At 45.9% G+C, this 57,671-nt stretch carries 53 protein-coding genes, 1 rRNA gene and 1 other RNA gene; 19 read left to right on the forward strand and 36 right to left on the reverse strand.

From position 1 onward, the window contains the following. Positions 1-210, forward strand: a 210-nt coding sequence (locus L5L77_RS18065; RefSeq protein ID WP_263163063.1) for a transposase, incomplete at its 5' end; no start/stop codon positions are given. A gap of 391 nt (positions 211-601) precedes the next feature. On the opposite strand, the gene L5L77_RS18070 is transcribed toward L5L77_RS18065, so the two are convergent. From L5L77_RS18070 to L5L77_RS18095, 6 genes are all read right to left on the reverse strand, one after another. After that, positions 602-1,207 (reverse strand): hypothetical protein, encoded by a 606-nt coding sequence (locus tag L5L77_RS18070; protein ID WP_263141214.1) that lies wholly within the window; start codon positions 1,205-1,207, stop codon positions 602-604. 94 nt (positions 1,208-1,301) lie between these two features. Then, positions 1,302-2,339 carry an acyltransferase family protein gene (locus L5L77_RS18075; RefSeq protein ID WP_263186307.1) on the reverse strand — a complete coding sequence of 346 codons (1,038 nt, stop codon included), beginning with the start codon at positions 2,337-2,339 and terminating at the stop codon, positions 1,302-1,304. Between the two features lie 2 nt (positions 2,340-2,341). Next, positions 2,342-3,739: a hypothetical protein gene (locus tag L5L77_RS18080; protein ID WP_263186308.1), complete on the reverse strand. Its 1,398-nt coding sequence runs from the start codon at positions 3,737-3,739 to the stop codon at positions 2,342-2,344. 193 nt (positions 3,740-3,932) lie between these two features. Then, the gene (locus tag L5L77_RS18085) at positions 3,933-4,283 is read right to left on the reverse strand and encodes a YkvA family protein (protein ID WP_168826089.1); all 351 of its coding nucleotides are present in this window, start codon (positions 4,281-4,283) and stop codon (positions 3,933-3,935) included. 49 nt (positions 4,284-4,332) lie between these two features. Further along, positions 4,333-5,091 (reverse strand): helix-turn-helix transcriptional regulator, encoded by a 759-nt coding sequence (locus L5L77_RS18090; protein ID WP_173248072.1) that lies wholly within the window; start codon positions 5,089-5,091, stop codon positions 4,333-4,335. 24 nt (positions 5,092-5,115) lie between these two features. After that, entirely contained in the window at positions 5,116-5,658 is a 543-nt protein-coding gene (locus L5L77_RS18095) for a YbhB/YbcL family Raf kinase inhibitor-like protein (protein WP_173248074.1), read from the reverse strand. Positions 5,659-6,161: 503 nt separating this feature from the next. Between L5L77_RS18095 and speFL the strand changes: the two genes are divergently transcribed. The 4 genes from speFL to L5L77_RS18110 all read left to right on the forward strand — a co-directional run bounded on the left by speFL (position 6,162) and on the right by L5L77_RS18110 (position 11,414). Then, entirely contained in the window at positions 6,162-6,245 is an 84-nt protein-coding gene (gene speFL, locus L5L77_RS22815; RefSeq protein WP_224022194.1) for a leader peptide SpeFL, read from the forward strand. 321 nt (positions 6,246-6,566) lie between these two features. Then, complete coding sequence (gene speF / locus L5L77_RS18100; RefSeq protein WP_105250508.1) at positions 6,567-8,729, forward strand: ornithine decarboxylase SpeF; 2,163 nt, start codon at positions 6,567-6,569, stop codon at positions 8,727-8,729. Positions 8,730-8,815: 86 nt separating this feature from the next. Beyond that, on the forward strand, positions 8,816-10,135 hold the full coding sequence (gene potE, locus L5L77_RS18105; RefSeq protein ID WP_105250509.1) for a putrescine-ornithine antiporter: 1,320 nt from the start codon (positions 8,816-8,818) through the stop codon (positions 10,133-10,135). Positions 10,136-10,259: 124 nt separating this feature from the next. Then, on the forward strand, positions 10,260-11,414 hold the full coding sequence (locus L5L77_RS18110) for a porin (RefSeq protein WP_263223305.1): 1,155 nt from the start codon (positions 10,260-10,262) through the stop codon (positions 11,412-11,414). Positions 11,415-11,768: 354 nt separating this feature from the next. Here L5L77_RS18110 and L5L77_RS18115 read toward each other — a convergent pair whose 3' ends face one another. After that, positions 11,769-12,344, reverse strand: coding sequence for a gluconokinase (locus L5L77_RS18115; RefSeq protein WP_263223306.1), 576 nt, complete (start codon positions 12,342-12,344; stop codon positions 11,769-11,771). An 85-nt stretch (positions 12,345-12,429) separates the two neighbouring features. Here L5L77_RS18115 and gntU point away from each other — a divergent pair, with 85 nt between their 5' ends. Beyond that, positions 12,430-13,773, forward strand: a complete 1,344-nt coding sequence (gene gntU, locus L5L77_RS18120; protein WP_105250511.1) for a gluconate transporter — start codon at positions 12,430-12,432, stop codon at positions 13,771-13,773. Between the two features lie 53 nt (positions 13,774-13,826). Here gntU and gntR read toward each other — a convergent pair whose 3' ends face one another. From gntR to L5L77_RS18135, 3 genes are all read right to left on the reverse strand, one after another. Further along, positions 13,827-14,825: a gluconate operon transcriptional repressor GntR gene (gntR, locus tag L5L77_RS18125; protein ID WP_263223307.1), complete on the reverse strand. Its 999-nt coding sequence runs from the start codon at positions 14,823-14,825 to the stop codon at positions 13,827-13,829. 221 nt (positions 14,826-15,046) lie between these two features. After that, positions 15,047-17,467, reverse strand: coding sequence for a YgiQ family radical SAM protein (locus L5L77_RS18130; RefSeq protein ID WP_173496139.1), 2,421 nt, complete (start codon positions 17,465-17,467; stop codon positions 15,047-15,049). Between the two features lie 215 nt (positions 17,468-17,682). Continuing rightward, positions 17,683-18,093 (reverse strand): MAPEG family protein, encoded by a 411-nt coding sequence (locus L5L77_RS18135; protein ID WP_113941441.1) that lies wholly within the window; start codon positions 18,091-18,093, stop codon positions 17,683-17,685. Between the two features lie 157 nt (positions 18,094-18,250). Here L5L77_RS18135 and L5L77_RS18140 point away from each other — a divergent pair, with 157 nt between their 5' ends. Both L5L77_RS18140 and L5L77_RS18145 read left to right on the forward strand, forming a co-directional pair. Then, positions 18,251-19,471 carry a threonine/serine exporter ThrE family protein gene (locus L5L77_RS18140; protein WP_263186311.1) on the forward strand — a complete coding sequence of 407 codons (1,221 nt, stop codon included), beginning with the start codon at positions 18,251-18,253 and terminating at the stop codon, positions 19,469-19,471. Between the two features lie 191 nt (positions 19,472-19,662). After that, positions 19,663-21,309: a hypothetical protein gene (locus tag L5L77_RS18145; protein WP_263186312.1), complete on the forward strand. Its 1,647-nt coding sequence runs from the start codon at positions 19,663-19,665 to the stop codon at positions 21,307-21,309. Between the two features lie 65 nt (positions 21,310-21,374). On the opposite strand, the gene L5L77_RS18150 is transcribed toward L5L77_RS18145, so the two are convergent. Further along, positions 21,375-22,079, reverse strand: coding sequence for a DJ-1/PfpI family protein (locus tag L5L77_RS18150; RefSeq protein ID WP_263186313.1), 705 nt, complete (start codon positions 22,077-22,079; stop codon positions 21,375-21,377). A gap of 238 nt (positions 22,080-22,317) precedes the next feature. Here L5L77_RS18150 and L5L77_RS18155 point away from each other — a divergent pair, with 238 nt between their 5' ends. Next, entirely contained in the window at positions 22,318-22,950 is a 633-nt protein-coding gene (locus L5L77_RS18155) for a TetR/AcrR family transcriptional regulator (protein WP_263186314.1), read from the forward strand. 28 nt (positions 22,951-22,978) lie between these two features. Here the strand turns inward: L5L77_RS18155 and L5L77_RS18160 are convergent, their stop codons facing one another. The 5 genes from L5L77_RS18160 to rsmI all read right to left on the reverse strand — a co-directional run bounded on the left by L5L77_RS18160 (position 22,979) and on the right by rsmI (position 25,714). Beyond that, positions 22,979-23,233: a hypothetical protein gene (locus L5L77_RS18160; RefSeq protein WP_173248094.1), complete on the reverse strand. Its 255-nt coding sequence runs from the start codon at positions 23,231-23,233 to the stop codon at positions 22,979-22,981. An 11-nt stretch (positions 23,234-23,244) separates the two neighbouring features. After that, positions 23,245-23,748, reverse strand: a complete 504-nt coding sequence (locus L5L77_RS18165; RefSeq protein ID WP_173248096.1) for a hypothetical protein — start codon at positions 23,746-23,748, stop codon at positions 23,245-23,247. Between the two features lie 9 nt (positions 23,749-23,757). After that, positions 23,758-24,081: a DUF883 C-terminal domain-containing protein gene (locus L5L77_RS18170; protein WP_113941447.1), complete on the reverse strand. Its 324-nt coding sequence runs from the start codon at positions 24,079-24,081 to the stop codon at positions 23,758-23,760. 373 nt (positions 24,082-24,454) lie between these two features. After that, positions 24,455-24,806, reverse strand: an RNA gene (rnpB, locus tag L5L77_RS18175) — RNase P RNA component class A. Positions 24,807-24,871: 65 nt separating this feature from the next. Then, a complete protein-coding gene (gene rsmI / locus L5L77_RS18180) occupies positions 24,872-25,714 on the reverse strand; it encodes a 16S rRNA (cytidine(1402)-2'-O)-methyltransferase (RefSeq protein ID WP_105250522.1) in 843 nt (280 codons plus the stop codon). Positions 25,715-25,802: 88 nt separating this feature from the next. Between rsmI and L5L77_RS18185 the strand changes: the two genes are divergently transcribed. The 4 genes from L5L77_RS18185 to dolP all read left to right on the forward strand — a co-directional run bounded on the left by L5L77_RS18185 (position 25,803) and on the right by dolP (position 29,292). Continuing rightward, positions 25,803-27,704, forward strand: a complete 1,902-nt coding sequence (locus tag L5L77_RS18185) for a penicillin-binding protein activator (RefSeq protein WP_263186315.1) — start codon at positions 25,803-25,805, stop codon at positions 27,702-27,704. Then, entirely contained in the window at positions 27,701-28,027 is a 327-nt protein-coding gene (locus L5L77_RS18190) for a YraN family protein (RefSeq protein WP_105250524.1), read from the forward strand. Before L5L77_RS18185 ends, L5L77_RS18190 begins: the two co-directional genes overlap by 4 nt. Before the next feature lie 108 nt (positions 28,028-28,135). Continuing rightward, on the forward strand, positions 28,136-28,729 hold the full coding sequence (locus tag L5L77_RS18195) for a phosphoheptose isomerase (protein ID WP_105250525.1): 594 nt from the start codon (positions 28,136-28,138) through the stop codon (positions 28,727-28,729). Further along, on the forward strand, positions 28,726-29,292 hold the full coding sequence (gene dolP / locus L5L77_RS18200) for a division/outer membrane stress-associated lipid-binding lipoprotein (RefSeq protein WP_105250526.1): 567 nt from the start codon (positions 28,726-28,728) through the stop codon (positions 29,290-29,292). Before L5L77_RS18195 ends, dolP begins: the two co-directional genes overlap by 4 nt. Before the next feature lie 75 nt (positions 29,293-29,367). Here dolP and L5L77_RS18205 read toward each other — a convergent pair whose 3' ends face one another. Further along, complete coding sequence (locus tag L5L77_RS18205) at positions 29,368-30,252, reverse strand: DMT family transporter (RefSeq protein ID WP_131525400.1); 885 nt, start codon at positions 30,250-30,252, stop codon at positions 29,368-29,370. A gap of 120 nt (positions 30,253-30,372) precedes the next feature. Here L5L77_RS18205 and L5L77_RS18210 point away from each other — a divergent pair, with 120 nt between their 5' ends. After that, entirely contained in the window at positions 30,373-31,245 is an 873-nt protein-coding gene (locus L5L77_RS18210) for a LysR substrate-binding domain-containing protein (RefSeq protein ID WP_219234829.1), read from the forward strand. A gap of 61 nt (positions 31,246-31,306) precedes the next feature. Here L5L77_RS18210 and trpS read toward each other — a convergent pair whose 3' ends face one another. The 3 genes from trpS to rpe form a co-directional block, all read right to left on the reverse strand. Further along, complete coding sequence (gene trpS, locus L5L77_RS18215) at positions 31,307-32,305, reverse strand: tryptophan--tRNA ligase (protein ID WP_113941452.1); 999 nt, start codon at positions 32,303-32,305, stop codon at positions 31,307-31,309. 68 nt (positions 32,306-32,373) lie between these two features. Then, complete coding sequence (locus L5L77_RS18220; protein WP_173248102.1) at positions 32,374-33,051, reverse strand: phosphoglycolate phosphatase; 678 nt, start codon at positions 33,049-33,051, stop codon at positions 32,374-32,376. A gap of 2 nt (positions 33,052-33,053) precedes the next feature. Beyond that, entirely contained in the window at positions 33,054-33,728 is a 675-nt protein-coding gene (gene rpe / locus L5L77_RS18225; protein ID WP_012090481.1) for a ribulose-phosphate 3-epimerase, read from the reverse strand. A 276-nt stretch (positions 33,729-34,004) separates the two neighbouring features. Between rpe and L5L77_RS18230 the strand changes: the two genes are divergently transcribed. Both L5L77_RS18230 and L5L77_RS18235 read left to right on the forward strand, forming a co-directional pair. Continuing rightward, complete coding sequence (locus L5L77_RS18230; protein ID WP_173248104.1) at positions 34,005-34,370, forward strand: hypothetical protein; 366 nt, start codon at positions 34,005-34,007, stop codon at positions 34,368-34,370. Next, complete coding sequence (locus L5L77_RS18235) at positions 34,370-34,555, forward strand: DUF2970 domain-containing protein (protein WP_131525403.1); 186 nt, start codon at positions 34,370-34,372, stop codon at positions 34,553-34,555. The genes L5L77_RS18230 and L5L77_RS18235 overlap by 1 nt, the downstream gene beginning before the upstream one ends. 18 nt (positions 34,556-34,573) lie before the next feature. On the opposite strand, the gene L5L77_RS18240 is transcribed toward L5L77_RS18235, so the two are convergent. From L5L77_RS18240 to L5L77_RS18280, 9 genes are all read right to left on the reverse strand, one after another. Then, on the reverse strand, positions 34,574-35,413 hold the full coding sequence (locus L5L77_RS18240) for a Dam family site-specific DNA-(adenine-N6)-methyltransferase (protein ID WP_131525404.1): 840 nt from the start codon (positions 35,411-35,413) through the stop codon (positions 34,574-34,576). A gap of 48 nt (positions 35,414-35,461) precedes the next feature. Beyond that, entirely contained in the window at positions 35,462-36,898 is a 1,437-nt protein-coding gene (locus L5L77_RS18245) for an AAA family ATPase (RefSeq protein WP_173248106.1), read from the reverse strand. An 18-nt stretch (positions 36,899-36,916) separates the two neighbouring features. Further along, the gene (gene aroB / locus L5L77_RS18250) at positions 36,917-37,993 is read right to left on the reverse strand and encodes a 3-dehydroquinate synthase (protein ID WP_113941457.1); all 1,077 of its coding nucleotides are present in this window, start codon (positions 37,991-37,993) and stop codon (positions 36,917-36,919) included. Between the two features lie 9 nt (positions 37,994-38,002). Next, positions 38,003-38,518 carry a shikimate kinase AroK gene (aroK, locus tag L5L77_RS18255; protein ID WP_006083542.1) on the reverse strand — a complete coding sequence of 172 codons (516 nt, stop codon included), beginning with the start codon at positions 38,516-38,518 and terminating at the stop codon, positions 38,003-38,005. 216 nt (positions 38,519-38,734) lie between these two features. Beyond that, positions 38,735-40,786 carry a type IV pilus secretin PilQ gene (locus L5L77_RS18260; RefSeq protein ID WP_263223308.1) on the reverse strand — a complete coding sequence of 684 codons (2,052 nt, stop codon included), beginning with the start codon at positions 40,784-40,786 and terminating at the stop codon, positions 38,735-38,737. Positions 40,787-40,807: 21 nt separating this feature from the next. Then, positions 40,808-41,323: a pilus assembly protein PilP gene (locus L5L77_RS18265; protein ID WP_263223309.1), complete on the reverse strand. Its 516-nt coding sequence runs from the start codon at positions 41,321-41,323 to the stop codon at positions 40,808-40,810. Beyond that, positions 41,323-41,946: a type 4a pilus biogenesis protein PilO gene (locus tag L5L77_RS18270; RefSeq protein ID WP_105250538.1), complete on the reverse strand. Its 624-nt coding sequence runs from the start codon at positions 41,944-41,946 to the stop codon at positions 41,323-41,325. The genes L5L77_RS18265 and L5L77_RS18270 overlap by 1 nt, the downstream gene beginning before the upstream one ends. Further along, a complete protein-coding gene (locus tag L5L77_RS18275; RefSeq protein ID WP_105250539.1) occupies positions 41,943-42,527 on the reverse strand; it encodes a PilN domain-containing protein in 585 nt (194 codons plus the stop codon). Before L5L77_RS18275 ends, L5L77_RS18270 begins: the two co-directional genes overlap by 4 nt. Then, positions 42,515-43,594, reverse strand: coding sequence for a pilus assembly protein PilM (locus L5L77_RS18280; protein WP_105253014.1), 1,080 nt, complete (start codon positions 43,592-43,594; stop codon positions 42,515-42,517). The genes L5L77_RS18275 and L5L77_RS18280 overlap by 13 nt, the downstream gene beginning before the upstream one ends. Before the next feature lie 188 nt (positions 43,595-43,782). Here L5L77_RS18280 and L5L77_RS18285 point away from each other — a divergent pair, with 188 nt between their 5' ends. After that, positions 43,783-46,317: a penicillin-binding protein 1A gene (locus L5L77_RS18285; RefSeq protein WP_263223310.1), complete on the forward strand. Its 2,535-nt coding sequence runs from the start codon at positions 43,783-43,785 to the stop codon at positions 46,315-46,317. Positions 46,318-46,417: 100 nt separating this feature from the next. Here the strand turns inward: L5L77_RS18285 and argH are convergent, their stop codons facing one another. From argH to argC, 5 genes are all read right to left on the reverse strand, one after another. Further along, positions 46,418-47,785, reverse strand: coding sequence for an argininosuccinate lyase (gene argH / locus L5L77_RS18290; RefSeq protein ID WP_263223311.1), 1,368 nt, complete (start codon positions 47,783-47,785; stop codon positions 46,418-46,420). Between the two features lie 108 nt (positions 47,786-47,893). Next, positions 47,894-49,132 carry an argininosuccinate synthase gene (locus tag L5L77_RS18295; protein ID WP_263147671.1) on the reverse strand — a complete coding sequence of 413 codons (1,239 nt, stop codon included), beginning with the start codon at positions 49,130-49,132 and terminating at the stop codon, positions 47,894-47,896. Between the two features lie 59 nt (positions 49,133-49,191). After that, entirely contained in the window at positions 49,192-50,097 is a 906-nt protein-coding gene (locus L5L77_RS18300) for an ornithine carbamoyltransferase (protein ID WP_263223312.1), read from the reverse strand. A gap of 12 nt (positions 50,098-50,109) precedes the next feature. After that, positions 50,110-50,892, reverse strand: coding sequence for an acetylglutamate kinase (argB, locus tag L5L77_RS18305; protein WP_011920202.1), 783 nt, complete (start codon positions 50,890-50,892; stop codon positions 50,110-50,112). A gap of 31 nt (positions 50,893-50,923) precedes the next feature. After that, positions 50,924-51,904 (reverse strand): N-acetyl-gamma-glutamyl-phosphate reductase, encoded by a 981-nt coding sequence (gene argC / locus L5L77_RS18310; RefSeq protein ID WP_014611729.1) that lies wholly within the window; start codon positions 51,902-51,904, stop codon positions 50,924-50,926. Between the two features lie 623 nt (positions 51,905-52,527). Between argC and ppc the strand changes: the two genes are divergently transcribed. Next, positions 52,528-55,197, forward strand: coding sequence for a phosphoenolpyruvate carboxylase (gene ppc / locus L5L77_RS18315; RefSeq protein ID WP_113941466.1), 2,670 nt, complete (start codon positions 52,528-52,530; stop codon positions 55,195-55,197). Next, a complete protein-coding gene (locus L5L77_RS18320; RefSeq protein WP_263140922.1) occupies positions 55,197-55,742 on the forward strand; it encodes a DUF1439 domain-containing protein in 546 nt (181 codons plus the stop codon). Before ppc ends, L5L77_RS18320 begins: the two co-directional genes overlap by 1 nt. Positions 55,743-55,833: 91 nt before the next feature. On the opposite strand, the gene L5L77_RS18325 is transcribed toward L5L77_RS18320, so the two are convergent. Then, entirely contained in the window at positions 55,834-57,108 is a 1,275-nt protein-coding gene (locus L5L77_RS18325) for a CinA family nicotinamide mononucleotide deamidase-related protein (RefSeq protein ID WP_173496122.1), read from the reverse strand. A 312-nt stretch (positions 57,109-57,420) separates the two neighbouring features. Next, positions 57,421-57,536 (reverse strand): 5S ribosomal RNA (rrf, locus tag L5L77_RS18330). Positions 57,537-57,671: the final 135 nt, after the last annotated feature.

Below are 57,671 nucleotides of genomic sequence, written 5' to 3' on the forward strand. Positions count from 1 at the left end.
AAATCTGTCATTCCAAGGCGCCGCTATAAGAATACACCTCAAGAAAGAGTCGATTGGTGCTTATATCGGTATCGACATTTAGTGGAGAATGCTTTTGGAAGAATTAAGCACTATCGAGCAATATCAACAAGATATGACAAGCTAGCAAGAAATTACGCCAGTATGGTGTCACTGGCGTTTATGTTAATGTGGCTGCCGATGTATTGCTGAACAACATTTGTACAGCAAAGATCAACAGACCCTAGATATGCACATATATTTGTTAAACGCGCATGCACATTTAACCAAATGTATAGTTTAAGCTTTTCTAAATAAAAACTATTGCTTAACAAGGGCTCTAACTGAGTCGTGATGTATAAACGACCACTAAGTCAGCGCACAGCAAAATGGCTCGGTTATATACGTGAATCAGACTAGGTAAGCCTGATTCACGGTAACGATTTTTGAAGCCCCTTATGGTCATTTGGTATCTATTTCAAATTATCAGACAACAAAGGGCGGATCTTCGAGCTGGGGCAGAAATGAATTAGGAACTTTGTATCTTACAAATACAAACCTCTTCCCATAATAATGGGAAGAGGTCTTACTGCCGATTCGGCAACTACTCATGCCCCCAAGGCTTTGGCGGTAATGCGACGGGTTGAGTGAGATCAAAATCGACTTTGAAATTGCGGTTTTCGCGCGTAAGTTGATAGCTAAACGTTGTTGGGGTAATTTCCATGTGCCACACATTCGTGATCGACTGGGTTAGCCCATTCTTAACGAAGTTATCGATAGATTCCCGATCAATGGGGAACGATTGTTTCAACACTGTCCCATCATTCATGGTATAGCCGCCATACATAGTCACAGCATCTTCACTGCCATCTTGATGGCGATGGTCGTGTTTCAACTTAAGTCCTTGCTGCGTCTTAGTCAGCACCCAAGTACGTGAATGGTCATCACCGACATGGAACGGGATCTTAAGCTCAGTGTCGCTGCATTCGCGCACGTGCATAATTAAAGACTTACCGCTAAAGGCCGAGTCCGCAGTGTCACCCGAAACCACTTTGCCCGCAAAAGCTTGGCCACAATGGGCGGCAATTTGTGCAAAGAAAGTATTCTGGGTCTCAGTGGATATGGGCTCAGCTTGAGCCGCTATGGATGGTAAGGCAATCGAAGACAAACTGGCGAGCGCGAGACTCTGTAGGGCAATTCTGGACTTCATCATGTTCTCCATTTTTTAGATGAAAAACACCCTAACACTAGGAAATAAATTCAAACTGAATTTTCCCTAGTGTTAGTGACGATAAGCCAAGTGATTACCAGCCGATATAAGTACGCGAACGATTACCGAGACGCTTCTTGATAAAGCGAGCCGTAATAATACTTCCCATCATCAGGAAGATAAAAATCCCCGCAGAGAAGAGCACGCTAGTGACCCAAGATCCCGGCGGTAAACGGTAACGCATTAAGGTCGCAGTAGCGTTAAACATCATGTCGAACAGCGGATGAATAAAGAAAATCGCAAAACTCATCTCAGCCACTTCCACTAACCAAGGCAATCGACTGCGCCCCGACAACCATTCGCAGAAATTCAGCACTAACACACATAAACAGAGTTTTTGAATAAACTGCCAATCGATGCCGTTATATTCAAACGGAGCCTTATGGTAGTTACCAATATGCTGCACTATGTAAGTTTGTTCGACTAAGCTCACCACTAAAAAAATCATCGCTAGTGCGGTGAAAATAGAGCCAAAGCGCGTCACAATATGTTCATCTTGCGAATATAAAATACCAATCAAATAGAAAGGTACAAAATACACGACTGAGTGGATGAAATTGACGTTACCTATAGGTCTATGCAATAGGATTGCTACCACACAGCTCAGTACAAATAGTGTCCAACGCATCTGCTGCGAGCAACGGATAAACCATAAAAAAATCGGCGAGAATAAAAACACCGCCATGATGAAGGGAATGTACCAGTGCGGATACAGAATATAACCGTTACGCACAGTATAAAAAATACTCAGCAAGACATTATCGAGCGGCTGATGCTCCATAAATATCCAGCGCAAACACAAACAAAATAGACCAATTAATGACACAACTAAAAAAGGATAAAGTACGTTTTGTACTTTGTTCTTCATAAACTTGCTGTAGTCGAAATCCTTATAAAAAATGCGATGGAAGAAGTATCCCGAGATAAACACAAATAACGCCGTGCCACCACGCAATAGATTTTCCAGCAACAGCGGGAAACCTTCACCAGAGTTGTAAATACTGTGGCCAAGCACGATAAAGATAATCGCAATGCCACGCATGTAGGTAAATTCGAGCTGATTTTTTCTCATTATTAATTCATCGCACAGTAGAGGGTTCTTCCATCAACAACACTCGCAGAAACCCTAATAGTTCCATGGACTTCCGCTTCGTTGAATACCAGATACTGACCCTCACGCTGAAAGGGGAATGCTAAAGGTAACAGAGTTGCCGCCTCAATGCCCTCACAAAAATTTTGTACTGGAACATCGAGTAATGGACTGCCACTCACTGACAAGTTACTAAATTGCGCGCTCATCCCTAAATAAGCTTGAGTCATTTCATCTTGATAGGGCACCACATAAAAGCCAGAACGTACGTCACCCACATCAATAAAACTGCTACTATCGCTCACGCTCGGCATAACCAATAACGGCACTTTTGGATCCTGCACATTCAACAACAACTGAGACAGTTTTGCTTGAGTGGCAGGGTAATACGCTAGCATCTCCTGCAGCTGTTTCTTTTGTTTAGTGTCTTTCTTGTCTAACGGGGATACTGGCTTTACACGGTTCAGTAGTAAATCCACAGGCAACATACCCGACATGACCGACTCTTTCCATACATAAGGGTCTTGAGTGCTATCCAACAATATGCCCGCCAGAGCGCCAATATTTGCCGCCTCAGCCGTCCAACCAACCCACATCTTCTGCTGTTGATAATAGTCATACACATATTTTGTCAGTATTTGCTGATAACCAAGTAAAGTTTGATTTTGACTCAACACACGCGCACCAGCGGCCAATTCCACGTACTTAGCGCTGCCTTCAACAAGATCATTGATGTAACCGACTCGATCTTCATTCGGCGCAATTTGGCGCCATTGCTGCAACCAATAGGCTGCATAGCTAAGATGTAATGACTGTTGCTCGGGTTGTGCCAGCGCCGCCATTAAGGCATCAAATAACTGTAAACGATAATAGCGAGCATCGAAGTTGAGCGGAAAGACCTCGCCCTCATAACGCTTACCGTCTTCCAATACTCGCCATTCGGATTGAGCATAAAAATGGAAGGCTTCATGCAAGCCATTGCTCGCCCAGATTAAAAAAGCTAAATCCGTTGGCTTAGTGTCGCGAGTAAATTGGATGTTCGGCACTTCGAGCTGGATCAATACACCTGGCTGGCCATTATATTGCGGAAAGCCGAAACTCACCGATAGACCAGAGTGCAGATTGACCGACTCTAACACACTGTTATCTTGGATTATTTCGCCACCAGGCTGTCGAAGCCAGACATTACCACCATAACTAAAGAGGTGTACTTTATCTTCAAGGCGAAAACCAGGCCACAAAGCTTCGCTCTGGCGACTATTCTGTGCCATAAAATCGAGGTAAAGACGGGCGAGTTGTTCCGGAGAGGCCTCATCGGCAAACGCGGGGGTAGCGGCAGAGACACCTAAAAGCCATAGGATCACTACCATAATATTTTTCATTTATCTGCCTAAACAAACACAAGGGGTTTACAAAACAGCGCTAGCATATAGCGCAATCAAGCAATAGTGAAACATTTGCAAAAAAATATTTTTACCCCAGAAAATCTCAGTCAAAACCAAATCAACGACTCTTAATGAAATCATATTTTTAGCACAATTTTGCATCACTTAGGCAATTGCGTTCGCAATAGGTTTAAGTCTTAGGTTCGCTCGGCTTATCTCCAAACCACAGTGCGAGTTTATCCGCCGCAAGGGATTTCACTTCATCATCGATATATAAGGTCACCATAGTCAGGGCAGCGGCAAGGGCACCTAAATCATCGGTAAAGCCAACTAAAGGAGTCAGATCGGGAATCGCATCTAAAGGCAAAACAAAATACGCTAAAGCGCCGTAGATGACTGACTTAGCCCACTTAGGCGTATTGGGTTGTTGCGCTGCATAATAAAGCCATAGTGCCCGCTCGATGACCTCTCTACCTGCTTGACGGCTAAAGAGTTTGATCTTGTTCCAAAATCCGCTGTCAGTAAATTGCTCATCCGCCATCATATCTCTCCAGTACCCTAAAGTTGTTTGGGTATACACCCATGCCACTTCACAGTGTACGACGATAAGCCGCAGGGGTCAGGCCAAATTGTTGCTTAAAACGTAAGGAAAACTTTTCCGCAGATTGATAACCACAGGCCAAAGCCACTTGCAATACTGGCTCGCTCGAATTCTGCAACATGGCTAAACCATGACAAAGCCGCACTTCTGCCAGTAACTGCCTAAAACTGGTGTCTTCTAAGGCCAATTTACGCCTAAGGCTTGCCGTGCTCATGTGTAACTTGTCGGCAATATCCTCCTGCTGCCATGACGCCGAAGGACTCATACTCATCAAGGCCAAGGCCGCTTGAGTCACGCTGCGTTGGGTGTGTCCATACAACCAGTTCACACTGCGTTTATCCGGCAAACTTAACAGTAACGCGGCCAAATAATGTAGTTGAACAGGATCGGCCAGAGACAAGGTCAAACTCTGTAATAGCGCATTCCAAGCTAAGTCCACAGCGCGTGATATGTTTTGGACTGGCATAGGGTCACGCCAATCGGTAGCGCTTGATAAAATGCCTTGGGGTAAATCGTGGGGGAGTAATAACTGCACCGCCCGATAACGCCCAAGAAAAGGTCGATTAACAAAGCTAATATGCGAACCAGCAGGAATTAACAGTAACTGCCCTTGGCCTACTAAAACAGATTCATCTTGCCAGAGCAGAGACTTTTCACCATAGATAACCCGAATAATCGACGGCTGATGTACAGGGACTTGAGATAAAGATTGTGCCTGCTTCGAATCATATTCAAACATACGGATCATGACACCAGCCTAATTATCAATGGATTATCGATTATATACCGCAGTCAACTTGGCGTTGCCGAGCGCTTGTGCCCTGAGCATAAAGCCCAATAAGGCAGGGCTAGCATCCTTTGGCAATTCTAAAGCACTGGGTAATGCCCACACAGTAAATTCGTACCTGTGAACACCATGACCTTGGGGCGGGCATGCGCCACCAAAATTTGTAGTACCAAAATCGTTCTTCAAGGCAATGGCGCCTTTGGGCAGTGCATCAACATGCGAGCCCGCACCTTGTGCGAGCGAAGTTTGCGCTAAGGGTAAGTTATATACGGCCCAGTGCCACCAACCGCTGCCCGTTGGTGCATCAGGATCATAAGCTGTCACTGCAAATGCTTTAGTTCCTGTGGGCACGTCAGTCCAAGTCAGTTGCGGCGAAATATTTTCCCCTTGGCAACCAAAGCCATTAAACACTAATTGCGATGTCAGTTTATTGCCCTCGCTCATATCTTTGCTCGTTAATGTCATAGCACTTGCCTGTCCAACGAATAACCCAAGCACTAAACTCGCCCCTAACCACCCTTTATTCATGTCTATCTCCTATTCATGTTCGACCTGACTCACTTTACGTCAATCAAAAAAATAACATCTGCCCTAAAACGACAACTTTCTGCCCCAAATGCTCAAATGTGAGAAAAAAGTTATCACTTTTGCATTTTTCAAGCAGAAAGATGATTTTGTAACGAAAATATCTGCATAACAATGCAAATATGGAATGCGGTATAAATCAGAATGATGATTACAGCAGCCTTTAAATTAAGATTAGATATTTGAAATAAGATATTTTATGCAAATAATATTATTTAAATAATGCTGACAATATTTACTTTCATAATTTAGATAAAGATACTTAAGCATGATTGACTCCATTTAATATTGATAATTTAAGTTAAATTGACGTGCTAATTATTTAAAAATAAGACATAGGTCATGATTTTATTTATAACTCGCATATAAACTTCATTACGTAATAAAAACCTAACCATTTTCTCTAAGTTATAATGGAGTCGTATATGAAGAGGAAATCTAAAATTATGGCGCATATCAGGCGCACACGGCATATCATGATGCCTAGTCAACGAGACTATTTCGATCACTCCTTTATCTTCCTCCGCTAACCTTAGCGTAGGTAGTAGGCCAATTAACAGGTCTAAAGTGCTATTGCCCTAATAGGTGCAAACACTTATCGTACTGTTTTTATTTGGTTTATTATCTAACACCTTAATCAAAGCATTCTTTTATCAGTGCAGTTTTACTGCGGCTAAGCTATTCATACGCTCAATAAATATATTTCTACTTATATTTATTTCGTAACTTTGGCATAACCACATTTAATCTGCGCACGGAATAGCTATATCTAATTTTCATACCATTAATGTTTTTAATTAGGTATAGGCACACTTGTATCTATTTTTTATAAAGTAAAAGGGAAATTAACTATGAAATCATTAAAAGTAGCCGCTAGCTTATCTGTTAGATCTTGTTTCGATATCGACAGAGAAGTTGTCAATGTATTAACCACAGATTTTTGCGATGTGGGCGCGGCTGTCGTCTCTGTTGATGATGTTAGAAATGGTATTGTTGAAAAGATTAAAAACACCGGATTGAAACTGCCCATTTTCGTTTCAGTTTGCTGTGAAGAAACCTTCCCTGATGATGTTTGCTCATCGATTACAGGGGTATTTGAACTCTGCGGTGATAACACTGACTTCTACGGAAAACAGGTTGAGACTGCAATAAGTAAATATGAACAAGCGCTATTGCCACCTTTCTTCGGTACGTTAAAAAAATACGTCGAAATGGGTAACTCTACCTTTGCTTGTCCTGGTCACCAAGGCGGACAATTCTTCCGTAAACACCCTGTGGGTCGCCAATTCTTCGACTTTTTTGGCGAAACAATTTTCCGCGCGGATATGTGTAATGCCGACGTGAAACTGGGTGATTTACTGATCCATGAAGGCGCTCCACTGGAAGCACAGAAATACGCTGCCAAAGTTTTTAATGCCGATAAAACCTATTTCGTACTTAACGGCACTTCGTCATCAAATAAAGTCGCGACTAATGCACTGTTAGCGAAAGGCGACCTCGTGTTATTCGACCGCAATAACCACAAATCAAACCACCATGGCGCATTAATTCAAGCAGGTGCTACACCTGTTTATTTAGAAACGGCACGTAATCCCTTCGGATTTATTGGTGGCATTGATGCCCACTGTTTCCAAGAGTCCTATTTAAGAGAGCAAATTCGTGAAGTCGCGCCAGAAAGAGCCGATGAAAAACGCCCGTTCCGCTTGGCGATAATCCAACTCGGCACCTATGACGGCACTATCTACAATGCTCGACAAGTGATTGATAAAATTGGCCATCTTTGTGACTACGTCTTATTCGACTCGGCTTGGGTGGGTTATGAACAGTTCATCCCTATGATGAATGACTGCTCACCACTCTTGCTCGAACTGACTGCTGAAGATCCAGGCATTATCGTGACTCAGTCGGTGCATAAACAGCAGGCAGGTTTCTCACAAACCTCGCAAATCCATAAAAAAGATAAACATATCAAAGGCCAAGATAGATATTGCAACCATAAACGCTTCAACAACGCCTTTATGATGCATGCCTCTACCAGTCCCTTCTATCCTTTATTTGCGGCGCTAGATGTAAATGCGAAAATGCATGAAGGCGCAAGCGGTCGTTATCTGTGGCGCGAAGCGGTAAAGGCGGGTATCGAAGCACGTAAGCTATTGCTCAAAAAGTGTAAATATATCAAACCATTCGTGCCAACAATGATCGATGGCCGCCTATGGCAAGACTATGAAACCGAACAAATGGCCGATGACTTACGCTTCTTCGAATTCGAACCTGGTCAGAAATGGCACTCCTTCGAAGGTTATGAAAAAGGCCAATACTTTGTTGACCCTTGTAAGTTCTTATTAACAACACCGGGCATAGATGCTGAAACAGGCAAATATACCGAATTTGGTATTCCAGCGACTATTCTGGCTAACTTCTTACGGGAAAATAATATTATTCCAGAGAAGTGCGACTTGAATTCGATTTTATTCCTGATGACACCTGCGGAAGATATGGCCAAGATGCAACATCTGGTATCACAAATATCTCGTTTCGAGAAATTAGTCGATGAAGATGCGCCATTATCTGAAGTATTACCTAACGTTTATAACGCCAATAAAGCCCGTTATAAAGACTATTCTATCCGCCAACTCTGCCAAGAAATGCACAATCTTTATGTCAGCCATGACGTAAAACAACTGCAGAAAGAAATGTTCCGTAAAGCGCATTTTCCTACAAAAGTGATGGACCCGCAGGAAGCAAACCTAGAGTTTATTCGTGGCAAAGTAGAATTAGTCCCACTCTCGCAAATTGAAGGAAGAATTGCAGCAGAAGGCGCGCTCCCTTACCCACCAGGCGTGTTATGTATGGTGCCAGGTGAAATATGGGGCGGTTCTGTTCAGCGTTATTTCCTTGCCCTTGAAGAAGGTATCAACCTATTACCTGGATTCTCACCAGAACTGCAAGGTGTTTATCTCGAAAATACCGCAGACGGCAAAATTCAAGCAATGGGCTATGTACTAAATAAATAATGAAGACTGACTGCAGAGTTTATTAACCCCACTCTGCAGTCAAATTCATGCCTCCTATAATAAGTCACCTAAATTAGGTTATTAGTATGAGTAAATCAGAAAATAAAATTGGCGTCGTCCAATTAACTATTATCACCATAGTCAACATGATGGGTTCGGGCATTATTATGCTGCCAACCCAATTAGCTCAAGTCGGTACTATCTCCATTTTATCTTGGTTAGTAACAGCTGCAGGGTCAACGGCCCTCGCCTTCGCCTTTGCTAAGTGCGGTATGTTTAGTAAAAAATCCGGTGGTATGGGCGGTTATGCCGAGTATGCCTTCGGCCGTTCTGGCAACTTTATGGCCAACTACACCTATGCCGTCTCGCTGTTAATCGCCAACGTCGCGATTGCTATCTCTGCCGTGGGTTACGCTGCCGTGTTGCTCGAAGTTAACTTAAGCCCGATGGCAATTTGTCTTGCGACCATTGGCGTACTTTGGTTGGCAACCATTGCTAACTTCGGTGGTGCCCGCATCACGGGTCGCGTCAGTAGCGTGACTGTGTGGGGGATTATTCTGCCTGTGATTGGCGTATCTTTAATTGGTTGGTTCTGGTTTGACATCGACCTCTATAAAGGCGCATGGAACCCGCATGATATGCCATTCTTCAAAGCGTTAGGCGGCTCTATCGCTATGACTTTGTGGGCGTTCCTCGGTTTAGAATCGGCCTGTGCAAACTCAGAAGCCGTCGATAACCCAGAAAAAAACGTACCTATCGCCGTGATGGGCGGTACCTTAGGTGCAGCAGTGATTTATATCGTTTCCACTAACGTCATTGCCGGTATTGTGCCAAATGCCGAGCTTGCCATGTCGAATGCGCCATTCGGCTTAGCCTTCGCACAAATGTTTAATCCAGTAGTCGGTAAAATCGTGATGGCCTGCGCCATTATCTCCTGTACTGGATCACTCTTAGGTTGGCAGTTCACTATTGCCCAAGTGTTTAAAGCCTCTGCCGATGAAGGATTTTTTCCTAAAATTTTCTCTAAAGTCAGCAAAGCCGATGCGCCAATTTGGGGCATGACTATTATCGTCTCGATCCAAACAGCATTATCGCTGATGACCATTAGCCCATCACTGAGTAAGCAGTTCGAAGCACTCGTTAACCTCGCCGTCGTCACCAACATTGTGCCTTATATCTTATCTATGGCCGCGCTTGGCATAATGCAAAGACAGCAAAAAGTGCCTATCAATAAAGCCCGCGTTGCCAACGTGATCGCCGTAATCGGTGCGTTATATAGCTTTTACGCTCTGTACAGCTCTGGCGAAACCGCAGTGATGCTTGGCGCCATAGCCACCTTCTTCGGTTGGACTATTTTCGGCGTGATCTCAAACCAAGCGCCTGTTGCCGACACACGTCCAGCCTAAATACGGCTAACGCATGATCGGAAACAATTAATACCAACATCCACATCAAGACTAACGATAACTCAGGGATCATAGGCCAAGCCTATGATCCCCTGGAGAATACTTGCTCATTATCGGGGGATTTATGAATAAGACTTGTCTCGCTTTAGTGTTACCTATGCTATTAACGGCCACCAGCAGTCAGGCGGTTGAACTCTATAAAGATCAAAAAAACACCTTAGATTTAACCGGTTGGTTAGGGTTTGCAGCCTTGAATGACAGCCACGACACCTCAGTTATTGACGATTCTTCGCGCCTCAGATTTAGTTTCGAGCGCAGCGAAAGAAATGGCTGGACCGCCTTTGCTACCACGGAATGGGGGATCAACATGGTCTCCAGCGACGATGGGCTAGTGATGCAAGGGGGCAAACTCGCCGCCGAAAAAACCGATGATTTTCTCTATAACCGCTTAGGTTATGTTGGTATGTCCCATGATACATGGGGCAACCTGAGTTTCGGTAAACAATGGGGCGCCTACTACGATGTCGCAGGCACTACAGATTTACCGAACGTATTTGCAGGTTACAGCGTTGGCGCTTACACCTTCGGTGATGGCAGCCTCACAGGTACAGGCCGTGCCGATTCCGCCTTCATTTACCGTAATAATTTAGGCCCAGTACAAATCGCCCTGCAATATGCCGCCAAAACCAATGGTGATGTCAGCCTAAAAAACGATGATGGTAGCGAGATGACCAACTCAGAACTGAGTTTCGACAGCAGCTACGGCGCCAGTATCACTTATGCGATAACCGATAAATTTAAGCTACTCGCAGGTTTTAACCGCGGCGATTTTGAAGGCCACTTAGGCAATACTCAAGTCGATGAAACCAATGAAATTATCGGCATTGGTGCCATGTATGGTGACTACTATCACTATGCCGAAGGACGGGAGGCCAGCGGTCTCTATGTGGGCTTTAACGCTCACAAAAGTAAAAATAATGAACTGGTCAACGGCGATCTCTACGACGCCACTGGTGCCGAGGTGATGACGGCCTATCAATTCGACAACGGATTTGTGCCCATGGTTGTACTCAGTTATTTAGATTTAGACACTGATGCAGCTACGCCGATTCAAGGTCAATGGACTCGCCAATTTGCCATGCTGGGGCTGCATTATCGCTACAGTAACGACACTGTGATGTTTGCCGAGATGAAGCTAGATTTCAGTGATATGGATGATCCTGCACTTGAAGCACAGGAAGACAACAGCTTCGCAGTCGGGATTAACTACTTCTTTTAAGGCTCAAGGGGATATTAACCAAGGTTGCTAAAGCGCTCATTCTACTTTGGCATTGCTTAGTCGCATGAAGCAGGACGATTTTGAGTAACAGTCTTCAGTGACAGTTCTAATCACATGTTGAGTTAAATCATGTTTAGCAGGATAGGCAGCTCGCGTCATCGCTCATATGCGTGAGCTTATTTGAGGCTGAGGTGCGGCGCACGTTCCGTCTACAAACGCTCGCCGTAACACTCATTGGATGGTACCGCAGGCTTACCATTATCTCTACGCCACTCCAAGTTAGCTTCTGGAGTGGCTTTTTTCTAAAAAATTGAGCGGTTTAAGCCGATGTGCATTACGACTTTGCGCTTGACTTCAATGGCCAACGTTTAATCCTTCGCCATTTATCGCATTAATACAGCGTTGTACGACTTCTTCGAAAGTGCCATCTATACTCACTTGGATAACGTCAGCTTCATCAGTCGCGGGCATTTCCAGCGTGTCGAACTGACTCTTGAGTAGCTCAATCGGCATGAAGTGGGCTTTTCTGGCAAACATGCGTTCTTTGACTAATTCAAAATCTCCGTATAGATGAATGAACACCAGCTTGCTGTTGTTCTGACGGATTAAGTCACGATACTGGCGACGCAGTGCAGAGCAGACAATAACCCCCTCTTCACCCTTTTGCTCAATGCTATACACAGCGTCGTTGATGCGCTCAAGCCAAGGAGCGCGATCGCTATCGTTGAGCGGTGAGCCAGATTTCATCTTGATAATATTGGCTCTAGGATGCAGATCATCACCATCAATAAATTTCGTCTCTAAAGCCTCTGCGACCGCGGCACCAATTGAAGATTTGCCACAACTAGAGACGCCCATGAACACATAGCTATTGCCTTTTTTTCTCTCAGTCACTTTGTTAACCTCATGCCAATTCTCGAATTTAGTCACTTCCCACTCTACCATATTACGGGTAACATGTTACCGGTAACCTACAAAAATGTGGACAACTTAACTAACAAGGAAAAGTCCTCTTATGTCTGATATGTCATTGATTCTGACAGCGCTGGGTTCAATTGCCCTGCTACTGTTCTTAGTGATGAAAGTGAGATTACATGCAGTAGTATCACTGATACTGGTGTCGATCATTGCCGGCCTTTTCTCTGGCATGAACCCAGCCGATATCACTAATACTATTCAACAAGGTATGGGGGGAACACTGGGCTTTGTGGCGGTGGTGGTCGCTTTGGGAGCCATGTTTGGCCGGGTAATGGAAGAGACTGGCGCGCTAGATCAGATAGCCCATACACTGCTGAATAAATTTGGTAACGACAAAGCTCACTGGGCCATGACCTTTACAGGCTTTATCTGTGCATTACCTCTCTTCTTCGATGTTGCTGTGGTACTGCTGATTGGCATCGCCTTTGCCGTGGTTCGTAAAGGGGGCGGCAGCGTCGTTAAAATTGGTATTTCACTGCTCGCGGGTATTGCCACCTGTCAGGCATTTCTCATCCCTGCACCAGGGCCTATTTTGGTCGCTTCCCAGCTCAATGCCGACTTTGGCTACATGATCGTCTTCGGTTTATTGGCATCGATTCCGGCGATGATTCTAGGCGGCCCGCTCTTTGCCAGTCTCATCTCCCAAAAAGTCCATGTTGAGCTGCCTGCCCACGAGCAGCAGGAAAAAGGTGAACGAGAAGGCGGACCGATCCCCTCATTCGCACTATCAATCAGTATTGTGGTGTTCCCACTGCTGCTTATCGGTTTAAAGACAGTGGTGTCACGCTTTATTGATGAAAAATCCGATCTGCATAATTGGCTCGCCTTGATAGGTCATCCCTTCACCGCCATTTTGCTAGCCTGTTTAATCGCATTCTATGTACTGGGCGTGAGACGCAATATTCCCAATGAGCGCATCATGGAAATCTGTAGCAGTGCGTTACAACCTGCTGGGATCATTATTCTCGTCACCGGTGCTGGCGGCGTGTTTAAGCAAGTGTTGATCGATTCGGGTGTCGGCGATGCATTGGGGAATATGTTGGCAGGTTCGGGATTACCGATTGTAATACTGGCATTTATTTTGTCGGCGTCGGTGCGCGTGATCCAAGGGTCGGCCACCGTGGCCATGTTAACGGCTTGCGGCCTTATCATCCCAATACTTGAACCACTAAACTTAGATGGGGCTCAATTGGCGGCAATTACGATTGCCATTGGCGGTGGTTCGATTGTGCTCTCGCACGTCAATGATTCAGGCTTCTGGCTCGCTAACCGTTTTCTTGGATTATCAGAAAAACAAACACTGCAAACGTGGACGGTAATGGAGACCATCATCGGCACGACGGGCGGCATAGTTGCAGTCATCATCTCTGCGTTTCTCTAACGATAACCTGTGATGACAAACATTAGCCGTTAAGCGAAAGATCAAGGGGAAGTCTACAGTGTTTCCCCTAAATCAATACGATAGCCCAGATCGATAACCGATTCTGCTATCTCTTTGCCATTTAATCTATCTAATAGCTCAGTGGCAGCAATTCGACCAATCTCTTTTCTCGGCGTAATAATGCTCGCCAATTTTGGCGTCATAGATTGGCCAATATCATGGCCATGAAACCCTGCAACGCCAATTTGTTCAGGGATCTTGATGCCTTGTCTTTGACACTCAAATATCACGCCCGCAGCCAAATCATCGTTGGTGCAGAAAAAGCTATCCACATAGGGATATTTCGCTAATGTTTGTTGCAATAACGACGCCCCCAAGGAAAACGACGAGGCCTCATTTGTGGTCATCGCCAAAGGTGTGAGCTGAGCCTCCTGCATCGCTAACTCGTAGCCTCGCATCTTAAGCTGAGTACGAACATCCATGCGCGCGCCTAGGTAAGCAATGTGGCGATAGCCTTGTGCAATCATGGCCTTAACCATTTCGTAAGCGGCGGCAGAGTTGTCGAAACCGACACACTGTTGAATCGAAGGCGACACGCTATCCATCATTTCGATGACCGGAATGCCTGCCGTTTCAATCATTCGCACGGTACGCGGCGTGTGGTAACTTTCGGACAAGAGTAAGCCATCGATATTGTAAGAGAGCAGTGATGCCACCCGCTCTTCTTCTAATTCGGCCTGATACCCATAGTGAGCCAGCATGGTTTGATAACCGCGTTTGCCGGTCACATTCTCGATACCGCGCAGCACTTCAGCAAATACTTGGTTGGTTAACGAAGGCACTAACACGCCAATAGCGCGGCTGGTTGCTTGCGCTAAAATTTCCGGCGCGCGATTAGGAATATAACCTAAGGTTTCTAGTGCGACAGCAATCTTCTCTTGAGTGCTTTGCGCCACCCTTGTTGGATTTTTTAAATAGCGACTCACCGTCATTTTGGTGACCCCAACTTGATCGGCAACGTCTTGAAGACTGGGTCTACGCTTTTTATTCATAATATCTAATGTTAGTTAACGAACCGCGGATATGGGTGAGATGTATAGCTAAAATATCGAATATAAACAAATAGTAGACATAAACATCAGACAGGGATCTTATAATAGTTCGCCCAGCGATACCAGTTGAGGACTATTTTAGCGGAATGACCATGCTAGCTAGGCCACTCCAAACCATATCTGGAGCAGCCTTTAAACATTATTTGTGATGGCGAAAAGTGTTACTTAGCCTGTTGGCGACCCTGAGAGGGCTTTCCTGCAGATTTGCCACCCGTTTTTGATGGGCTTCCGCCTTTAGCACTGCTGTTCGCTTGAGCGCCGCCGGCCTTAAAACCAGACTGGCCGAAGGGCGCCTTCGCTCCCGGACGGCTCGAATGGACTCCACTGGGTTTAGATCCCGTTGGCTTAGCGCCATTCGCTGCTGGTTTTCCGCCTTTAGCAGCGGGTTTTGACTCAGCACCAGCCTGAGCTTGCGCGCCGCCTTTAGCTGCACTTTTAGATTTACCGTCGCCCTTGCGGTCATCAAACTGATTGCCCGAGAAGCGAGTAAAGGCTTTTTGGCCTTGGTTGGCATCTTTCATCCACTTAGGTCCGCGCTCATTTCGACCTTCTGGCGGCACTAACTGATGCGGACTATTACCGATCAAGTCTTCACGCCCCATGGCGGTTAAGCCTTCACGGATTAATGGCCAACCCGCAGGATCGTGATAACGGAGCAATGCTTTGTGCAAGCGACGTTGGCGCCCTTTCTTCGGCACCGATACCACTTCGCTGGTGTGCTTAACGTTTTTCAGCGAGTTTAACTCGGTATGATAAATCGTGGTCGCATTCGCCATCGGTGACGGATAAAAGTTCTGTACTTGGTCGAGCTTGAACTTACGCTCCTTCAACCACAACGCTAAGTTCACCATGTCTTCGTCGGTCGTGCCTGGATGCGCCGAAATAAAGTAAGGGATCAGGAACTGCTCTTTACCCGCTTCCTTAGAAAACTTGTCGAACAATTCTTTAAACTTATCGTAGGCGCCCATGCCGGGCTTCATCATCTTGCTGAGCGGACCTTCTTCGGTATGCTCAGGGGCGATTTTTAAGTAGCCGCCCACATGGTGCTGCACTAACTCTTTAACGTAGGCCGGATCTTCGATCGCCAAGTCGTAACGCACGCCAGAGGCAATCAATACTTTCTTGATGCCAGGTACGGCACGTGCCGCACGATATAGGTCGATAGTGTGTTTATGATCTGTGCCTAAGTGGCCGCAAATCGATGGAAACACACAAGAAAGACGACGACAGGTTTTTTCAGCCTTTTCGCTGGTACAACCTAAACGATACATGTTGGCGGTTGGGCCGCCTAAATCGGAAATCACCCCAGTAAAGCCTGGCACTTTTTCCTGAATATCTTTGATTTCTTTAACAATCGACTCTTGTGAGCGACTCTGAATGATTCGACCTTCATGCTCGGTAATCGAGCAGAAAGAACAGCCACCAAAGCAACCACGCATGATGTTGATAGACGTCTTGATCATGTCGTAGGCAGGGATTTTTTCCTTGCCATAGATAGGATGAGGAATGCGCTGATAGGGTAAATCGAATACGGCATCCATCTCATCGGTATTGAGCGGCCATGCGGGCGGATTCACCCAAACGGCGCGGTCGCCATGGGGTTGAAATAACGCACGGGCACAACCTGGGTTTTGCTCTTGGTGCAAAATTCGTGAAGCATGGGCATATAAATATTTGTCTTCAGAGACTTTTTCAAACGCTGGCAGCAGCACATAGGTTTTATCCCATGGCTTAGGTTTAGGCGGTTGAACGCTAATAGGCTTAGGGGCTTCGTTATCGAATATCTTCACATCCGACGGGCCGGACAAGTTAGCACAACCCACATCATCGGCGCCGTAAGGATTCGGCAGCGGCTCTATCTTGTGCAGTTGGTCAATCTTGCGCGAGTCCATACCGCGCCATTCGGGCAGTGGCTCTTTACGGATAACAGCTGTGCCACGCACATCGTGCAACGAGCTTATCGGTTCACCGGCGGCTAAGCGGCGTGCCACTTCAACTAAAGGACGCTCGGCATTGCCGTACATCAAAATGTCGGCCTTGGCATCGAAAATCACACTGCGACGTACTTTATCCGACCAATAATCGTAATGGGCGATGCGGCGTAAACTGGCTTCGATACCACCAATAATCACAGGCACATCTTTAAAGGCTTCTTTACAACGCTGGGTGTACACAGTCACGGCGCGATCTGGGCGCTTACCACCAATATCCCCCGCAGTATACGCATCGTCAGAACGTAAACGACGGTCGGCGGTGTAACGGTTAATCATCGAATCCATGTTACCGGCGGTGACGCCAAAAAAAAGGTTTGGACGACCCAATTGCATAAAGGCGTCTTTGCTCGACCAATCAGGCTGGGAAATAATCCCAACTCGGTAACCTTGAGCCTCTAACATACGGCCGATCACTGCCATGCCAAAGCTTGGGTGATCCACATAAGCGTCGCCTGTGACTATGATGATGTCACAGCTATCCCAGCCAAGCTTATCCATCTCCTTGCGAGACATAGGTAAGAAAGGCGCAGTGCTGTCGCCCGTGGCCCAATACTTGGGATGACTAAAGAGTGTGGATTCAACTTGCATGGATTGTGACCCGAAAACGTAATGTCAAATAAAGGCGCCACGAAAATAAGTTACGCCAATTTAGGGACGCGGAGTATAGCAGGGAATAGAGGATAGATGCGATTAAAAAAACACCAATCGAGGCATTTTCAGGGGTATTTGAGCCAGAAGCGTAATACCCCTAAATCCGCTATGGATATGGCTTAGGGCGGAATTGACCGCCCAAACCTGCGAGCCTAGAGACCCTTTCCTAAACCTTGAGCAAAATGCAACAAATTCACCAACGCCAAACTGATAATCACTAGCCAAGTGAGCAATACGCCCCAAAAACGACCAAAATGGTAACCACCTTGGCCTTGAGTTAAGCCAATAGCATGAAGTAAGCGCGCCACTATCCACACAGTCCCAAAACAGTGTAAATAAAATGCAGGCAAGCCACCCGCTTCGGCCACCAGCATTAAAATCAATACGATAGGCGCATTTTCGATCAGGTTAACATGTACTCGATTAGCCAAAGCTAAGGTGCTGTTACCACCATCGCCTAGGCCGATTTTCTGACCTCGCCTTAATTTCACTACTCGATAAGCTAAAGCGACAATTAATAGCCCTGTGAGGCTAGCGTAAAGACCCGTTACCATCAAAGACATGCATATTTCCCCTTATCAAAAAGCTGACTATAGCCCGAGCTGCAAAAAATCAGCAATTTATTTGTATTAAGGTTAAAAGCCGTTAACCTTTTATAGACAATATAGGTTAATATGCGCGCGTTAATCCCTACAACTTTTTATACAGTGAATACCCCGATTGGATAACGACGAGTTTATCGAAAAACGCAGATTTATCATAAAGCTAGGCAAAGCCTTGCATAAGTTTGGCACACCCGCTTATCGTCTAGAAACCCACTTACAAACCGTTGCTCGCACCTTAGGTATCGAAGGCTATTTCCTTATTTCTCCGACGTCGATGACCTTCGTTTTGCAACATGATACCGATCAAGAATATAACCATGTCGCTCGAGTTAAGCCTGGTGAACTCGATTTAGGCTCACTCGCCCGCACCGATGAATTGGTCGATGAGTTAACCTCAGGTAAACGCACTTTGGCCGAGGCCTTAGATCGCTTAGAAGAAATCGCCAATAAACCCAACCCCTATGGCCCTGTATTAACTTGCTTTTCTTTTGGAACTTCTGCCGCCGCTTTCGCTATGCTGATGGGCACGGGTTGGAACGATGTATTTTGGTCAGGATTATTAGGCTTATTCGTCTATGGCTTGGTATACCGTGCCGAACGCTCGGCCCGCATGGCCGAAGTGCTCGAACCCTTCGCCACTATCCTTTGCGCCATCGCAGCCTGTGGCATAGCGCGTATCGATCCAAATATTAATATCCCAGTAGTGATCCTCTCCTCCATTATTATTTTTATTCCCGGCTTAGCCTTAACCTTAGGTTTAGCCGAACTCGCCGCACGGGATTTGATTTCTGGCACGGCGCGCATCATGGATGCGAGCATGCAATTATTTAAGCTGTACTTTGGCGCAGTGCTCGGCATGGCAATCGGTAAAGCTATGTTCGGCGAAGCGATTCATATTGAACCAGAGGGTTTACCTCGCTGGGCGATATGGTCGGCGGTTCCGATTCTATCTATGGCGCTGGTTTTTATCTTCAAAGCACGGATGCAAGATTCGCCTTGGGGCGTATTGGCTGGGATAGTGGCGTTTTTCTCAGCCATGCTCGGCGGACATTATTTTGGTGATTCGGTGGGGATCTTCTTTGGTGCCTTGGCAGTAGGAATTTATTCTAACCTCTTTGCCCGCTGGATGAAGGCGCCAGCCTCCATCGCCCTGTTGCAGGGAATAGTGATCTTAGTCCCCGGCAGTAAAACCTATATCGGACTCAATGCACTGATCTCAGGTGAGACCATGCTCAATCAGTCGCACATAGGCTCGCAAATCTTTTTGATTTTTATGTCGCTGATTGCGGGGCTCATCTTTGCTAACGTCGCTGTCCCACCTAGGCGTACACTGTAACAATCGCTAATCCGGCTGGAGCCCACGCCCAGCCGCTACCTCAAGATAATCTTAAGCTAACCTTAAGTAAAATAAGAAACTTATTAAAATGTTTCCTTGACTAACACTCGTTTTCCATGTGTTATTAAATTGTGAATTGCAACGTGAAATTGTTTTCGCTGCAGTCGTCGATTTCATGGGAGTGGCCTTTTATGCAGAAATTTTTTCAGTATGCATGCATCCTATCTTGTTGTGTTGGCAACCTAATCAGAGTTGCCCAAGCAGAAGAGGCTAAGCTCGCCGATCCCGCAAACCAAGATCAAACAAAACAAAAAGTCAGCAAGATTGTGGTGGTCAACAACCCCATTTTTGATGAGTCAGATCCCGATGCTTTTTTCATTCACCGCTGGGCTAACGCCCTGCATATCAATACCAAAGAATATGTGGTTCTCGATAATCTAACCTTCAGCGAAAATGATACTGTCACACAAAAAGATCTCGACGAATCCCAACGACTTTTGCGGGCAATGCCTTACATTCGCGATGCGAAAATTTATATCGCAGAAAAAGATCCCCAAGCCGATGTCGATCCATCCGTTGAGTCCGTGGTGGTGGAGACCTGGGATAATTGGTCATTATTACCGACAGCGAGTTTGAGTAGTTCAGGTGGCGACACCCGTTACTCCTTCGGGCTCAAAGAAGACAACTTGCTTGGAACGGGGATCCGCACTCGACTTAAATATCAATCCAATGAATCCCGGAATGGCTATAAATTTGCTTTCGAAGCTCCGCTCAGCATTATTGAACACGGCACAGTTGCCGCTGAGTTCTACAACAATAGCGACGGCCAAGCTAAACACGTTTATGTGAGTAAGCCCTTCTATTCCCTCAATACGAGTACCATGTATTCGGCGGAGTTTTTAGACGATAACCGTACAGATACCCTCAGACAAAATGGGCAAGAGGTGAATGAGTTCACACACACAGTCGACTATCTCAATCTGCAATATGGCTGGTTAATTAATAAAAACAGTCAGCACCTTTCTCGCTTTATTACTGGTGTCACCCAAGACAAGCACGAGTTTGCCCATTCTGAGCGCTATCCTACGTCCATGCTCCCTCAAGACAGGGACTTTATGTACCCTTGGGTCGCGTACGAGTTTATCGAAGATGATTTCCACGTACTGAATAATGTTCACCTGATCACCAACAATGAAGACTTTAACTTAGGTTGGCATCACTATGTACAATTCGGCATAGAAACCAATGATATAGGTGATAACAATCCCTTAGGCTACCACGTTAACTGGCAAAGTACTGGCGGGTATAAGTTTGACGATCAACTGTGGCTGTTAGAAATGGGGGGAACAAGCACTATCGGCACCACTCAAAAAGATACTTATAAGGTCGATGTTCAAGCCGAATACTTCTATCAAATTCATCCTAAGTGGACGGCTTATGGCAAAGCTTGGGCTAGCCTTTCACAGAACACTTATCTGGATCTAACAAAAGGATTAGGGGATGAAACTGGCGTGCGCGGTTATCCAAACGAATACCAACAAGGGGATAATCAGTGGTTACTGACCGCCGAGATTCGCAATTACCCCAATATCAACTTATACCAACTGGCTGAATTAGGCTGGGCAGTCTTTGCCGATCTGGGTCAAGCTTCCGGCGGTCAACTCGCCGAGAATAACGAAGTCAGCGGTCCACTGGGTAGCATAGGCATAGGCGCGCGGATTTATTCCTCTCGATCCAGCTATGGCAACGTAGCCCATATTGATTTTTCACTCCCTTATACGGGCGGCGAGTCAGTAAACAGCTGGGAATGGCGATTCCTAGTGAAAAGCAGTTTTTAAACCTAAGGTACATAATAATCGTATGAACTATGTACTTTTTAAGACAATCCTTGACGCCTTGTGGCCTAAAATAATCCTGACGCTATCTGCCTAACCTCCTGCTCAACCCTCTGTACCAAAGAAGCGTCTGCCAATAAGGGAGAACCACAATTAAAGGGAGGTTTAGGATCATATTCAAACAATAACTGCAGTGTTTTAGCCTGTTGTTCACCCTCTATATTGGCAATGAGTGCCAAAGCAAAATCGAGCCCTGCAGTAATACCGCCGCCACTGATCCTATTACGGTCAATCACAATACGTTTATTTTCAAAGGTAATTTGAGGATATTGTGCCAACACTGAAGCATAAGCCCAGTGAGTGGTCGTGCGATAACCATTAAGTAAACCTGTTGCCGCAAGAATCAAGGCACCAGTGCATACAGATGTAATGTATTGCGCTTGCTCCCCCTTGCGTTTTAAGAAAGAAATGACTTTCTCATCCTGTATTTGCGTCAAAGGATTTGCGCTCCCAGGCACTAAAAGGATATCTATCGGCGGACAATTATCGAAATCGTAATTAGGCTGTAAGTTAACGCCCGCATCACAGGGTAATAGCGTGCTGGTTTTCGCAAAAGTGAAGGTTTCAAATGATGGCACAAAGGCTAAAAACTGTAGTGGCCCATAGGCATCGAGCATCGTCATGCCGGGATAAAGGAAAATACCTACTCTTAATTTGTGCTTGATTGGATTATTTGTTTGATCACTTTGAGCCGCTTCAATATTTTCACTCATCATAGATTCTCCATCGGTAGTGACAATTTCATATTTTAGGAAACACTGTCGTTGCAGTTAACCCTATGACCGTCACTATAAAGCCCATTATTCCTAACCATCAGGCACAAACTCGCCCGAATGTTTCAAATGGCACACCTGAGCCTATCTGTTCCACTTAAGCAAAAATCACAACACAAGAGCCATTGAGGCTAATGTATAATCAAACGCCTGAATTGAATTTGGAGCAAAATCCAGTATGCACACCAAGCCCCACATGCGCATAAAACAAAGCCCGCGAGCGATGCTCAAGGTTCTCCACGTTTTCAAGGAAATGCTTAAACAACAAGATTATCGTGATATTGCAGTGGCAGATATTGCGCACAAAGCCGATGTCGGGCGCACGACGTTTTATCGCTACTTCAAACGCAAGTTGGATATTCTTATTGCACTACATCAAAATATTTTTGAAGATATATTCGCAGATCTTCAGTCAACCGAAGACTGGCTTTCAACCAACACACCACCCTCATTGGAAAAACTGCTTATTACTTTTAGCCGAAACAGCATGTTTCGCCGTTCCATGTCATTTAGACTAGGTAGCGACCTCGATGCAGCAACTAAACAATTACAAACTAAACTTGTGCAACATATCGAAAATAAATTGATCAACACCTTCAACACTGACGAATTTATTATTCCAAGCTACACATTAGCCCATAGCATAGCAGCTCTTTATTTAAGCCAAATTCAACAACTTATCGCCAGTCCCACACCTTGCCCTATACAACAAGCAAAATACTTACACTTACTGACTCGAGGCATGATTGTAGCGGCATTGACGACAACTAATAGCAGTGAACCCCATACCCGCACCAATGGAAATCATTAAGGTAAAAACCACAGCATTTACATCATTCTCAAGCGATGAGTTTGGTAATCCAACGCAAACCAAAGGTGCTACGCAGTAGTTTTACAGTGCTGTTGTGGCGCATTTGAAACAGGCAGCCAAGGCTAAAACTGACGATTAAACCTGGCGTCGATCCTATAAAATCACGACCGCTTTGCGCTAATTGTCGTTTCCTCATCAGTAATAAATCATGCTGCAACTGGCCTTGTTCCGTCAGTACAGTCAGCTTCAACTGCTGTTTTTTAAGTAACTGTTGAATTAGCATACTCGCACCTCCTATTTTTGATATTCCGACTCTCGAGTCGAGAGCAAAAGCTGTAATTGCTGCCAAGTCTTCGAAAAGCCAGTTTGTGACAGCACATAGCCAAGACTACGCCAACACCAAAGCAATAAAACAAACTGTAGCACCACCAAAGCGATCACAGTGGCCAATAACGAACCGCTCAATTGAAACAGCATATAGCCCAACAGCAATAAAATACTGCCCCAGAATAACGTAATGCCAGTACCAAAACAGACGACTAAAGCCGCAGCAATAATCAGGCTACGCCCTGTTAACCGCCATTCTGCCGTTGCTATTTCCCCAGCCAACTTCAACTGCTCGAGATAGGCTTGCTTCACTGAACTGCTAAGAACAGCTATTTCAGCCAGTTGCTCCATTGCCTGGTCAATAACTTTATGCTGGGCAGCAGCTGATGCTGTCTGCCCAGTTTTGGCGGTTTGCGCACTATGCTGGACGGGCCTTTGTTCTGGCGCCTCTGACCTTGCACGGTTTTGCATAAATCCACCTTAGCGACGGCGCAATAAAGCCGTTAATACCACACCAGCGGCAAAGGCAATCCCAGCTGTGGCCAATGGATTTTGCGCTGCCAACTCACGGGTTTTGCTATAAGAACTTTGCAGTTGTAATTTGATTTCCTCCTGCTTGAGCGCCAGAGTTTCCTGTGAGCTAGCTGCCGTTTTACGCAAAGTGTCTTCTGCAACTGCGGCTTTCTCTGCCACTGCATCAACGGCATGGTGCGTCACTTCAGTTGCTTTCGCTGTTGTGGGTGAATTTAAAGCACCGCTATCTTTACTGTTAGTTTGTTCTGCTACGCTTTTTGAACTGGCCATAGAAAGCCTCCTTGGTGAACACTGTGCAATGCAACAAGATGCTGCACTTTGCGTACAAACCAATGCAATGGCTATACCAAACAATATAAACGCATAAAAACAATAAGTTATAACTACTTTATTTCTATTAACCCTCCCAGTTAACGGTAGATGTTACCTGCATTGAGTAATTTTTACCTGCGACGAAGAAAGGCGAGAAATGGCTGTAATGGCGGCTAAACTGAAAGCTAAATAAGCGATAGACTGAAGGGCCGGGAGAACGAGATAACTCTTATTTTTTTAATGAGTTAATCAAATAAAATTTATCATTACCGTATAAATTAAAAAACAAAAAGCCCGTTTGTCATTACGACAAACGGGCTTTTTGTTGAATGAGGTGAGTTGGCCGATAAGCCGGGTCCTGTCTTGGACAGTCATTCATCTAGGCCTGCAATCGCTCACAGGCTCAAGCGACCTACCCGGTTCCAACGCGAGCCACGCCATACGGAACCCTATTTGGTCTTGCTCCGGGTGGAGTTTACCTTGCTACGAACTATTGCTAGCCGCACGGTGCGCTCTTACCGCACCCTTTCACCCTTACCGACCTGATAAATCAGGCAGGCGGTCTACTCTCTGTTGCACTTGTCGTCGGTTCGCACCGCCCAGGCGTTACCTGGCACCCCGCTCTTTGGAGCCCGGACTTTCCTCCCCGTTCTTGCGAACGCGGCGACTGTCTGGCCAACTCGGCGCGGATTATAGCCTAAGCCACCCTGATGCACCACAGATAATCCGCTCGTAACCGTTTTAGCGCTTATAAATCAGACTCTAGGCCGTATTTGTACAGAGCGTTCTTTTTAAGTCCATGAATTTGCGCGGCAATTGCTGCGGCTTTCTTCAATGGTAATTCTTCACATAAGAGTTTGAGCGTATTAATAGCGACGGTGGGAATCGCTTCGTCATCACTCAAATGGTAGCCATGCACCATAAGCACGATTTCACCCTTCTGCTGATTCGGGTCAGTACTTACGGTGGCAAGCACCTCTGAGACAGGGCCAGATAAAAAAGTTTCGAAGGTTTTGGTCACTTCACGCGCCATGACGACGTGGCGTTCGCCACCAAGCACTTCAACCATAGTCGTTAGACTGTGCTCAATGCGGTGGGGTGATTCATAAAATATCAGCGTGCGCGGATCTTCTTTCAATGCTAATAACTTATCAGCGCGGGCTTTTTCTTTAGAGGGCAGAAAACCTTCGAAAGAAAAACGGTCCGATGGCAAACCCGAGGCGCTCAGGGCGGTAATTGCCGCGCAAGGGCCGGGCAAAGGGATCACATTAAACCCAGATTGGCGCACATGGGAGACCAAGTGATAACCCGGATCGGAAATCAACGGGGTACCCGCATCTGAAATTAATGCAATCGACAGCCCAGCTGCAAGCTGATCGACAATCCACTGGGCACGAGCACGCTCGTTATGATCATGCAGCGCCGTAGTTTTTGTAGTAATACCAAAGTGGCTCAATAACTTACCGCTGTGGCGAGTATCTTCACAGGCGATCAATGAAACCTGATTCAGCACCTCTATTGCCCGTGAGCTCATATCGCCCAAATTACCTATGGGAGTAGGAACTATGTAGAGTGCGACGCTTTGGTCCATATATACCTCTGTAATGACAGTGCCAAGACTTTCGTCAAGCGCGAGAGAAGGTTAAACTAGAGGCTGCATCTTACCAGAGTGAAGCCCAGTGTTAAAAAGCCTGAATACAACTAAGTTCGTTTCCGTGGCCATTTTATCGGTAATCTTGGCGGGTTGTGGCACTTCAACGCCCACCTCGACCGGAACTGCACCCACAGTGGCCACCTCTTTAGCATCTGCACCTTTGTCGGCCAATGTGTATTTGGCACAAGCCGCCAATAGCAAAGATCCGCAGCAGCGCGATACTAATCTGCTGCTCGCAGCCCATGCCTATATCAATGCCAACGACTACGCAGCGGCGCAGAAGCTACTAAAATCGATACAGCCAAGCTTGAATCAGAGCCCAACATTTCTGGCCGAACATAAATACTTGACCGCGCGCGTGCTTGAACACACGTCCACCTATAGTGATGCACTTAAAGTTCTCAATTATCCAAGCAATTGGAGTTTGCCAAGCTGGCAGATGACGGCCTATCACCAATTCAAGGCACATTTATATCAATTGAATAAACAACCTATTGAGCAAGTGCGTGAACTGAGTTTACTGACGACTTACTTGCCCCCCGCCCAAGCCAACGAGGTGAATAACGCGATTTGGCAAGTTCTGCAGCCAATGCACGAACAAACCTTAAAAGCCTTTACCAAAGATGCTAAGACTCCTGTGTTTACGGGTTGGTTGCAATTGGCTTATATCGCGAAGCATTATGCTGTCGATCCGACACAGTTAGTTCGCTACTTAGGCGAATGGCAAAAACAAAATCCTTATCATCCTGCAGCGGCTAAGCTGCCCGCCGATCTTGACAGAGCCTTAAACGCTAAGCCATTTACGCCAAAAAACATTGCTGTGCTGTTGCCGCTGACAGGCTCAAGAGCTAACGCTGCCAATGCAATTCGCCAAGGCATATTAGCCAGTTACATGGCCAAGCAAAATGACCAAGTCGCAGTCAACTTTTATGACACGGCAAACGATGCTGCCAGCGCTTACCAACAGGCGCTAACTGCGGGAGCCGAATTTATTATTGGCCCATTATTGCCTACTGAAATTGAACAACTGCAAGTGATCAATGCGGCAAACACAGCCGTCACTAATACGGTGACTAATACTGCTAACCCAGACAAAACGGCCAATACAGCAACAGCACCTGCTGCGCCTGTACCACAACTATTCTTAAATCAAGTTGATAAGTTCACCCCCGATCCGAATAGGTTCTACTTTGCATTATCTCCCGCACAAGAGGCGGCCGATGCGGCGGAGCATTTATATCAAGATGGCGTAACTATGCCGTTACTGCTCGCCAGTAACGATGCCCTTGGCAAACGCATGGCCGAAAGCTTTATTCAAGCATGGAAAAAAAAGAGCGATAACCCTGTCGAAGTTCACTACTTCGATGGCGGTGATAAAATGCGCACCACAGTACAAGATGCCCTTGGCGTGCGCGATAGCCAAGAGCGGATCGCCCGTATTAAAGAGCTGTTAGGCAATTCAGTACAAGCCGACTTCCGTTCACGCCAAGATATTGATGCCATTTATATGATTTCAACGCCACAGGATCTAACCCTGCTCAAGGCCTTTATCGACGTCAACTTTAGCGTTTTCACACAACCTGTGCCTTTATATACCTCAAGCCGCAGCCGAGTTGAAAATGAAAGCACACAAACGGCGCAGGATTTAAATAACCTGACCCTAAGCGACGCACCTTGGCTAATGCAAAACGGCGAAGAAAATCTGATGGTCAACACACTATTTTCGGGCTGGAATAACAGTCAGAAACGTTTGTTTGTTATGGGTTATGATGCAATGGATTTGATCGGCCGTTTGGCGCAAATGCGCTCATTCACGGGTTATCAATTCAATGGTCGCAGTGGTGCTTTATCTGTCAGTCCAGATGGCATAGTCAACCGCCAATTAAGCTGGGGACGTTATGAAAGAGGTAGCTTCCGCCAGTTATGACACTCGGACAGCAGGCAGAATCGCACGCCCAACGTTACCTTGAACAACAAGGCTTAACTTTTGTCGAACGTAATGTCCGCTATCCGTTTGGGGAAATTGATTTAATCATGCGCCATAAAAACCATTGGGTATTTGTCGAAGTGAAGTATCGTTCGGCAAATCAATATGGCGGCGCATTACAGGCCTTAAGCAGCGCGCAGATTTCGCGAATTCGCAAAGCGGCTAGCCACTATTTACAACTCAATAGACTCGATGTGCCCTGTCGTTTCGATGTCATCGCCATGGAAGCCGATCAAATTCATTGGCTGGTCGATGCCTTTTAAGCGCCAATAGTGAAAGAGTGACTACACAAATTATTTTAACGTCTGTGCCTCAACACGCTTGTGGAAATATGGCATGATAGCAACACTTTATCCTGAAAGGATTTATCCATGTTAGAACGCATTAAAGACAGCTTTACTGAATCTATCCAGACAAAAATCGATGCAGCCGAAGCACTGCCAGAATCCATCGCCAAAGCGGCCGAGATGATGGTGCACTGTCTTTTGGGTGGCAATAAAATCCTTGCTTGCGGTAACGGCGGCAGTGCTGGTGATGCGCAACATTTCTCAGCAGAACTGCTAAACCGCTACGAGATTGAGCGTCCACCCTTACCAGCCATCGCTCTGTCTACCGATACTTCAACCATCACAGCTATCGCCAACGACTATAGCTATGATGAGATTTTCTCAAAACAGATTTTTGCCTTAGGTCAACCGGGCGACATTCTGCTAGCAATCTCGACCAGTGGTAACTCAGGTAACGTGATTAAAGCCATTGAAGCCGCATTAAGCCGCGACATGACTATCGTAGCGCTAACAGGTAAAGATGGCGGCGCTATGGCTGGCCTACTGAGCGTGAACGATGTGGAAATCCGCGTACCTTCAAATGTCACTGCACGTATCCAAGAAGTGCACCTACTGGTGATCCATTGCCTGTGTGACAATATTGACCGCACCCTCTTCCCACAGGACGAGCAGCAATGAGACACGCTGCCCCGCTGTTAATGGTTTGCTTGCTGCTTCAAGGCTGCGCCGGTGCCGTTATGGTGGGCGCAGTCAGTGGCGCTATGATGGCCAACGACGAACGTACTGTTAAGACTCAGCTTGATGATACCAATACCGATTTTAAGATCACCAGCGCACTGCTAGAGCAAGAAGATCTTAAAAAACAAACGAATATCACAGGTGTATCCGTCAATGGCAATGTACTTATGATAGGCCAAGCCCCTAACTCTACGTTAAGGGATAAAGCCATCAAGGTCGTACAAGATCTTAAGCTCGGCGGCAAAATACATAATCAAATCCGCATTGGCAATCCAACCTCTTTCACCACCCGCAGCAATGACACTTGGGTTACAACCAAAGTGAAGGGCCGCATGCTGAACGAAAAAGATTTGGATGTGACTCGCATTAAAGTCATCACTGAAAATGGTGAAGTCTTCCTGCTGGGGGTTATTCATCGCTCACAAGCAGACTTAGCTGTTGATATCGCCCGTAATACTGCTGGCGTGCGTAAAGTGGTGAAAGTATTTGAGTATGCTAAGTAATTTTGCAGTTTACCTATTTAAAACTTGAGCCTAAGTGGTGAGCTAACTCGCCCACTTAGGCTTTAACCCTCGCGGTTATTTTCCCGTGAGTGTATCTGCTATCTTAGGTGCCGATTTTGATAGGAGCGATCCTAGCCAAGGTAAAAACAACGAAGGCAATACGATTAAGGCGGCACCGAGCCAACTTAAGTTATCCAACCATTCATCGAACAACAACCAGCCTAAAAAGACAATAAACAACAAGCCTGTGTATTCCGCAATCGCGATATCACTCGCCTGGGCCTTGCGGTAAGCCAACACACAAAACCAGTGATAAACCAATAAAAATGCGTTGCTCAGCAAGGCCACGCCCACAAGCTCCCAACTCAAACCCTCAATCCCCTGAAACGCTGCAATCACTAACGTTGCCGGAATACCCAGCAAGTTATATAGCATTAGCGTTAGCACGGGATGCTCAGCATGGGGTACTTTTTTAAGTGCTAACTGATTCACTGCAAAGGTAAAAGCAGAAAACAGCACAGCAATGCCGTACCAGTTCATCTCACTCGGTCGCAGGATAATCAAGATGCCGACAAAACCTAAGCCAGTACAGATTGTCTGAGCAGCGGTGATCCTCTCGCTCAGGAAGAAATACCCCATCAAAATAATCATTAGCGGTGCGGAGTAAAACAATGAGCTAACTGTCGCGAGCGGTAATGCCATTAAGCCAATAATTAAAAAAAGCGCGCCAACTGAGCCAATGTTGGCACGCCAAAGGTGAACTGAGATATGTGTCGTCATCGGACGCTGCGAATACAGCCACACTGGCAACAACATAAATACTGAAGAGATTTGCCTGACAAGGAGGAAAGTCGAGGCACTCGCATCGTCCGGTAACCACTTGATCGATACATCATAGAAGGCACTGAATAGGTTACCTACTATCAATAAAATCAAACCAATAACTACTGGGCGTTGCATTTTTTAACATCCATAAATCTCAATGGCGGCATGATAATCCTCGCAAAACTTAAGCTGAAATGATGCTTTCTCATGCTAGATGAATTAAATTCATACTAAAGCCTTTAGATATTGAAAATCATGAGAAAGCTCCCGCCATTACGCGCTCTACAAGTGTTTGAAGCTGCCGCCAGACAGCAGCATTTTTCTAAGGCCGCCGATGAACTGTGCATCACCCAAAGTGCAGTGTCGCACCAAGTGCGAGTATTAGAAGAGTATTTTGGCGAGCAACTGTTCGACCGTCAGGGGCGTAAACTGCAGTTAACGCCTAAGGGGCACGGACTATTTCTAGAGTTAGAGCGGATATTCAACGAGTTAAGCGACCTCAACTTAAAAGTACGCGATACGCCAAATCAACAACTCTGCCTGGCCGTTTACAGCTCATTTTCAGTAAAATGGTTGATCCCAAGACTCGCCGATTTTCGCCGCCAATATCCGAGCGTGAAAATCCGCCTCGAGATGATCACCCAAGATCCTGATCTAAGCACCAGCACCGCGGATATCTTCATCGCCGGTAAGCTAAATCAACGTGGTTATTGGCAACAGTTACTGCACAAAGAGCGTTTAATTCCTGTATGCAGCCCCAGTTTTTACCTTAAATGGCGCGATATAAGCCTGAGTAATTTCCAGCAACAAGCTCTGCTGGTGGTTGATGAAGGACCATTAGGGCTCGACTGGCACAAGTGGTCATCGGCGCACCAAATACCACTCGATAACGAACAACAGCATGTGTTTAGTCATATTGTGATGGCGATTGAAGCGGCGATTGCTGGCCAAGGCTTAGCCCTAGCGCCGGACTTTATGGTGGCTGGCGATATCACAACGGGGCGTTTAGTCACCTTGAATCTGCCCGATGTACATACCGGATTTGAATTTACCTTCTTTTGTAAGCAACGCCGTTTATCAGAACCTGCGATTGCCGCTTTCTCATCTTGGCTAAAATCACAGGCTTAGGATGAATTTACAGGCACAAAAAAGCCGACGCGAACGTCGGCTTAATTTATCGATCGATTGATTACACTAACAAACCAATCTTCTCATACACTTTCTTCAGGGTCACTTCGGCGCGCGCCTGCGCACTCTGTGCACCAGCTTTCATCACTTGGTCTAAGTAAGCGCGATCGCTACGAATCGCGCGGTAACGCTCTTGCAGTGGCTCTAACATGCTCACAACCGCTTCACCTGCTGCACCTTTCAAATGACCATACATCTTGCCTTCAAACTCGGCTTCTAGGCTCGCAATGCTTTGCCCTGTCACACCCGACATGAGACTCAGCAGGTTAGAAACACCCGGTTTATTATCCACATCAAAACGCACGACTGGCGGCTCATCACTGTCTGTCATGGCTTTTTTCAGCTTCTTCAGCACTGATTTCGGATCTTCTAGCAGGCCGATAACGTTATTACGGTTATCGTCTGACTTAGACATCTTCTTTAGCGGCTCCTGCAGCGACATGACTTTAGCGCCAAGTTCAGGAATAAAAGGCTCAGGAATGGTGAAAGTATCACCATAGGCATTGTTAAAGCGAGTAGCGATATCACGCGTTAACTCAAGGTGTTGCTTCTGATCTTGGCCAACGGGGATTTCGTTCGCTTGATAAATCAGAATATCCGCCGCCATCAACACTGGGTAGCCAAATAAACCCACGTTGATGTTGTTGGCGTGCTTTTGTGATTTATCTTTAAACTGAGTCATGCGGCTCAACTCACCCATTTGGGTATAGCAGTTTAATGCCCAACCCAATTGCGTATGTTGTGGCACCTGTGACTGGATAAACACTGTACTCTTTTTAGGATCGACGCCACAGGCCAAATACAGGGCTAAGGTATCTAAACACGCTTCGCGCAACGCTTTAGGATCTTGGCGCACAGTAATGGCATGCAAATCAACTACACAATACAGGCAGTCGTGGCTATCTTGCATCGCAACCCATTGACGCAATGCACCCATGTAGTTACCTATGGTTAATTCGCCGGACGGCTGTGCACCGCTGAGTACTATGGGTTTGGTCATTACGTCATTGCTCCACTATCTATATATAAAAAGACTAAAAAAATCGACTAAAAAACAGGTAACCCCCATTACTTGGTAGGTTTTACCCAGTTCAGAATCTCACTAAATTGCTCACATACGGCATCTGGGCCACTGAGCCCAATATCTTCACCGTAGTTGTAGCCGTAGGTCAAGCCGATTGACGCTATCCCAGCCGCTTTCGCCGCTAAAATGTCGTTTTTAGAATCGCCGACCATCAATAACTCAGTTTTCTCCAATTGCCACTCATGCAATAAATGCTGCAGCGGCAAAGGGTCGGGCTTCATCTTAGCTAAGGTATCGCCACCTAACACTAAGCTGAAAAAGTCGTTAATCCCAAAAGCATTGAGTAATGGCATGGTAAAACGATAGGGTTTATTGGTGACAACCGCTAACTTAAAGCCTGCATCAAACAAAGTTTGCAGCACTTGATGCACGTCGCTATACAGCGCACTGTGCTTTTCAAGATTTTCTTGATAATGATGCATAAAAATCGGCATAGCCGCATCAAGGGTTGTTTGCTCAACATCCGTACCCAAAGTATGACTCATAGCACGGCGCATCAACATCTCTGCACCGTTACCGACCCAAGTACGAACTTGCGCCTCAGAGCAGCTCTTCAAACCTAACTCGGCTAAGGCTTCCTGCGTGGCAACGGTTAGGTCAGGCACACTGTCAATCAGCGTGCCATCTAGATCAAACGCAATCGCTTTAATCTTATCCCACATGGCTATGCCCCAACTTTAGCAAGCTCGGCACGCATCTCATCAACAACGGCCTTATAATCGGGCTTGCCGAAAATAGCCGAGCCCGCAACAAACATGTCCGCACCGGCGGCCGCGATTTCGGCGATATTGTCGACCTTAACGCCGCCATCGACTTCTAAGCGAATATCAAAACCACTGGCATCAATACGCGCACGCACTTGGCGCAGCTTATCTAAGGTTGATGGAATAAAGGATTGACCACCAAAACCAGGATTCACTGACATCAATAGGATCACGTCGAGCTTATCCATCACATGGTCAAGATAATGCAGTGGTGTCGCAGGATTAAACACGAGACCTGCCTTACAACCGCACTCTTTGATGAGCTGAAGTGTGCGATCGACGTGCTCAGAAGCTTCTGGGTGGAAAGTAATAATAGACGCGCCCGCTTTAGCAAAATCAGGCACGATACGATCAACTGGCTTAACCATCAAATGCACATCAATATCAGCGGTAATCCCATAGTTACGCAGTGCTTGGCACACCATAGGGCCAATCGTTAAGTTAGGAACATAGTGATTATCCATCACATCAAAATGTACTACGTCGGTTCCCGCATCTAACACAGCTTTTACATCGTCACCCAAACGGGCAAAATCGGCAGATAAAATTGATGGAGCAATCAAGAATGGACGCATAAAACACTCGCTGCTATTTGGATAAAAAGTGCCTTATTTTACCCTGAGCCAAGCTAAGCCTCTATAGCTAAAGCCACATTTCTGGCAATTGATCCGCTGTGCCTATGTCAGCAAAGCAGCACACTCTGCAGCTATCGCAGTAAATTGGGGCTTAGATTCGGTAAAATAAGCTAATATTTCCGAGCATTTTGGCTGGAATTGATAATTTTTTGTTCATAAACTAAGCGAGTTTGTTATACTCGAGGCGCAGTGCTGGTTCATTCCAAAGGAAGCGTTATGATGGAGCGGTTTAGTCAGTTTTCACACTATGTTAGGTCGGTGACATTTAAGTCATCTATGATGTTGGCATTTACTGCAGTTGTAGTGGCCACGCTAGCTTTGGGCGTTGAAAAACTTACGGAAAATACCGAAACTGCATCTTGCGCTTGTAGCAATGACACTCGTTACAACAATGCACTGCCCAGTAGCCACCCTAATAATCGCTGCGCCGATCAAGCACAAACCTTAAGCTGGAAAACGTGGCTTACAGGTAAAAACCGTTCGAGTCAGTTCCACTTTGTCGATCTACTTGAGCTATTACATGGTCATCAAGATAAACCTATGGATGATCTCAAGCCCACTACGTCGCATCTCGCCTATTAATGCTTAGCCGCATTTGGCAAGTATTTCACAGTACCATTGCCGCCTTTTTCGGGGTACAAACTAGCGAAAATCGTAAAAAAGACTTTCAAACCAGTTCCCCATTGCCCTACATAGTGATGGGCATAGTATTAGCTGTCATCTTAGTGGCAAGTCTGATGTTTCTCGTAGGACAAGTGCTTAGCTAAACGTTATTTATGTTGAAACTAGTCGTCTTTTGGATCGTAGTTTTCATCATATAGCGCCATCAACTCATCCACTTTGTTACGACCACTGCCGTTTTGGCTAATGTTGCGTTGCACTTGAATTTTCGCTAAATGCGCGCCGCGATATAACTCGCGAGTTAATGGAATATCGTGATTACTAATCAATACCGGAATACCACGCTCTAACGCGGTATGGCGCGAATGACGAGCCAGTAGTGCTTGATCGTCTAAACTAAAACCGGCACCAACATATGTCGTGAAACTGGATGTAGTAGATAACGGTGCGTAAGGTGGATCGCAATAGATAACATCGCCACTGCGTGTCTGCTCAAAGGCTTTTTCGTAACCAATGCATTTAAACTCAGCACGTTGCGCTTTTTCAGAAAAGGCCCAGATTTCCTTTTCGGGGAAATAAGGTTTTTTATAGGAGCCAAAGGGCACATTGAAGCCACCCTTACGGTTATAACGGCATAAGCCATTAAAACCATGGCGATTTAAATAAAGAAAATACACAGAACGCTGGAAAGGGTCGCGACATTTATTAAAGTCGGTACGCACCTGATAGTAAGCTTCCTTTTGATTCATCTCATCGACAAACAATGCTTTAGCTGCGGCAATGTATGCTTCCGGTTGATGCTTCACTATCTGATATAACTCGATCAAGTCCTGATTAATGTCACAGAGCAGGTAGCTAGGATAATCCGTATTCAAGAAAACGGATCCTGCACCCACAAACGGCTCGACCAAACGGTCTCCTGCGGGTAAATAACTGGCTAAATCATCCACCAATTTAAATTTACCGCCAGCCCACTTAAGGAAGGCTCTGTGTTTTTTTATCATTTAACTTGATGAATGCCGACAAAAATAAAGGCCATGATTGTACTCTGTTTATTCTGAAATTTCACGATTTGAGAGACTTTCTTCTACTTGATAATCTTTCAAATCGGCCCATTTTCTGACCCAAGGTTGCTCAAAACGATACTCCTTAACCAATTGCGCCGCCGCATTCGAAGCCAATTTGCTACTGCTATAGTGACCAACGAGGACAACCCATCGCTGTTTATACTTTGCGACTCGAACGCCCTCGACATTCTCAAGACTCTTTAATGTCGAACGCAGGGTATCTAGCTGAGCAACACTCGCTATTTGTACGGTATAACCTTTGAGTGGCTTTTGCGGTTCCAAAACTGTTTTATCAACCTTTGCCACCTCTGGCGCTGGGGACTGAACACCTACCGTTTTAGCTTGAGGCTCTGCATCCACAGTTGGCTCATCACCACCAAAAGACTTGCTACTCACTTCACCAACACTCACTAAGGCTGCATCATCAGGCTCAGGATGTGGTGCCTCACCATGGAATTCACTTAATGGATCGACAGCCGGTTCTGTTTTGGCTTTGGATGTTTCTATTTCGTTAACTGTCACGGGTACGGCGGCAAACTTTAATTGATCAGCGCGCAGAGCAAAATAGGGGGCTAAGATTTTTTGCCCATAGGACAAGAAAACGGGGGAATCTATCGCAGGAAAAGTCGCAGTCTCTAGGGCTTGCTCTTCAGAAAATGGTTGAGTAACACCAAGCCAAATACCTAGCGCTAACAACATGCTCACAGCTGTCACCATCACAGCTTTATATTTCATCCAAGAAGATGTTTTCTCTTGCGGGCTATGCAAGGCTTTATCTAACAGATTGACCACTTCTTGCGGCGTACCCGTTTGCTTCTCAAGCTGACTGCGTACGATTTCCCTTGGCGTAAAAGGGTTTTGATCGCTGTATCTCAGCAATGTTTGATACAAAGCTTCACGCTCTGGCATGGTTAACGGCTCAATACTGATAGGCAATATTTGCCGCCGCAATGGCTCGGGTAATTGTGGCAATAGGTCCGCTAAGAATGCCGGTGGAACCGTGAGCGTGACGGCAATATTCTTACCCGCACACTGGATCTGATTGAGAATAATACACTCAGCCCAGAGCGCCTTAGGTAATAAATGCGCATCATCGATAATAATATGTAAAGGTTTAGTTTGCGTACTCGCAAGCCGCAACAGCGTATCGGCGAGGGGAATGTCGTCGTCAAAAATAGGGGATGAAATTAGCTGGACTAGAATTTTGCGGCGTATCTCAGCGTTATCGGCATGCATAGGACAAATCACAAATGCCGCATTTGACTCGTCAAAATCGGTCGCTAATCCGGTAACTAAGGTCGTTTTTCCTGAACCGCTGACACCAGAAAGCACCAGCAGCTGATCGCTATAACTGGCAACATGATGCATTCTTTGTATGAGGGCTTCCTGAGAAGGAAGCAAGACAGAACCCTGAAACGTCACTCGCCCACCACACAGTTTTTATGCGCAGCGAATAACCTGTTCAAGGGTAGATTCTGTGACTTGACTAAACACATCCGCGCGGCCTATTGCCGTTGGGAGCACCAGTCGAATCTGACCGCCTAAAACTTTTTTATCGCGTCGCATATGTTGAATGAAACTGTCGAAATCCATAGATTCCGGCGCACTCACTGGAAGATCAAAAGCTTGTAGTAACTGTATGATACGACAAACTATTGACTCATCGATAAGCCCCAGTGCCTTAGCTGTTTTAGCAGCAAGGACTGTGCCAGCTGACACGGCTTCACCATGCAGCCAATTACCGTAGCCCATTTCGGCTTCAATCGCGTGACCAAAGGTATGACCCAGATTCAACAAAGCACGCACGCCCTGCTCAGTTTCATCTTGGCTAACCACATCGGCTTTAATCTCACAGCAACGAGAGATAGCATAAACTAATGCTTCGGCATCTAAGGTTTTTAGCGCCGTTACATTATCTTCAAGCCATTGAAAAAAATCAGCATCCCACATGATGCCATACTTGATGACTTCCGCCATTCCCGCCGCAAACTCGCGCGCTGGAAGCGTATGTAAACATAAAGTATCGATAAGCACGATTTGTGGCTGATAAAAGGCCCCAATCATGTTTTTACCAAGAGGATGGTTAACAGCCGTTTTACCGCCGACGGAAGAATCCACCTGCGACAATAAAGTTGTCGGAATTTGAATAAAATCGATCCCACGTTGATAACATGCCGCGGCAAAGCCCGTCATATCACCAATCACGCCGCCACCCAAAGCCACCAGCACAGAATCTCGACCATAGTTTTGCTGCAGCAATGCAGTAAAAATAGTATCTAGATGTGCTAAGTCTTTGAATTGTTCACCATCGGGAAGGATAACACTCTCTACCTCACCAAACGAAGCCATCGTCTCTTGTATCTGTTTAAGATACAAAGGCGCGACAGTTTCATTGGTGACGATAAGAATACGTTTTTTAAGCAGGTAGCGAGACAAGGTCTCGCCATCACTCATCAAATTCTGGCCAATGTAAATGGGATAACTACGTACACCTAAATCAACCTGAATTTGCTTCATAAATTCTGCCTAAAAACCTAATTGCTCAATGATCTGATTTGCGACGATCTTTGCGCTTTGATCATCGGTTTTGACAATCACATCGGCAATTTCTTCGTACAATGGATTACGGATCTCTGCAAGATTCTCCAACACTTCTCGAGGATCATCCACTTGCAATAATGGGCGTCGCTTGTCTCTTTGAGTACGAGCAACCTGTTTGTCGATAGTGGTTTCCAGGTAAACCACAATGCCACGAGCAGACAGATGATTACGGATATCTTTGCTTTGTACTGAACCACCACCGGTGGCAAGGACGATACCTTGTTTCTCAGACAAATCAGCAATAACCTGAGCTTCACGACGACGGAAGCCTTCTTCACCTTCGACGTCAAACACCCAAGCAATATCAGCGCCTGTGCGTTGTTCAATCTCTTGATCCGAATCGTGGAATTCTAAATGCAGCATTTGCGCCAGATGGCGACCAATTGTGCTTTTACCTGCGCCCATAGGGCCTACCAGAAAAATATTACGTTTTTCAGCCATTTCTTGTACGTCTGAATCTTATTGAAAAGTATGCCTATATCGACTCAACATCAAGCCGACCTATATGTTACCTTGCTCTTATGAGACTTGACCGAGGATTATCTCAGCTTAGGGTCTACTATGGCAAGCCATGTGCGCTATTTATGCAAAGAATTGTATTCCAGTAATAATAAAGCCAGCAATCACTGCTGGCTTTAGTCGATACATAGCAAGTGCTTAGATCTTCTCACCGACTATTTTGGGGGTTACGAAAATAAGTAGCTCTTGACGCTCATTTTTGTCTGTTGTGTTCCTAAACAGGAAACCGACTAAGGGAATGTCACCGAGAATAGGGACTTTACTCACCCGGCTGATCAAGTTTTGCTGATAAATACCACCAAGGACTATGGTTTCACCGTTATCAACTAGCACTTGAGTGCCAATACGTTGGGTATCGATGGCGACTGCGGGACCCGTTGGTGTGTCAACCGTCTTGCCCTGAGAGTCTTGGGTGATTTCCAAATCTAAAATAACGCGGTTATCAGGTGTAATTTGTGGAGTAACACGCAAGGACAACACGGCTTTCTTAAAAGTGACCGAGGTTGCACCACTTGAAGTCGACTGCACATAAGGGATCTCCACACCCTGCTCAATATAAGCCGCCTTTTGGTTAGAGGTAGTAATACGAGGGCTGGCGATAATTTCACCTTTATTTTCTTGCTCTAACGCACTCAATTCCAAATCAAGAATAGTACCATCTGCCAACTTAGCAACGTGGAATGCGATACTTGTTGGATTGGTCACTGCCGCAGGCAAATTAACGTTCAAACGCTGGTCAGGAGTTGGAATGATGCCGTTGGCAATACTCTGAGCACCTTCTAATGTACCAGAGGTTCCCTTACTGCCCTGCTGATCCGTTACGCCCCAACGTATGCCTAAGTCTTCAGAGACATCATCTTTGACTGTTACCATACGTGACTCGATCAGCACTTGACGAATAGGGATATCGAGTACTTCGACTAAACGATGGATGTTCTCAATCGTTTCTGCCGTATCTTTCACAAGTACAGTGTTGGTACGTTCATCGACCGCGACTGAGCCGCGTGGCGAGAGTAAACTAGAATCTGCGCTTTTAAGCAGCTCAGCAATATCGATCGCTTTGGCATAGTTAATTTGCAAGTACTCAGAATACAAAGGTGCTAGCTCTTTAACTTCTTGCCTATTTTTGAGATTTTGGCTTTCACGAATAGCCAACTCTTCGCTCGGTGCCACCATTAAGATGTTGCCTTCGATACGCTTATCTAGGCCTTTGGTTTGTAGAATCAAATCTAATGCTTGGTCCCAGGGCACATCATCCAATCTCAAGGTGATGTTGCCTTCAACAGTATCACTCGTGACTAAGTTAAAATTGTTATAGTCAGCAATGATCTGCAAAACAGTACGTACAGGGATATTTTGAAAGTTAAGCGACAAAGTACGGCCATTGTATTTTTTAACATCTTTCTTGGCGGCAACTCTCTCAACTTTATTCATCGAGAGTCTAAAGAGATTATCCTCTTGCTTGTAACTGAACTCATATTCCCCAGCAATATCAACTAAAATGCGCGTTGTTAGATCTTCTTTAAATGTCTCGAAGCTTTTTACTGGTGTTGAAAAATCTTTCACATCCATAACATAAAGCAGATCACTATTAATATCAGTGTTATATAACTTAACTTCGAGTTTAGCGCCCACTTGCTCAACGTTAACGGCAACCGAGCGGTTATTCAAATAGACTAATAACTCACCGCCACCATTTTCATTACGACGAAAATCGATATTTTTAATGCTGTTAACGAAGGGATTTTCTGCCTGAGCCTGAGCGCCTGCAACCTCATCATTAATAGTGAGTCGATATGAGTTGCCCATGACTGAACCTTGGTAAGGTTTCACTTTGGACATACCTAAGGTGACTTTAAGACGAGTATCTTGCTGCTCAGTCATCATGTCAGTTACACCGACTTGATTAATGGGTAAGCGATCCTTAGATAAACCAGAAATACTATTATCAAAGGTTAATACGAGCTCTGCAGGCGATGCATTAGAGTCAATAACTGGCGGAGTGACCGCTTCTTCAAATACCAACTCTAGCTCTAACTGATGGTCAACCAAGGCATGGTACTTAACATCCATTAATCGGTTTGCAGCATAACTCGATGGCAAAATTCCAAATACCAATGCGATCCCAATAACAGACTTGATTAAGCCTGAAGAAATTAACGGGACTTTTATCGCGGCAGAAGATTTCATTATTCCCTCATCCTTCGCTCGTTATTCTCCAGAAAGTTCTAAATTGCTCGTCCTTTCGGACCAACAACCTGAACCATTTGGAATTAATTCTACTACTTCGACATTTTGTGAAGTAACTTTAGAAATGCGTCCATTAAACAGACCTAAATACTCACCAACGCCCATCCGATAAACACTGCCGTCATTTGTTTCAACTAACGCCCAAGTTGTATCGGCTTCACTTAAGGTGCCACGCATTTTTAAATTATCTAAAGGATAAGTTTCTAATCGTCCTTTTCGACGCTTTAAGTCCGGTTGTAAACAATCTTTGCTGGTATCAACAACTTCTTCCGTTAACTCACGCGAAGGTGGTACAAAAGGGCTTCGCATTAACTCGGCTTGATAGGCAAAGTGCTCAAATCTTGGCGGCTCTTTCAAGGGCGGGATATGAGCAACGTGTTGCGCTTTGGTTGTAGTAACAAATAGCTCTAAATCACTACGATCGCCAACACAACCCATTAAAAAAAGACTCAAGGCTAACAAAGGTAAGAATTTCATTATTTCTTCCCCTTATTAGCAGGTTTTTCAGGCGGTAATTCAGCCCCTTCTTTAAAGCGGTATGTCTTGGCTAAGATATCCATTGCTAAGTTGCCGGCTTCGTCTCGCTTAATGGTGAAATCATGGAGGCTAACGATACGCGGCAGCTTAGCGACACCACTCACCATACTACCTAGCTGATGGTAATCTCCCGTCACAGACATTTTAATTGGAAACTCAATATAGAAATCCCGCTGAATTTCGGCCTCCCAATTCAAACTATTAATTTTGAGTCCTGCATCCGTAGCGACAAAAGTTAAATCGTCTAGCAAACCTGGCATTTCATTTTCAGAGGGCAGCATCTTCAGTAACTCTGCAAACTGCACTTCCATCGTCGCTAGCTGATCTCGGTAGAGTTTTAAATTTGCCGCAAGTTGATACTTATTCTTGAAATCATCTCTGAGCTGCACTTCTTTATCTTGCTCTGCGGTATAAATATCTACCGAATCGGAGACGACCAAGAAATATCCCGCAGCAAAAACACAGAGTGCTAAAAGGATCGCGAAAAAGGTTTTAACTTGATTTGGCCAACCACCAATATTTTCAAAGTCGATATCATTAAATTGACTTAGATCGAGTTTCATTTACTCGCTCCTTTTGTCATTTTCTCAGGCTCATCTACACTCGCGCCTTTAATAGTGACTCTCAAACTAAAACGCTGTAATTGCCGTAACTCTTCATTTTGGGTCACGATCGACTGCATATTAGGATCGGTTAACCATTCGGATGTTTTCACTTTTCGCATCATGTTGGCGACGTTATTGTTCGATTCACTACGCCCTTCAATCAGCAACAAACTGCCCTTTTTCTCTAGGCTAGACAGATATATTCCTGGAGGTACAATTCGAACAAGCTCATCTAACACGTGAGTAGGCAAATTACGGGATTGCTGTAGATTAAGAATAATTTCTGTACGCCGCTCAATATCTTTCTTACGTTCAGTAATTTTCTTGATCTCAGAAATTTGTGTTTCAAGCAGACTGATTTCCGATTGCAAATAAGCGTTACGTGCTTTTTGCTCATCGGTCATAACATCTAATAAAGATACTGCGACATAGACTAAAATCGCCGACGCTAAAAATACTGCAGCTAAAATACCAATATAGTCGCGCTTTTGTTTTTCTCTCGCCTCTTCTCGCCAAGGGAGTAGGTTTATGTTCGCCATTGACCGTAACTCCTCAATGCTAAGCCACAAGCAACCATATATTTGCTGATTGTAGGTTGCAGCGCACTTTTAACAGACTCATCGGCATGCAAACACCCTTGAAAAGGATCGGCGATAATAGTGTGAACACCCAATTCATTCGTCAGTAAATTAGCCATACCTTCTAATTTAGATGTCCCACCGCATAATACGAGGTAGTCGACTTTATCTTTACCGCTGGAAGTGCAATAAATCTGTAGCGTACGTTTTATTTGTTGTAATAGCTGAGTTTGAAAAGGTGACAAAACTTCAAACATATAATTTCGTGGTAAGTCGCCTTCAATCTTTGCTTTCTCAGCTTGATCATAAGACATGCCATAGAAGGATAATATTGACTGAGTAAATTGCTCACCACCGAAAGCTTGCTCACGAATAAAAGTCGTCTCACCCGATTCAACCACAGAGAAAGTCGTCATATTCGCGCCGATATCAACCATAGCAACGGCTTTATGTTTCGCTCCTTCTGGAAGCTGGGCTAGAATTAACTCGGCAGCTCGACCTAAAGCGTAACCTTCAACATCCACCACTTTAGCCTCAAGTTCCACGCTATCCAGCGCATCGACTCTGACATCAATATTGTCAGTGCGGCATGCGCTCAACAGCACATCAACTTTAGTAGGATCGGTACTGTTTACGTTTAGCGTTTCAAAATCTATGCTAACTTCATCGAGTGAATACGGAATAAGGTTATCGGCTTCAATTTCTATCTGTGCCTCCATTTCTTCCTCACTAAGGGAGGCATCCATGTAGATCACTTTCGTCATCACAGCAGAACCCGAAACAGAAACAGCGGCATATTTAACGGATTTAGGCAGGCTACGTTTTATTTGCTTAAGGCATTCAACAACGGCATCAGCATCACGAATATCATGATCGTTAACGGCCCCCTTCTTAATGGGTACCGCGGCATGACTCAATATTTTGTATCCGTCAGCAGTCTTACTCAACAAAATGGCCTTAACTTCATGGGAACCGATATCGATTCCCACCATCTGCGGAGCCTGACGCTTCCATAAATTTGAAAGCATATCCATTGTCACTTTTTTATTTATATTTCAGTAAAAGAGATTAGCACAAAATCAACTTGTTATACTTACTTGTATCGAATGTTTCATCATTTTACAAATGCTATTTTGTGAGTCTCACGTTTTTACTTCACCAAGACGTGTGCGCCTTATATACTGTCGCACTTAACAGAACATTAGGATAAATTTTGGTGAAGTGGTTAAAACGTATTGTTATAGCACTATTCAGTCTAGCCCTTTTGGGCGTAGGCGCCATTGTGGCAGCATACTTTTATGTTTTGCCGGATTTACCGGATGTTTCAACACTAAAAAATGTGCAACTTCAAACACCTTTACGTATTTACAGTAGTGACGGCAAACTTATTTCTCAATTCGGTGAGAAACGTCGCATTCCACTAACGTTAGACGAAGTGCCAAAACCTCTGCTACAGGCGTTTATCGCAACCGAAGATGCCCGCTTTTATGAACATGGCGGCATAGACCCTGTTGGCGTGCTTCGCGCCGCATTAGTAATGTTGACCACTGGTGAGAAAAAGCAAGGTGCGAGTACGATTACCATGCAGGTCGCACGTAACTTCTTCTTAACCCGCGATAAGACTATTATTCGTAAAGTGAAGGAGATTTTTATCTCCTATCATATTGAAGAGTTGCTCACCAAAGATGAAATTTTAGAGCTCTACGTAAACCGCATTTACTTAGGCCAACGGGCCTACGGGGTTGGGGCTGCTGCGCAAGTGTATTTCGGTAAAAACGTGCAGGAACTCAGCTTATCTGAACTGGCCGTTATTGCAGGCCTACCCAAGGCGCCCTCTACACTCAATCCAATCACGTCACCTTCGCGTGCATTAGCTCGCCGTAATGTCGTCCTCATGCGGATGAATGAAGTCGGCTACATCAGCCAAACCGAATACCAAGCGGCACTACAAGAGCCATTGGTGGCCAGATATCATGGCGCTGAAATTGATCTCTATGCCCCTTATATTTCTGAAATGGCTCGGGATTACATGGTACAGAAGTACGGTGAAGAAGAGGCCTATACCAATGGCTACAACGTCTATACGACTATCTCATCGGATCTACAACTTAAAGCGCAACAGGCACTGCGTAATAACGTCTATGCCTATGATGAACGCCATGGCTACCGTGGTCCTGCTGCCGTGTTGTGGACGGACGAAAAACCTGAATCTGCTCAAATCAAAACTGAACTAGCCAAGATTGCTTCAGTACAAGAATTGCAACCCGCCGCAGTCATCAGCATTGCAGATCAGCAAGCCAGTATAATGACCGCCAAGGGCGAAACTAAAGTTATTACTTGGGATGGATTGAAGTGGGCACGTAAGTTTATTACTGATAAGCGTCAAGGTAGTGTACCGAAATCAGCTTCTGACATACTCAAGGTCGGCGAGCGTATTTGGATCCGTGATAACGGCCAATATTTGCAACTATCGCAAGTACCAGAAGTCGCCAGCGCAACAGTATCACTCGACCCCAAAAATGGTGCTATTCGCACTTTAGTTGGTGGTTATAGCTTTAGCCAAAGCCAATACAACCGAGTGACTCAAGCGAAGCGTCAATTAGGTTCGAATATTAAACCTTTCATCTATGCCGCAGCATTAGAGAAAGGCTTTACCTTAGCGACCCTCATAGATAATGCGCCAATTAATAAACCCGATATCAGCCAAGGCACTGCATGGCGCCCTAAAAACTCACCCGATATCTATGGCGGCCCCACTCGTTTACGTGTGGGTTTAGCGCAATCTATTAACGTTATGTCTGTGCGTGCAATGCGACATGTCGGACTCGACGAAACCATTGCTCAACTCGTTGAATTTGGTTTTGATCCTAACGACTTACCTCGCAACGAATCGATTGCATTAGGTTCGTCTTCAGTCACGCCATTGCAAGTAGTTACTGCATTTAACGTATTTGCTAACGGCGGTTTCTTACTCGAACCTTTCTATATTGATCGCGTAGAAGATGCTTACAGCAATGTTATCGAAAAAGCGAACCCTACATTGGCCTGTAAGCCTAGCCAAAGTCTTAGCCAACCAGTTACACCGAGCGATCCTATGGCGTTCAGCATAAGTGGAGACTCTAGTGCAGAACCTAGTGCACCTGTTGCGCAGTGTTTCGAACAAACTGGTCGCTACGCTCCGCAAATTATTTCAGAGCAAACGGCATTCCTCATTACCGAAGCACTGAAGAGCGTGATCTGGGGCGGCGGCGATTGGAGTAAAGGCACGGGTTGGCAGGGTACGGCTTGGCGCGCGGCAAAATTGATTAAGCGCCATGATATTGCAGGTAAAACGGGTACAACCAACGAATCGCGCGACACTTGGTTCAGTGGTTTTAGCCCTGTCATCACTAGCACCTTCTGGGTCGGTTTCGACGATCACGGTCGCCAACTGGGCAGAACCGCATGGAATGCAAACGGCGAAAAAGATCAGATAACTGGCGCCGAAGCGGGTGCGAAAACAGCAGGTCCGGGCTGGAACGAGTTTATGAACAGTGTCTTACAAGGCACACCTGAAACAACCTCGATTCCACCAGAAGGCATAGTTTCGGTACGCATCGATTTAGCGACGGGTAAACTGACCCGTAAAACCGACTATACCAGTGCGTTCGAGTACTTTATTTCAGGTACAGAGCCGAAGGAATACATCAGCGAAACTCAGGATGAAAACAATTTATTCATCGATGCACCAACTGATGATTTATTCCAATAAACAAATGCTAAAAAGTCATTACCACTAATTGTGGCCCAATAAAAAACGCGACCTAATGTCGCGTTTTTTATTGGCTTGAATTGTGGATTTGAATAACTCGCTAACGTACTTTCTTGGCCGCAATCGCCTTCTGAATTTGAGGCAATGCAGTACCACCAAGCACGTCACGTTTCGCTAAACAAGCTTCAATAGTCAGGTTTGGATAGACATCATCTTCAATGATAGCGGCAAAAGTTTTTAATTCGGCCAAGGAGAAATCCTCGAGCGGAATTTGCTTCGCTATCGCAGCAACCACGACTTCACCCACAACATGGTGCGCCTCACGGAAAGGCATACCTTTAGACACGAGATAATCCGCAAGCTCAGTAGAATTTGCATAACCTTGCTGTGCGGCTAACAGTGCATTAGGACGATTGACCTTCAAACCTGACAACACTAACGCCACCATATCGAGGCAAATTGCCCAGCTATCAACTACGTCAAACAGGCCTTCTTTATCTTCCTGCATATCTTTGTTGTACGCCAAAGGCAGTGCTTTCATCGTCGTGAGAATGCCCACTAAGCTGCCATACACCCGGCCGGTTTTGCCACGGATAAGCTCTAATGCGTCTGGATTTTTCTTCTGTGGCATCAGGGATGAACCCGAGGTCACTTCATCACTCAGGGAGATAAAGTTCGCTTCACCTGAGTTAAAGAAAATCAAATCTTCAGCCATACGGCTTAAGTGCATCATGCTGATCGATGCGGTTGAACAAAGCTCTACCACGTGATCTCTGTCTGATACACTATCTAAGCTATTCAGCGTTGGCGAGGCAAAATTCAGCGCCGCGGCCAGAGCATGTCGATCCATCTTATAAGCTGTGCCTGCTAATGCTCCAGAACCTAAAGGACAGGTATTAGCGCGGGTTAACGCATCGCTTAAACGGCTGATATCCCGCTCAGTCATTTCCACATACGCTAAACACCAGTGGCCAAATGTCACAGGTTGCGCGCGCTGCAAGTGAGTATAACCCGGCATTACCGCATCAAATTCACGCTCAGCCAACGCCAGTAATTCAGCATGTAAGCCTTGAAGGCGCGCGAGTAATGCTTTGCCTTCGGATTGACACCAAAGCTTTAAATCGGTGGCAACTTGATCGTTACGGCTACGACCGGTGTGCAATTTCTTACCGAGATCGCCCACTTTGGCAATCAAGGCCGACTCGACGAAACTGTGAATATCTTCGGCGCCCGAGGCGAGAATAATCGCCGGATCGCCCAGTACTTCCACCAGTAAGTCATTAAGCGCTTTTTTCAAGTCTCGGCATTCAGTTGCCGAGATAATTCCCACGCTGGCGATCGCATCCGCCCAAGCGATGGAGCCGACCACATCCTGTTCGAACAAGCGATAATCCACAGGCAACGAATCGTTGAATAATTTGAATAGCGCGCTCGTTTCGCCCTGAAATCTCCCACCCCATAAAGCCATGCTAACTCCCCTTACTCGCTGCTTATTTGAAATCGACTCATCTGAATCAAAAACTAAATCAAAACCTAAAAACAAAAAAGGGCGCGAGGCGCCCTTTTAAACGACCTATTACTTACCCTTTACATCATTAGCGTTGAGTGCGCGGATGCGGCTCGCTAATGAGTACAGGCGGATAAAGCCTTCTGCATGTTTTTGATCGTACACTTGATCTTCACCAAAGGTGGCAAACGCTTCAGAGTACAAGCTGTTAGGTGAACGTTTCTTCACTGCGCTCGCTTGACCTTTGTAGAGTTTAACCACTACTTCACCGTTAACTGACTCAGCCAATGACTCAGATGCTGCCAACAGTGACTTACACAGTGGCGTGAACCAACGGCCGTCATACACTAAATGCGCCATTTGTGCGGCAACTTGCTCACGCCAGTTACGGCTGGTTTTGTCAAGTACGAGCTCTTCAATCGCACGTAGTGCTGCGAACATCACAGTGCCGCCGGGTGTTTCGTAACAGCCACGGGACTTCATGCCGACTAAACGGTTTTCGGTAATGTCGATACGACCCACACCGTGTGGCGCAGCAATGGCGTTTAATGTCATCAGTGCAGCATAAGGCGTTAGGGCTTCACCATTCACTTTAGTGATACGGCCATGTTCTACTTCTAGCGACACATATTCAGGCTTGTTCGGTGCATCTTCAGGATCGGCAGTCAGTGTCCATACGCCTTTGCTTGGCTCGTTCCATGGATCTTCTAACTCACCACCTTCATGGGAAATATGGAAAGCGTTGGCATCACGGCTATAGATTTTAGTCGCTGACGCTGACGTCTTGATGTCACGTTCAGCTAAATAGGCCAGTAGATCTTCACGGCTCTGCATAGTCCATTCACGCCATGGTGCAATCACTTTTAAATCAGGTGCTAATGCCGCGAAACAACCTTCGAAACGCACTTGGTCGTTACCTTTACCGGTACAACCGTGACACAGAGCATCGGCGCCCACTTTACGGGCCACTTCAACCTGCGCTTTAGCAATAATAGGACGCGCCATTGACGTACCGAGTAAATAAGTGCCTTCGTAAATCGCACCGCTCGCAATCGTTGGGTAGATATAGTCTTTAACGAATTCTTCTTTTAGATCGACGATATGACATTCAGAAGCACCTGAAGCTAAGGCTTTTTCAGTCAAGCCAACCAGCTCTTCTTCGCCTTGGCCAACGTCGGCGCAGAATGCAATGATTTCACAGTTATCGTAGTTTTCTTTTAACCAAGGAATAATGGCCGAGGTATCTAGACCACCTGAATAGGCTAAAACCACTTTTTTCACGCCAGTATTTTTGTTCTCGATAGACATCTTAAATTCCTATGACTCGTTTCTCTCAAGGAGAAAACAGGCTGCTAAACAGGGTTAATTTAACTAAATAAGGTTACCAGTACCGCATTTTGGGCATGCATCCGATTTTCGGCTTGTTGCAGAATTAAGGAGCCTGCACCGTCCATCACTTCATCTGTTACTTCTACACCACGGTGGGCGGGCAAACAATGCATAAAGAAGTTAGCGCCCGCTTTCGCCATCAAAGCTTTGTTTACTTGGTATGGTGCAAACTTCGCTTTGATATCAGACAAAGGCGTTGGATCGCCCATTGAAATCCAAGTATCAGTATAAATAGCGTCGTGACCTTCAATCGCATCGATATCTGAAGTCAGCACTATCTTGCCGCCATATCGTTTGGCGAGCTCTTGCACTTCTGCCACTACGTAGCCATCAGGAAAGTGACCCGCAGGGCAGATCACTGTCATGGTGGCACCGAGAATAGCCGCACAGTACATCAGCGAGTTAGTGACATTATTACCATCACCAACATAAGCTAATTTAGCTTTACTGACATCCTCAAACTGCTCTGCCAGTGTTAAAAAGTCAGCTAAGGCTTGGCAAGGATGATAAAGATCCGACAGCGCATTGATCACGGGCACTGAGCCGAACTCGGCTAATTGTTCGATAGTGGTGTGTGAATAGGTTCTCGCCACAATTGCGTCGGCCCAACAGGACAGGTTAGCAGCAAAGTCAGCAACCGATTCCCGCTTCCCCAGTTCACCATTTTGCTGGTCTAGGTATAAACAGTGGCCACCGAGCTTATTAATACCGATATCAAAGCTAACGCGGGTTCTGAGCGAGGGCTTTTCAAATAACATCACCACACTCTTGCCATCCAGCGCATGACGATACTCTGCCGGATTGGCTTTGATCGTTTTTGCCAAGGCAATGAGATCCTGTAACTGCTGCTGGGTTAAGTCTTTTATCGATAGTAAATGCTTCATAACCTACTCCACTTATGGTTGGATTTGTGTTCCTACGGCTTCACCTTTTGCTAATGCGATTAATTGGCTTGCATCACGCCACGAGGCAACTTGTACCGCCTGCCCCATCCACTGCGCGACTTCGAGCGCAGCTTCAACTTTGACCTTCATTCCTTTTTCGATCACACCTTGCTTAACAAGGTCTGCTATCTGCTTGCCATTTAAACTGTGGATGAGCTGGCCTTTACCATCAAGCACCCCAGACACATCCGACAGTAGCACTAACTTGCCGCCGACTAACTTGGCTAATGCCGTCGCCGCTTGGTCAGCATTGACGTTAAGCATTTGACCATCGTCCATCATGGCGATAGAGCTACAAATCGGCATCCAACCTTGCTCGAGGATAAACTTAAGATAAGTGCCATCCTTTGGCGTGACTTCGCCAACAAGGCCTAAACGCTCATCTTTAATCTTAGCCGAAACAGTATTGCCATCGGCAAGGCTCATGCCCACACTCACAATGCCAGCCTTAGTCGCTGCGCCTTGAAGGATTTTGTTCGAAGTGCCCGCAAGTGCGCCGGCAATAATCGGCATTTGCTCGGGCGGAGTCACACGTAAACCTTCTAACTTGACGGTCTCCATACCATTAGCCGCTAACTGCTCATCCACCAGACAGCCGCCGCCATGTACCATCAACACTTTCTGACCATTGGCTAACATAGCCGCAGCCGTATCCATCAATCGCGCCATCCCCATTTCACATTGCAGCAGCGCGCCGCCCACTTTAAGCACTAATACTGAGTTGTTTGTAGACATCTTGACGACTCTCTTAAATAAGGATGAACAATTAAAGGTTAAAATGAATCTTTATGCATTGCAGCGCTTGGCTGGCAGCACCTTTCATCAAATTATCGATGGCACTGGCTACCACTAAGTAACCGCTATTCTCATCAAACTTCCAACCTAAGTGGCAGTTAGGTGTCAGCACCACATCGTCCACTTTCGGGAACTGATTGTGCTTCACGGTGACCAATGGCGCCTTGTCATACACGCTATAGGCCGCGGCCACATCGGCAGTCGTTGTGCCCGGTTTTAGCTGTACGGTAATGGTCGCTAAAATGCCACGCTTAAAGTTACCAAGGTGCGGTGTAAATATCACTTCTTGGCCAAGCTGAGTGGCGATCTCGGGTTGATGTCTGTGGCCTAATACGCCGTAAGGTGTCAGGCTCACTTCACAAAAACTGGTGTGTAACTGCGCTTTACGGCCCGCACCTGTTACGCCACTCACCGCATTGATCACCGGATAAGCCGATGTCAGTAAACTCGCCAATGGTTTTAACGCTGTCAACGATGCAGTCGGGTAACAACCTGGTACGGCAATCATCTTAGTCGCAGCGATTTCTTTGGCATTCCATTCGGCAAGGCCGTATACGGCTTTGGCTAAAACTTCAGGATATTCATGCTCAAAGCCATACCACTTAGGGTATTGCGCCACATCGCTGAAACGATAAGCACCGCTTAAATCGAATACCGCCAAACCTTGTGCATAAAACCAAGCCGCTAAATGCAAGCTTACTGAATGCTCAGTCGCTAAGACCACGGCATCTGCTTCAGCAACGATTTTTGCCTTAGCTTCATCGGACAATGGCGACAGCGTTAATGCGATATGGCTATAAATAGGATACAAATCCGCTAAAGGTTTACCTTTATCTAAACTGTTTTCAGAAACATACAACCCCTGAATCGTCAGCTCTGCTTCTGCATGGATTAAAGCGGTCAGTTGCGCGCCTGTGTAACCACTGGCACCAATAATGGCGATATTTTTCATGTGTTTTGTCTTATTAACCGAATCAAAGAAACTTAAAGAGTAGATGAATAGCTTACACGCAACCGCGTATATCTATGATGACAAGACTATCGTCGCAGGAAATCGTAATAGGTTGTTATTTTATTCACTGTCAGGCTAATACTGTACATCATGATATTCACTCTACAGGTCACAGGGGGTGACTCATCTCAACTGATGGCTAGACTACCACAAAGATCTACTTATGCAATATATGTGAATATATATTTTTAATTTATTTTCATATTTTAAGCTCAAACTGGGATATCGAAGACACGCCTCCCATTCAGCTAACTCGTTAATAACACAGTTATCCAGGGTCAACATGAGTCAAAATCAGTCCTTTTCATTAACAGCTAAGATACATGTCTGCAAAGCATAAAATAATGCACTTCATATTCACTTGCACTAATCATCAAAAAATATTGCGTGACTTCGCATTTCTATTGAATATTCTTCATCAAATACCGTGATTGGTTGCATATCGGATAAGCCAGTCGTATAAGTTATAAGTTCTGCTGTTGACCATAGCCCCAAGTGATAGGTATTGTGCTAACGGGCTAAATGCACAGCGGAATTTTCATGTTTTTCTATTCGGAGTAACTATGTCAGTAACCATGGCAGACAATATGACAGATATGTATGCGTCATTAAGATCGAACGTGAGTATGTTAGGCCAAATCCTTGGCGATACTATGCGTACCCATCTTGGGGACTCTTTTCTTGAGAAGGTTGAACAGATCCGTAAGCTTGCCAAAGACTCACGCCGAGGCGATCAAGCCGCCAGAGAGCAAATGCTCGAGTTACTGACAGCTTTGCCAGACGAAGAATTAGTCCCTTTTGCAAAAGCTTTTAACCAATTTCTTAACTTAGCTAACTTATCCGAGCAATTTCATACTATCAGTCGTAATTGCGACGAACTTGTCTGCGTGCCAGACCCAGTGGAACAACTCCTAGGCCGCATGCTCAATGGTCGTGTCGACCAAGCTAAAATGCTCGACTGTCTAAAAACACTGGATATCGATCTGGTGCTAACAGCGCACCCCACTGAAATTTCCCGTCGCACCCTGATCCAAAAATACGCCGCCATTGTCGACTGCTTAACAGAGCAAGAAAACGACCAACTATCGGATAGAGAACGTCAACAGATCAATCTGCGCCTGCGCCAATTAATCGCGCAAATATGGCACACCAATGAGATCCGCCGCGAGCGCCCAACTCCAGTAGATGAGGCTCGCTGGGGATTATCCACCATTGAAGAGTCACTCTGGCATGCGGTGCCTGACTTCTTAAGACAACTTAACGATCGAGTGCAGCAACGCACAGGGCAGCAATTACCGATTGATATCGCGCCAGTGCGCTTTTCAAGCTGGATGGGCGGCGATCGCGACGGCAACCCGTTTGTTACCGCAAAAGTCACCCAAGAGGTGCTCGATCGTAACCGCCATGCTGCCGCCAGATTATTCTTAAAAGACATAGTCCTACTGGTCGGTGAACTGTCGATGGAAGAAGCCAATGATGAGTTAAAGGCTTATACCAATAACAGCTGCGAACCTTACCGCCACGTGCTGCGATCTATTCGTCAAAGACTGCGTGACACCATAGATTATTTAAATGCGCGCATCGAAGGCCACAATCCTGAAGTCGATAAGTCGAGCCTGATTTGGCAAGAAAGCGATCTCAAAGCGCCGCTAGAAATGCTCTATAAGAGTTTAACCGACTGCGGTATGCGCTTAATCGCCAACGGTTTATTGCTCGACATTCTCCGCCGTCTCGCCTGCTTTGGCATTCATATGCTCAGGCTCGACATTCGCCAAGATGCCAGCCGTCACAGCGATGTGCTCGCCGAGTTAACTCGCTATCTCGGCATGGGTGATTTCAACCATTGGGACGAGACTGAGAAGCAAGCCTTCTTATTACGTGAACTCAGCAACCGTCGTCCACTGATCCCAAGTAACTGGCAACCCTCGGCCGATGTGGCCGAAGTGCTTAATACCTGTCGTTTGATTGCTAAACATCCGGCAAAAGCACTCGGATCCTATGTGATTTCGATGGCGGGTAAACCATCGGATGTCTTAACGGTTTTACTGTTACTCAAAGAAACAGGCTGTTCGCATCCAATGCGCGTGGTGCCACTGTTTGAAACCTTAAGCGACTTAAACAACGCCGCTGCATGTATTACCGATTTGCTCGATATTGACTGGTATCGTGGCTATACCAAGGGCATGCAAGAGGTCATGATTGGCTACTCTGACTCAGCTAAAGATGCCGGTGTTATGGCGGCGGCTTGGGCTCAGTATCACGCCCAAGAGCAGTTAGTGGCAGTCTGTAAACAAGCGGGCGTCAAGCTCACACTATTCCATGGCCGTGGTGGCAGCATTGGTCGCGGGGGTGGTCCTGCACACAAAGCAATCCTATCGCAACCACCAGGTTCGGTAGATGGCCGCATTCGCGTGACTGAGCAGGGCGAGATGATCCGCTTCAAGTTTGGCTTACCAAAACTCGCGGTTCAAAGCTTGGCCCTGTATACCTCGGCCGTATTGGAAGCAACCCTGTTACCACCGCCAGAGCCGAAGCAAGAATGGCGCAATTGCATGCAACGTATCGCAGAAGAATCAGTGGGTGCTTACCGTGGCATAGTGCGTGATGAACCTGATTTTGTGGCTTATTTCCGCGCGGCAACGCCAGAAGTGGAATTAGGAAAACTGCCACTCGGCAGCCGCCCAGCCAAACGTCGTGTCGATGGTGGGATCGAAAGTCTGCGAGCTATTCCGTGGATTTTTGCTTGGTCGCAAAACCGCTTGATGTTACCTGCATGGCTCGGCGCAGGTGAAGCACTACAAGCCGCCAGTGAACGCGGTGAGATGGGCTTACTGCAAGATATGGAGCGGGAATGGCCCTTCTTCAGCACTCGCATTTCAATGCTGGAAATGGTCTACGCCAAGGCGGAACCTAATTTGGCCCGCTACTACGAAACCTGTTTAGTACCTAAGGAATTGCATCACTTAGGCGAAACCTTGCGCCAACGCTTAGATCTGGGCATTAAAGTCGTGCTTGAGCTGACAAAATCGGATAGTTTAATGGCGCATACACCGTGGAATCGCGAATCAGTTAAACTGCGAAATCCGTATATCGATCCATTAAACTTCTTACAAACCGAGCTATTAGCGCGGACACGTAAGGAAACAACCGAAACTCCTGCGTCTGAACATGTACAGTTAGCGCTAATGCTAACCATTGCAGGTGTGGCAGCGGGTATGAGAAACACTGGTTAATGAAAAAACTTTCCCGCACGATTTGCTTGGGACTGACTGTACTGCTTGGCGGCTGCGTCTCGCAGTACAGTATCAGCGAGCATGAAATGGAGCAGTACCTCAGTAAAGAGATCCACTTTGAGGTTAAACAAGGCAATCAATTAGTTGGCGCTGAAGTGCGCATTAACGACATCAGTGTCAAGCTAGGTGTAAAACCTGACACTATGAGCGTAAGTGCCGCAACTCAAGTATCAATTAAGAATCCGATCTTTCCATTGAGCGCCAAACTCACTACGACTTTCGAAGCCAAGCCTTGGTATGACAGCGCAACGCACAGTGTCTATCTGCGCCAACTCGAATTAGTCAAAGTGGAATCAACGCCCAAGGATATTGAAAAAGCGATTAGCAGTGCCACGCCGCAGGTGATGGGTTATCTAAGACAATTCTTAGAAAACCAGCCTGTGTATGTGCTGGATACCAAGGACAGTAACCAAGCACTGATGGCAAAAATGACCGAAAGCATTCAAGTTGCCCCAGGCAAATTAGTGCTTAAGTTCACTAAATAATCTGCCATTTTTGTATCTCTGTAGAAGTTAAAATGCTCCCTCGGGAGCATTTTTGTTGGCGGGCATAAATGGATATATACCCGTATAAGAGTTACTTACTGAATCGCCCAATCGACTGATAATCGACGATCACAGCTTCAGCTAAAAGCTCACGTCTTAGCATATCGTAAGCCACAGCAGCACTTAAACTGCGTACCAGATCCCGTGAACGTCTCGGTAGTTTAATCATCTGACTGTAAACACCGCCGCGAGTTGCTAAAGCGATCGCCACAGTGCCCACAGGTTTCTCATCTGTGCCACCATCGGGCCCCGCGATTCCACTGGTTGCCAGCGCATAATCACTGTCTAAAATTTGCCTTGCCCCCTTAGCCATTTCTTCCACAGTCGCAATAGAGACTGCACCATGATCATCTAAGGTTGAAGGATTAACACCTAACACGCGCACTTTAGATTCATTACTGTAAGTCACTAATCCGTGCTGTAAGTAAGATGAACTGCCGGGGAAATCAACTAACTGGCTAGTGATCATGCCGCCAGTGCAAGACTCGGCAACGCTTAAGGTCAAGCCTGAGTTAAGTAGCTTATAATGAATTTCTTCGGCAAGAGTGGCTTTATCGTCCGCGACAACCGCAGTACCCAGCACCATTTTGATGTGCCCAGCGACGCGAGGTAATACTGCAATCGCCTTCTCGCCACGGGCGAAAATCTTAATCTCAATATGCGGCATAGAAGAGCGGTAACCAATAGTAATGCCTTCTGGCAGCTCTAGCGGTTCTAACTTATCTGCCAAAGCGGACTCACCTTGGCCTATGGTCAATAGTTTCTTTAAGGCGACCTTAGCATCAAGGTTAAACTCTTCGCGAATAAAGGGCACAAACTGCTCTGTAACCATGTGCTTCAGCTCAAAAGGCACACCAGGCGTAAAGAATAACCAAGCGCGGTTAAGCTTAACTCTAAAACCACAAGCGGTTCCCACTGGGTTATCAACCATCACAGCTGAGGCTGGCAGCATAGCTTGCTTGAGATTACTTAAAGGCATTTCACGGTTATTACGGGTAAACCACTCCTCTAAACGCTCACGCCACTGCGCATTCTCAACCAATGGTTCGCCCTTCGCCTTCGCCATCGCTAAAGCAGACATATCATCACTCGTCGGCCCGAGACCACCATTAACGAGAATCACATCTGCATGTAAGCTACGTTCTTGGAAAACCGCAATCAGATCCTCGAGGCGATCGCCGACGGTTACTCGACGCTGAATCTCGACACCATGCTCCATCATAGTACTGGCAAACCAAGCGGCGTTGGTATCAACAATCTGTCCCGCCAACACTTCTTCCCCAGTGCAAATCATCTCTAACTTCATCTCAGATCCTTATCTACCCCAATAAATTAAAACATAAGGTAAGTAACCGCTTAACTAATAGCAATAGCTAGGCTCGATCGAGAACTAAGATCGCTGTAGCAAAATCGGAGCATTGACAAAATAACCGTACAAATAACCGACAACCATTACTTATTATTGATGTCATGAAGAATGAAAGAGAGTGTTAAGGAGAGAAAAATAGGAGGAAAACTGACTAATTAAATAGAAAATAGGCTGGATTTTACAAATTGCAGACGCAAAAAAGCCAGCTTATTCAGCTGGCTTCGTTACATCTCAATGAGATAATTAGGCGCTTGGCGATGACCTACTCTCACATGGGGAGACCCCACACTACCATCGGCGCGTTTGCGTTTCACTTCTGAGTTCGGGATGGGATCAGGTGGTTCCACAAGGCTATTGTCACCAAGCAAATTCTGYTTATTACCGTGTCCATCTCTGGMYCACGYTAATAATAATTCGGAAAGCTGATTTTCTGTTGAGTCTTTAACTTTATCAAGTATCTGTATTCTGTCTAAGGCTTTTCGTACGACCTCCATGGAAGG

The sequence above is a fragment of the Shewanella sp. SM29 genome, assembly GCF_025654245.1.
In the GTDB taxonomy this organism is placed as follows: Bacteria; Pseudomonadota; Gammaproteobacteria; order Enterobacterales; family Shewanellaceae; genus Shewanella; species Shewanella oncorhynchi.

Bases quoted from the DNA above. Each gene is read 5' to 3' on its own strand.
- L5L77_RS18070 (WP_263141214.1), bottom strand. From the start codon at position 1,207: ATGAAGTCCAGAATTGCCCTACAGAGTCTCGCGCTCGCCAGTTTGTCT.
- L5L77_RS18075 (WP_263186307.1), bottom strand. From the start codon at position 2,339: ATGAGAAAAAATCAGCTCGAATTTACCTACATGCGTGGCATTGCGATT.
- L5L77_RS18080 (WP_263186308.1), bottom strand. From the start codon at position 3,739: ATGAAAAATATTATGGTAGTGATCCTATGGCTTTTAGGTGTCTCTGCC.
- L5L77_RS18085 (WP_168826089.1), bottom strand. From the start codon at position 4,283: ATGGCGGATGAGCAATTTACTGACAGCGGATTTTGGAACAAGATCAAA.
- L5L77_RS18090 (WP_173248072.1), bottom strand. From the start codon at position 5,091: ATGATCCGTATGTTTGAATATGATTCGAAGCAGGCACAATCTTTATCT.
- L5L77_RS18095 (WP_173248074.1), bottom strand. From the start codon at position 5,658: ATGAATAAAGGGTGGTTAGGGGCGAGTTTAGTGCTTGGGTTATTCGTT.
- speFL (WP_224022194.1), top strand. From the start codon at position 6,162: ATGGCGCATATCAGGCGCACACGGCATATCATGATGCCTAGTCAACGA.
- speF (WP_105250508.1), top strand. From the start codon at position 6,567: ATGAAATCATTAAAAGTAGCCGCTAGCTTATCTGTTAGATCTTGTTTC.
- potE (WP_105250509.1), top strand. From the start codon at position 8,816: ATGAGTAAATCAGAAAATAAAATTGGCGTCGTCCAATTAACTATTATC.
- L5L77_RS18110 (WP_263223305.1), top strand. From the start codon at position 10,260: ATGAATAAGACTTGTCTCGCTTTAGTGTTACCTATGCTATTAACGGCC.
- gntU (WP_105250511.1), top strand. From the start codon at position 12,430: ATGTCTGATATGTCATTGATTCTGACAGCGCTGGGTTCAATTGCCCTG.
- gntR (WP_263223307.1), bottom strand. From the start codon at position 14,825: ATGAATAAAAAGCGTAGACCCAGTCTTCAAGACGTTGCCGATCAAGTT.
- L5L77_RS18130 (WP_173496139.1), bottom strand. From the start codon at position 17,467: ATGCAAGTTGAATCCACACTCTTTAGTCATCCCAAGTATTGGGCCACG.
- L5L77_RS18135 (WP_113941441.1), bottom strand. From the start codon at position 18,093: ATGTCTTTGATGGTAACGGGTCTTTACGCTAGCCTCACAGGGCTATTA.
- L5L77_RS18145 (WP_263186312.1), top strand. From the start codon at position 19,663: ATGCAGAAATTTTTTCAGTATGCATGCATCCTATCTTGTTGTGTTGGC.
- L5L77_RS18150 (WP_263186313.1), bottom strand. From the start codon at position 22,079: ATGAGTGAAAATATTGAAGCGGCTCAAAGTGATCAAACAAATAATCCA.
- L5L77_RS18155 (WP_263186314.1), top strand. From the start codon at position 22,318: ATGCACACCAAGCCCCACATGCGCATAAAACAAAGCCCGCGAGCGATG.
- L5L77_RS18160 (WP_173248094.1), bottom strand. From the start codon at position 23,233: ATGCTAATTCAACAGTTACTTAAAAAACAGCAGTTGAAGCTGACTGTA.
- L5L77_RS18165 (WP_173248096.1), bottom strand. From the start codon at position 23,748: ATGCAAAACCGTGCAAGGTCAGAGGCGCCAGAACAAAGGCCCGTCCAG.
- L5L77_RS18170 (WP_113941447.1), bottom strand. From the start codon at position 24,081: ATGGCCAGTTCAAAAAGCGTAGCAGAACAAACTAACAGTAAAGATAGC.
- rsmI (WP_105250522.1), bottom strand. From the start codon at position 25,714: ATGGACCAAAGCGTCGCACTCTACATAGTTCCTACTCCCATAGGTAAT.
- L5L77_RS18190 (WP_105250524.1), top strand. From the start codon at position 27,701: ATGACACTCGGACAGCAGGCAGAATCGCACGCCCAACGTTACCTTGAA.
- L5L77_RS18195 (WP_105250525.1), top strand. From the start codon at position 28,136: ATGTTAGAACGCATTAAAGACAGCTTTACTGAATCTATCCAGACAAAA.
- dolP (WP_105250526.1), top strand. From the start codon at position 28,726: ATGAGACACGCTGCCCCGCTGTTAATGGTTTGCTTGCTGCTTCAAGGC.
- L5L77_RS18205 (WP_131525400.1), bottom strand. From the start codon at position 30,252: ATGCAACGCCCAGTAGTTATTGGTTTGATTTTATTGATAGTAGGTAAC.
- L5L77_RS18210 (WP_219234829.1), top strand. From the start codon at position 30,373: ATGAGAAAGCTCCCGCCATTACGCGCTCTACAAGTGTTTGAAGCTGCC.
- trpS (WP_113941452.1), bottom strand. From the start codon at position 32,305: ATGACCAAACCCATAGTACTCAGCGGTGCACAGCCGTCCGGCGAATTA.
- L5L77_RS18220 (WP_173248102.1), bottom strand. From the start codon at position 33,051: ATGTGGGATAAGATTAAAGCGATTGCGTTTGATCTAGATGGCACGCTG.
- rpe (WP_012090481.1), bottom strand. From the start codon at position 33,728: ATGCGTCCATTCTTGATTGCTCCATCAATTTTATCTGCCGATTTTGCC.
- L5L77_RS18230 (WP_173248104.1), top strand. From the start codon at position 34,005: ATGATGGAGCGGTTTAGTCAGTTTTCACACTATGTTAGGTCGGTGACA.
- L5L77_RS18235 (WP_131525403.1), top strand. From the start codon at position 34,370: ATGCTTAGCCGCATTTGGCAAGTATTTCACAGTACCATTGCCGCCTTT.
- L5L77_RS18240 (WP_131525404.1), bottom strand. From the start codon at position 35,413: ATGATAAAAAAACACAGAGCCTTCCTTAAGTGGGCTGGCGGTAAATTT.
- aroB (WP_113941457.1), bottom strand. From the start codon at position 37,993: ATGAAGCAAATTCAGGTTGATTTAGGTGTACGTAGTTATCCCATTTAC.
- aroK (WP_006083542.1), bottom strand. From the start codon at position 38,518: ATGGCTGAAAAACGTAATATTTTTCTGGTAGGCCCTATGGGCGCAGGT.
- L5L77_RS18260 (WP_263223308.1), bottom strand. From the start codon at position 40,786: ATGAAATCTTCTGCCGCGATAAAAGTCCCGTTAATTTCTTCAGGCTTA.
- L5L77_RS18265 (WP_263223309.1), bottom strand. From the start codon at position 41,323: ATGAAATTCTTACCTTTGTTAGCCTTGAGTCTTTTTTTAATGGGTTGT.
- L5L77_RS18270 (WP_105250538.1), bottom strand. From the start codon at position 41,946: ATGAAACTCGATCTAAGTCAATTTAATGATATCGACTTTGAAAATATT.
- L5L77_RS18275 (WP_105250539.1), bottom strand. From the start codon at position 42,527: ATGGCGAACATAAACCTACTCCCTTGGCGAGAAGAGGCGAGAGAAAAA.
- L5L77_RS18280 (WP_105253014.1), bottom strand. From the start codon at position 43,594: ATGCTTTCAAATTTATGGAAGCGTCAGGCTCCGCAGATGGTGGGAATC.
- argH (WP_263223311.1), bottom strand. From the start codon at position 47,785: ATGGCTTTATGGGGTGGGAGATTTCAGGGCGAAACGAGCGCGCTATTC.
- L5L77_RS18295 (WP_263147671.1), bottom strand. From the start codon at position 49,132: ATGTCTATCGAGAACAAAAATACTGGCGTGAAAAAAGTGGTTTTAGCC.
- L5L77_RS18300 (WP_263223312.1), bottom strand. From the start codon at position 50,097: ATGAAGCATTTACTATCGATAAAAGACTTAACCCAGCAGCAGTTACAG.
- argB (WP_011920202.1), bottom strand. From the start codon at position 50,892: ATGTCTACAAACAACTCAGTATTAGTGCTTAAAGTGGGCGGCGCGCTG.
- argC (WP_014611729.1), bottom strand. From the start codon at position 51,904: ATGAAAAATATCGCCATTATTGGTGCCAGTGGTTACACAGGCGCGCAA.
- ppc (WP_113941466.1), top strand. From the start codon at position 52,528: ATGTCAGTAACCATGGCAGACAATATGACAGATATGTATGCGTCATTA.
- L5L77_RS18320 (WP_263140922.1), top strand. From the start codon at position 55,197: ATGAAAAAACTTTCCCGCACGATTTGCTTGGGACTGACTGTACTGCTT.
- L5L77_RS18325 (WP_173496122.1), bottom strand. From the start codon at position 57,108: ATGAAGTTAGAGATGATTTGCACTGGGGAAGAAGTGTTGGCGGGACAG.